The 56,188-nt window shown below is 71.2% G+C and carries 54 protein-coding genes (1 of these 54 cut by a window edge); 28 read left to right on the forward strand and 26 right to left on the reverse strand.

Annotated elements, in window-relative coordinates; translation table 11 throughout:
* Positions 1-266: 266 nt before the first annotated feature.
* Positions 267-1,007, reverse strand: coding sequence for a MerR family transcriptional regulator (locus tag RH864_RS16845; protein ID WP_396129998.1), 741 nt, complete (start codon positions 1,005-1,007; stop codon positions 267-269).
* A 43-nt stretch (positions 1,008-1,050) separates the two neighbouring features.
* Between RH864_RS16845 and RH864_RS16850 the strand changes: the two genes are divergently transcribed.
* On the forward strand, positions 1,051-1,539 hold the full coding sequence (locus RH864_RS16850; RefSeq protein ID WP_310518736.1) for a DUF6194 family protein: 489 nt from the start codon (positions 1,051-1,053) through the stop codon (positions 1,537-1,539).
* Positions 1,540-1,693: 154 nt separating this feature from the next.
* Here the strand turns inward: RH864_RS16850 and RH864_RS16855 are convergent, their stop codons facing one another.
* The 7 genes from RH864_RS16855 to idi are packed head-to-tail and all read right to left on the reverse strand — an operon-like array spanning position 1,694 to position 7,761.
* Positions 1,694-2,584, reverse strand: coding sequence for a prenyltransferase (locus tag RH864_RS16855; RefSeq protein WP_310518737.1), 891 nt, complete (start codon positions 2,582-2,584; stop codon positions 1,694-1,696).
* On the reverse strand, positions 2,565-3,296 hold the full coding sequence (locus tag RH864_RS16860; protein ID WP_310518738.1) for a lycopene cyclase domain-containing protein: 732 nt from the start codon (positions 3,294-3,296) through the stop codon (positions 2,565-2,567). The genes RH864_RS16855 and RH864_RS16860 overlap by 20 nt, the downstream gene beginning before the upstream one ends.
* Positions 3,293-3,649, reverse strand: a complete 357-nt coding sequence (locus tag RH864_RS16865; RefSeq protein WP_310518739.1) for a lycopene cyclase domain-containing protein — start codon at positions 3,647-3,649, stop codon at positions 3,293-3,295. Before RH864_RS16865 ends, RH864_RS16860 begins: the two co-directional genes overlap by 4 nt.
* Entirely contained in the window at positions 3,646-5,211 is a 1,566-nt protein-coding gene (gene crtI / locus RH864_RS16870) for a phytoene desaturase family protein (RefSeq protein ID WP_310518740.1), read from the reverse strand. Before crtI ends, RH864_RS16865 begins: the two co-directional genes overlap by 4 nt.
* On the reverse strand, positions 5,208-6,089 hold the full coding sequence (locus tag RH864_RS16875; protein WP_310518741.1) for a phytoene/squalene synthase family protein: 882 nt from the start codon (positions 6,087-6,089) through the stop codon (positions 5,208-5,210). The genes crtI and RH864_RS16875 overlap by 4 nt, the downstream gene beginning before the upstream one ends.
* On the reverse strand, positions 6,086-7,162 hold the full coding sequence (locus RH864_RS16880) for a polyprenyl synthetase family protein (RefSeq protein WP_310518742.1): 1,077 nt from the start codon (positions 7,160-7,162) through the stop codon (positions 6,086-6,088). The genes RH864_RS16875 and RH864_RS16880 overlap by 4 nt, the downstream gene beginning before the upstream one ends.
* Entirely contained in the window at positions 7,159-7,761 is a 603-nt protein-coding gene (idi, locus tag RH864_RS16885; RefSeq protein WP_396130000.1) for an isopentenyl-diphosphate Delta-isomerase, read from the reverse strand. The genes RH864_RS16880 and idi overlap by 4 nt, the downstream gene beginning before the upstream one ends.
* A gap of 78 nt (positions 7,762-7,839) precedes the next feature.
* On the opposite strand from idi, the gene RH864_RS16890 reads away from it, so the two are divergent.
* Positions 7,840-8,403: a MarR family winged helix-turn-helix transcriptional regulator gene (locus tag RH864_RS16890; RefSeq protein WP_310518743.1), complete on the forward strand. Its 564-nt coding sequence runs from the start codon at positions 7,840-7,842 to the stop codon at positions 8,401-8,403.
* A gap of 43 nt (positions 8,404-8,446) precedes the next feature.
* Here RH864_RS16890 and RH864_RS16895 read toward each other — a convergent pair whose 3' ends face one another.
* On the reverse strand, positions 8,447-8,884 hold the full coding sequence (locus RH864_RS16895) for a pyrimidine dimer DNA glycosylase/endonuclease V (protein WP_310518744.1): 438 nt from the start codon (positions 8,882-8,884) through the stop codon (positions 8,447-8,449).
* A gap of 86 nt (positions 8,885-8,970) precedes the next feature.
* Between RH864_RS16895 and hemQ the strand changes: the two genes are divergently transcribed.
* From hemQ to RH864_RS16930, 7 genes are all read left to right on the forward strand, one after another.
* The gene (gene hemQ, locus RH864_RS16900; protein ID WP_310518745.1) at positions 8,971-9,708 is read left to right on the forward strand and encodes a hydrogen peroxide-dependent heme synthase; all 738 of its coding nucleotides are present in this window, start codon (positions 8,971-8,973) and stop codon (positions 9,706-9,708) included.
* On the forward strand, positions 9,708-10,997 hold the full coding sequence (locus RH864_RS16905) for a ferrochelatase (RefSeq protein ID WP_310518746.1): 1,290 nt from the start codon (positions 9,708-9,710) through the stop codon (positions 10,995-10,997). The genes hemQ and RH864_RS16905 overlap by 1 nt, the downstream gene beginning before the upstream one ends.
* Positions 10,994-11,947: a hydroxymethylbilane synthase gene (gene hemC / locus RH864_RS16910; RefSeq protein ID WP_310518747.1), complete on the forward strand. Its 954-nt coding sequence runs from the start codon at positions 10,994-10,996 to the stop codon at positions 11,945-11,947. The genes RH864_RS16905 and hemC overlap by 4 nt, the downstream gene beginning before the upstream one ends.
* A 14-nt stretch (positions 11,948-11,961) precedes the next feature.
* Positions 11,962-12,762, forward strand: coding sequence for a uroporphyrinogen-III synthase (locus RH864_RS16915; RefSeq protein ID WP_310518798.1), 801 nt, complete (start codon positions 11,962-11,964; stop codon positions 12,760-12,762).
* A 208-nt stretch (positions 12,763-12,970) separates the two neighbouring features.
* Complete coding sequence (hemB, locus tag RH864_RS16920) at positions 12,971-13,963, forward strand: porphobilinogen synthase (protein WP_310518748.1); 993 nt, start codon at positions 12,971-12,973, stop codon at positions 13,961-13,963.
* Positions 13,960-15,276 (forward strand): glutamate-1-semialdehyde 2,1-aminomutase, encoded by a 1,317-nt coding sequence (gene hemL, locus RH864_RS16925; RefSeq protein WP_310518749.1) that lies wholly within the window; start codon positions 13,960-13,962, stop codon positions 15,274-15,276. Before hemB ends, hemL begins: the two co-directional genes overlap by 4 nt.
* A gap of 157 nt (positions 15,277-15,433) precedes the next feature.
* A complete protein-coding gene (locus RH864_RS16930; protein ID WP_310518750.1) occupies positions 15,434-15,820 on the forward strand; it encodes a hypothetical protein in 387 nt (128 codons plus the stop codon).
* A 165-nt stretch (positions 15,821-15,985) separates the two neighbouring features.
* Here RH864_RS16930 and RH864_RS16935 read toward each other — a convergent pair whose 3' ends face one another.
* Genes RH864_RS16935 through RH864_RS16945 form a run of 3 tightly spaced genes read right to left on the reverse strand, consistent with a single transcriptional unit; the run spans position 15,986 to position 18,545 of the window.
* Positions 15,986-16,804, reverse strand: coding sequence for an ABC transporter permease (locus tag RH864_RS16935; RefSeq protein ID WP_310518751.1), 819 nt, complete (start codon positions 16,802-16,804; stop codon positions 15,986-15,988).
* Positions 16,804-17,700: an ABC transporter ATP-binding protein gene (locus RH864_RS16940; RefSeq protein WP_310518752.1), complete on the reverse strand. Its 897-nt coding sequence runs from the start codon at positions 17,698-17,700 to the stop codon at positions 16,804-16,806. The genes RH864_RS16935 and RH864_RS16940 overlap by 1 nt, the downstream gene beginning before the upstream one ends.
* A gap of 47 nt (positions 17,701-17,747) precedes the next feature.
* Positions 17,748-18,545: an isocitrate lyase/PEP mutase family protein gene (locus RH864_RS16945; protein WP_310518753.1), complete on the reverse strand. Its 798-nt coding sequence runs from the start codon at positions 18,543-18,545 to the stop codon at positions 17,748-17,750.
* 34 nt (positions 18,546-18,579) lie between these two features.
* On the opposite strand from RH864_RS16945, the gene RH864_RS16950 reads away from it, so the two are divergent.
* Both RH864_RS16950 and RH864_RS16955 read left to right on the forward strand, forming a co-directional pair.
* Entirely contained in the window at positions 18,580-20,007 is a 1,428-nt protein-coding gene (locus RH864_RS16950) for an LssY C-terminal domain-containing protein (RefSeq protein ID WP_310518754.1), read from the forward strand.
* 43 nt (positions 20,008-20,050) lie between these two features.
* On the forward strand, positions 20,051-20,539 hold the full coding sequence (locus RH864_RS16955) for a YbhB/YbcL family Raf kinase inhibitor-like protein (RefSeq protein WP_310518755.1): 489 nt from the start codon (positions 20,051-20,053) through the stop codon (positions 20,537-20,539).
* 22 nt (positions 20,540-20,561) lie between these two features.
* Here the strand turns inward: RH864_RS16955 and RH864_RS16960 are convergent, their stop codons facing one another.
* A complete protein-coding gene (locus tag RH864_RS16960; RefSeq protein WP_310518756.1) occupies positions 20,562-21,200 on the reverse strand; it encodes a LysE family translocator in 639 nt (212 codons plus the stop codon).
* Positions 21,201-21,209: 9 nt separating this feature from the next.
* Entirely contained in the window at positions 21,210-21,590 is a 381-nt protein-coding gene (locus RH864_RS16965) for a VOC family protein (protein ID WP_310518757.1), read from the reverse strand.
* A gap of 87 nt (positions 21,591-21,677) precedes the next feature.
* Between RH864_RS16965 and RH864_RS16970 the strand changes: the two genes are divergently transcribed.
* Entirely contained in the window at positions 21,678-22,787 is a 1,110-nt protein-coding gene (locus RH864_RS16970; protein WP_310518758.1) for an enoyl-CoA hydratase/isomerase family protein, read from the forward strand.
* Positions 22,788-22,889: 102 nt separating this feature from the next.
* Here the strand turns inward: RH864_RS16970 and sufU are convergent, their stop codons facing one another.
* Together sufU and RH864_RS16980 are read right to left on the reverse strand one after the other, a co-directional pair.
* Positions 22,890-23,342, reverse strand: a complete 453-nt coding sequence (gene sufU / locus RH864_RS16975; protein ID WP_310518759.1) for a Fe-S cluster assembly sulfur transfer protein SufU — start codon at positions 23,340-23,342, stop codon at positions 22,890-22,892.
* Entirely contained in the window at positions 23,339-24,646 is a 1,308-nt protein-coding gene (locus RH864_RS16980; RefSeq protein ID WP_396130001.1) for an aminotransferase class V-fold PLP-dependent enzyme, read from the reverse strand. Before RH864_RS16980 ends, sufU begins: the two co-directional genes overlap by 4 nt.
* Positions 24,647-24,734: 88 nt before the next feature.
* Here RH864_RS16980 and RH864_RS16985 point away from each other — a divergent pair, with 88 nt between their 5' ends.
* A complete protein-coding gene (locus RH864_RS16985; protein ID WP_310518761.1) occupies positions 24,735-26,273 on the forward strand; it encodes an MmgE/PrpD family protein in 1,539 nt (512 codons plus the stop codon).
* Positions 26,274-26,285: 12 nt separating this feature from the next.
* On the opposite strand, the gene RH864_RS16990 is transcribed toward RH864_RS16985, so the two are convergent.
* A complete protein-coding gene (locus RH864_RS16990; protein ID WP_310518762.1) occupies positions 26,286-27,221 on the reverse strand; it encodes a hypothetical protein in 936 nt (311 codons plus the stop codon).
* Between the two features lie 216 nt (positions 27,222-27,437).
* Here RH864_RS16990 and RH864_RS16995 point away from each other — a divergent pair, with 216 nt between their 5' ends.
* Positions 27,438-28,592 (forward strand): bifunctional 2-methylcitrate synthase/citrate synthase, encoded by a 1,155-nt coding sequence (locus RH864_RS16995; protein ID WP_310518763.1) that lies wholly within the window; start codon positions 27,438-27,440, stop codon positions 28,590-28,592.
* 157 nt (positions 28,593-28,749) lie between these two features.
* The gene (locus RH864_RS17000; RefSeq protein ID WP_310518764.1) at positions 28,750-29,313 is read left to right on the forward strand and encodes an acyl-CoA thioesterase; all 564 of its coding nucleotides are present in this window, start codon (positions 28,750-28,752) and stop codon (positions 29,311-29,313) included.
* A gap of 21 nt (positions 29,314-29,334) precedes the next feature.
* On the opposite strand, the gene RH864_RS17005 is transcribed toward RH864_RS17000, so the two are convergent.
* Both RH864_RS17005 and RH864_RS17010 read right to left on the reverse strand, forming a co-directional pair.
* The gene (locus RH864_RS17005; RefSeq protein ID WP_310518765.1) at positions 29,335-30,432 is read right to left on the reverse strand and encodes an AI-2E family transporter; all 1,098 of its coding nucleotides are present in this window, start codon (positions 30,430-30,432) and stop codon (positions 29,335-29,337) included.
* Between the two features lie 48 nt (positions 30,433-30,480).
* A complete protein-coding gene (locus RH864_RS17010) occupies positions 30,481-30,993 on the reverse strand; it encodes an SRPBCC domain-containing protein (RefSeq protein WP_310518766.1) in 513 nt (170 codons plus the stop codon).
* Between the two features lie 93 nt (positions 30,994-31,086).
* On the opposite strand from RH864_RS17010, the gene RH864_RS17015 reads away from it, so the two are divergent.
* Positions 31,087-31,431 (forward strand): hypothetical protein, encoded by a 345-nt coding sequence (locus RH864_RS17015; protein WP_310518767.1) that lies wholly within the window; start codon positions 31,087-31,089, stop codon positions 31,429-31,431.
* A 79-nt stretch (positions 31,432-31,510) separates the two neighbouring features.
* Here the strand turns inward: RH864_RS17015 and RH864_RS17020 are convergent, their stop codons facing one another.
* The 6 genes from RH864_RS17020 to RH864_RS17045 form a co-directional block, all read right to left on the reverse strand.
* Positions 31,511-31,999: a hypothetical protein gene (locus tag RH864_RS17020; protein WP_310518768.1), complete on the reverse strand. Its 489-nt coding sequence runs from the start codon at positions 31,997-31,999 to the stop codon at positions 31,511-31,513.
* Between the two features lie 702 nt (positions 32,000-32,701).
* Positions 32,702-32,890 carry a hypothetical protein gene (locus RH864_RS17025; protein ID WP_310518769.1) on the reverse strand — a complete coding sequence of 63 codons (189 nt, stop codon included), beginning with the start codon at positions 32,888-32,890 and terminating at the stop codon, positions 32,702-32,704.
* 132 nt (positions 32,891-33,022) lie between these two features.
* The gene (locus RH864_RS17030) at positions 33,023-34,705 is read right to left on the reverse strand and encodes a phytoene desaturase family protein (RefSeq protein WP_310518770.1); all 1,683 of its coding nucleotides are present in this window, start codon (positions 34,703-34,705) and stop codon (positions 33,023-33,025) included.
* Positions 34,706-34,739: 34 nt separating this feature from the next.
* Positions 34,740-35,201 (reverse strand): hypothetical protein, encoded by a 462-nt coding sequence (locus RH864_RS17035; protein WP_310518771.1) that lies wholly within the window; start codon positions 35,199-35,201, stop codon positions 34,740-34,742.
* 441 nt (positions 35,202-35,642) lie between these two features.
* Complete coding sequence (locus RH864_RS17040; protein WP_310518772.1) at positions 35,643-36,425, reverse strand: ABC transporter permease; 783 nt, start codon at positions 36,423-36,425, stop codon at positions 35,643-35,645.
* 62 nt (positions 36,426-36,487) lie between these two features.
* Positions 36,488-37,663, reverse strand: coding sequence for an ABC transporter ATP-binding protein (locus RH864_RS17045; RefSeq protein ID WP_310518773.1), 1,176 nt, complete (start codon positions 37,661-37,663; stop codon positions 36,488-36,490).
* A gap of 60 nt (positions 37,664-37,723) precedes the next feature.
* Between RH864_RS17045 and RH864_RS17050 the strand changes: the two genes are divergently transcribed.
* Positions 37,724-38,710, forward strand: coding sequence for a helix-turn-helix transcriptional regulator (locus RH864_RS17050; RefSeq protein WP_310518774.1), 987 nt, complete (start codon positions 37,724-37,726; stop codon positions 38,708-38,710).
* 99 nt (positions 38,711-38,809) lie between these two features.
* Here RH864_RS17050 and RH864_RS17055 read toward each other — a convergent pair whose 3' ends face one another.
* Positions 38,810-39,718, reverse strand: a complete 909-nt coding sequence (locus RH864_RS17055) for a LysR family transcriptional regulator (protein WP_310518775.1) — start codon at positions 39,716-39,718, stop codon at positions 38,810-38,812.
* 158 nt (positions 39,719-39,876) lie between these two features.
* Here RH864_RS17055 and RH864_RS17060 point away from each other — a divergent pair, with 158 nt between their 5' ends.
* The 11 genes from RH864_RS17060 to RH864_RS17110 form a co-directional block, all read left to right on the forward strand.
* Positions 39,877-43,509 carry a bifunctional proline dehydrogenase/L-glutamate gamma-semialdehyde dehydrogenase gene (locus RH864_RS17060; RefSeq protein WP_310518776.1) on the forward strand — a complete coding sequence of 1,211 codons (3,633 nt, stop codon included), beginning with the start codon at positions 39,877-39,879 and terminating at the stop codon, positions 43,507-43,509.
* Between the two features lie 266 nt (positions 43,510-43,775).
* Entirely contained in the window at positions 43,776-46,406 is a 2,631-nt protein-coding gene (locus RH864_RS17065) for a peptidase M6 (protein ID WP_310518777.1), read from the forward strand.
* A complete protein-coding gene (locus RH864_RS17070) occupies positions 46,403-46,834 on the forward strand; it encodes a hypothetical protein (protein WP_310518778.1) in 432 nt (143 codons plus the stop codon). The genes RH864_RS17065 and RH864_RS17070 overlap by 4 nt, the downstream gene beginning before the upstream one ends.
* A gap of 8 nt (positions 46,835-46,842) precedes the next feature.
* Entirely contained in the window at positions 46,843-47,394 is a 552-nt protein-coding gene (locus tag RH864_RS17075) for a TlpA family protein disulfide reductase (RefSeq protein ID WP_310518779.1), read from the forward strand.
* A gap of 155 nt (positions 47,395-47,549) precedes the next feature.
* Positions 47,550-49,319 carry an ABC transporter substrate-binding protein gene (locus RH864_RS17080; protein ID WP_310518780.1) on the forward strand — a complete coding sequence of 590 codons (1,770 nt, stop codon included), beginning with the start codon at positions 47,550-47,552 and terminating at the stop codon, positions 49,317-49,319.
* Positions 49,320-49,396: 77 nt separating this feature from the next.
* Positions 49,397-51,001, forward strand: a complete 1,605-nt coding sequence (locus tag RH864_RS17085; protein ID WP_310518781.1) for an ABC transporter ATP-binding protein — start codon at positions 49,397-49,399, stop codon at positions 50,999-51,001.
* A complete protein-coding gene (locus RH864_RS17090) occupies positions 50,998-51,957 on the forward strand; it encodes an ABC transporter permease (protein ID WP_310518782.1) in 960 nt (319 codons plus the stop codon). The genes RH864_RS17085 and RH864_RS17090 overlap by 4 nt, the downstream gene beginning before the upstream one ends.
* Positions 51,954-52,922 (forward strand): ABC transporter permease, encoded by a 969-nt coding sequence (locus RH864_RS17095; RefSeq protein ID WP_310518783.1) that lies wholly within the window; start codon positions 51,954-51,956, stop codon positions 52,920-52,922. Before RH864_RS17090 ends, RH864_RS17095 begins: the two co-directional genes overlap by 4 nt.
* A gap of 20 nt (positions 52,923-52,942) precedes the next feature.
* Positions 52,943-54,268, forward strand: a complete 1,326-nt coding sequence (locus RH864_RS17100) for an alpha/beta fold hydrolase (protein WP_310518784.1) — start codon at positions 52,943-52,945, stop codon at positions 54,266-54,268.
* Positions 54,265-55,788 carry an aminopeptidase P family protein gene (locus RH864_RS17105; RefSeq protein WP_310518785.1) on the forward strand — a complete coding sequence of 508 codons (1,524 nt, stop codon included), beginning with the start codon at positions 54,265-54,267 and terminating at the stop codon, positions 55,786-55,788. The genes RH864_RS17100 and RH864_RS17105 overlap by 4 nt, the downstream gene beginning before the upstream one ends.
* Before the next feature lie 84 nt (positions 55,789-55,872).
* Positions 55,873-56,188 carry the 5' portion of a dihydrodipicolinate synthase family protein gene (locus RH864_RS17110; protein WP_310518786.1) on the forward strand. 590 nt of this gene lie beyond the right edge of the window, so only the first 316 of its 906 coding nucleotides appear in the window; the start codon lies at positions 55,873-55,875; its stop codon lies off the right edge, out of view.

Raw genomic sequence — 56,188 nt, forward strand, 5'->3', positions numbered from 1 at the left:
ATCAGTCCGCCCGATCACGCCATCGTTCAGCACAGCCAGTCATCCGAACGAACCAGGCCTCGCCCCGCGCCGACGGTCGGCGCAGGTGGAAAGTCGGCGAGATCGGCACATCCGGGATGCCGCGGACGCCCGATCCGTGACCGACCCCAACCGCGACCAGCCCGTTCCCCTGTGCGCCCCCGGGGAATACCTGCTTCCGGAGGAGCGATCAGTCCGCCCGATCACGCCATCGTTCAGCACAGCCAGTCATCCGAACGAACCATGCCTCACCCCGGGCCAAGGGCGGGCCGATGGAGAAGGTCGGCGAGATCGGTGCCGGCTCGAAGCAGGGCCTCGGACCGTGCGGCGAGCGCCTGCAGCCGGCGTTCGAGCGCATCGCGCGCGTCTGCCGTGCCATTCACGGTCCGCAGCGCGGCCATGACGACACGCACGTCCGGGATCCCGTAGCCGCCGGCGCGGAGCGCCGCGACGATGCGCGCCTCGCCGACGGCATCCGGCGGATATTGCCGCGTGCTGCGCCCTTCCGGCCGTTCGGGGGCGATCAGCCCCTGCTGTTCCCAGAAGCGGAGGGTGGAGGAACGCACGCCGAGCGCCTCCGAGAGCTCGGTGATGCTCATGGAATCCTCGGGCGTCGCGTCGTCGCGGGCGTGTGCGTCGACGATCCTGTCGAGAGCCCGCAGCGCGGTGATCGTATCGTCGCGCGAGCGGGCGAGGTCGACGTGGAGCGCGACGATGCTCGCGACGGCTTCGTCATAGGGAAGCCCGTGCGCGTCGCGCATCGTGGCTCGAGCGATGACGGGGCCGACCGCGATCGCGAGGTGGCGGTAGGCGCGCAGCGCGGTCACATGCACGCCGCTGAACTGTCGGTATCCGTTGGGTCGGCGGGATGCCCGGGGGATGACACCGAGCTCTTCGAGGCCTCGAACCTGCTGCGCGGAATACCCGGTCGCCGCCGCCAGACGGCTGGTCGTGTATCGCGCGAGCCGGGGCTCATCGATGTCCTGCACGAGGTACAACCCTCCACAAGCAGTTCAAGTTCACACTTGAATCATGTCGATGCAGCAGATCCTTGCAGAAGTCCGGGCCTATGACGGCATCCTCGAGCTCGCACCCGAGGCGGGCAGCGAGTATCCCGAGATATCTTGGGGAGACCACTTCTTCTATTACGCGCCCGACGGCCGGGTTCCGCGCAACCGTCAGCCCTACGCGACGATCGTGACCAAGGACTATCCGGACGACGCGGAATCTCGTCTCGATACTGCCGATCGCTGGAGGCTGAACATCCATGTCGGTGCGCAGGCCTTCGCCGATCTCCTCGGCTACGCCCCCGACGGGATCGAGGCCGCAGGAGTGGACTTCAGCGCCGAGGACGTGTTCACCCCGCACCCGCTGTACGGCGCATTCGGCTGGGTGTGCGTCGTGAATCCCGGGACGGCGACGCTCGATCGAGCCCTCGCGGCGCTCCGCGCGGCCCACCTCGCGGATCGGCGACGCATCGAGCGCCGCGAGGGCCGGGCCGGCTCCGCGCCGCCCGGGTGACCGCGGCTTCCCATGCCGTAACACGGGTGGCATGTATCCCGTCGAGGCTGGCCGACCAAACGTGGTCGACGCGTTGCTGCCATTGTCGAAGCCGAGTCGTTCGAGCGCATGCTCGAACGACTCGAGGACATCGAGGATGCCACGCGACGGCGCCTCACCCGGTCAGCGCGGCGTACCAGATGAGCAGCATCGTCACGAGGAATCCGACCGCGTAGTTGATCGCGAGGAAGCGGCGCCAGCCGCGGTTCGCGGCCCCCGAGTCGGAGTCGGAGACGTTGCGGAACGGCCAGGCGGCGAGCACGTACGGCGCGGCGAGCACGGCGGCGAGCGGGCCGGGCCACGCCGTGAACAGCATGAGCACGGTCGCGACGGCCCACATCGCGATGGCGAAGCGCACGGTCCAGCGCGCGCCGAGCACGGTCGCGATCGAGGCGATCCCGCCTTCGCGGTCGGGTACGACGTCCTGCACCGCACCGAACGCGTGGCTCCCGACTCCCCACGCGAGGAACGCCGCGAGCAGCGCGACGAGCTGGGGCGTGAACGCGGCGCCCGCGAGCACGAGCCCGTAGACGGCGGGGCTCACGAAGTGCACGCTCGAGGTGAGCGAGTCGAGGAACGGCCGCTCCTTGAACCGCAGGCCGGGCACCGAGTAGGCGGCGACCGCGAACAGGCTCACGGCGAGCACCGCCCACGACGCGGGGCCGCCGGCCAGCACGAGCCAGATCACGAACGGCACGCATACGAGCACGGCTGCGATGAGCGTCGCGCGGTGCCGCGCGGGTGTGAGCAGCGCGCCCTCCGCCCCGCCCTTGCGGGGGTTGGCCTGGTCTGATGCGTAGTCGAAGACGTCGTTGATGCCGTACATCGCGAGGTTGTACGGCACCAGGAAGAAGATCGTGCCCACGATCAGCGTAACGTCGATCTCGCGCGTGGTCAGCAGGTACGCGGCCGCGAACGGGAACGCCGTGTTGATCCAGCTGAGCGGTCGCGACGCGACCAGCAGGTCGGCGGCGAAACTCCGCCGGTCAGTCGCGCGTGTCGCCATCGGCTCGCCTCCCGTCACCGGATGCCTCGGGCTGGGCGGATGCCTCGGGCTGCACGGATGCCTCGGGCCGAGCGGATGTCTCGCGGCGCGCGGGTGTCGCGCCGTGCCCGGATGCCTCGCGGGGTATGGGTGCTTCGGCGCGCGCGGATAGGGCGCGAGGTGCGGATGCATCGCGGTGCGCCGGCTCGCGGTGGGCGGCGAAGCCGCCGGTCGTGGGTGCCCCGCGGTACGTCGCGTGACGAATCGACGCCGCGTCGTCGGCGACCGCATCGGATCCGGATTCCTCGCGCCGGCCGGAGGTCTCGCGCGCTGCCGCCATGCTCACCGCCGTTGGCGCACCCGCCGTCGACGTGCCGTGGGTCGCGGTCGCCTCGGCGGGCGCGGATGCGTCGTCGACGGCCGCGGGGACGCGGGATGCGCTGCGGCCGCCCAGGAGATTCCAGAGCGCCGGGAGCAGCAGCACGCCGGCGAGGGGGTACGCGAAGTCCTCGATGGGGGCGAGCCCGAGACGCACGCCCGAGATCTGCGGGTCGGCGTACCCGAACAGTCCGGTCGCGATCATCACGTTGTCGAAGACGGCGGTGAGCACGACGAGCGCGGCCGCGCTCAGGGCGAGCGCCCACGCGTGGCCGCGCGGGGCCCGCCGCCACGCCAGCAGGGCGACCACGAGTGCGACGGCCACGAATCCGGCGCAGAGCAGCACATAGGTCATGACGGGCGCCTCGTCATCGTCTCGGGCGCACGGCGGGCTGCGACGTGCGACCGCAGCGCGAGGCATCCGGTGTAGAGCACCATCGTGAGGTAGCAGAGGAACGCGAGGAACACGAGCTCCTCGACCGGGAGGTGCGGCGCGAGGACCAGGCCCGTGGAGATGTCGTTGACCTCGCGGAAGAAGATGCCGAGCGCGATGCCGGCCACGTCCCAGGCGAGGAAGAACGCGACGCCGATCGCCAGCACGGCCGCTGCGCGGCCCGGCGCACGCCAGAAGAACAGCCTGAACCGGCGGTCGAGGAGGACCATGCACCCGACCGAGATCAGGAGCGCCGCGAGGTAGACGAAGCTCATGCGTTCTGCAGGTCGGGGCGCGGTTCGGGCAGCGGCGCGCTCGAACGGTCGCCGCGGACGGCCTTCGCGACGAGCTCTGCGCTGATGAGGCACATGGGCAGGCCGATGCCGGGGATGGTCGTCGCGCCCGCGAAGTAGAGGCCGTCGACGGTGCGTGACGCGGTGCGGCCGCGGAAGAACGCGCTCTGCCCGAGCGTGTGCGCGGGCCCGAGCGCCGATCCGCGCCACGAGTGGAACCAGGCGGCGAAGTCGGCCGGCCCGATGGTGCGCCGGACGATCACCCGGTCGGCGAGGTCGTCGATGCCGGCCCAGGCGGAGAGCTGTGCGATGGCCGCATCGGCGACCCGTTCGACCGTCGGATCGCCGTCGCCGTCGATGCCGCCGGCTCCGATCGACGTGTCGGCCGGGACCGGGATCAGCAGGAACAGATTCTCGCAGCCGGACGGGGCGACCGACGCGTCGGTCGCGCTGGGCATGCACGCGTAGAGGGACGCGGGGTCGGGGATCGACGTCTCGGCGCCGAAGATGCGGTGGAAGTTGTCCTCCCAGTCGGCCGTGAACAGCAGATTGTGGTGGGTGAGCTGCGGCAGCTCGCCGCGCACGCCCAGCATCACGAGGACCGCGCCCGGGCCGGGGTTGCGGCGTTCGAGCGACGCCGTGCTCCGGCTCTGCAGCGCACGCGGCAGCAGCTCGGTCTCCGTATGGAACACGTCGGCGGTGGACACGACGAGGTCGGCCTCGAGCTCGGTCTCGGTGCCGTCGGCGGCGCGCACCCGCACGCCGGTCGCGCGGTGCCCGCTGGTCGTGATCGCGACGACCTCGGCACCGGTCCGCAGCTCGGCACCTGCGAGCCGGCCGAGCCGGGCGACCGCGTCGATGACCTCGCCGAACCCGCCCATCGGGTAGAACACGCCGTCCGCGAGGTCGAACCGGCTCATCAGGTGGTACAGGCTCGGCGCGTCGTACGGCGAGCTGCCGAGGAAGACCGCCGGATACCCGAGGATCTGCTGCAGCCGCCGGTCACGGAACGACCGCCGCACGAACCCGTCGAGCGACTGGCCGAGCAGCCGGGCGAGCCGTCCGGCCCGGCGCAGCACGGGCCCGCGCAGGAGCGCGCTCGGTGCCCGGAAGTCCGAGTACAGGAAGTGGGACATCGCGAGCCGGTAGGTCTCGTCGGCGGAGTCGAGGTAGCGCTCGAGCGCGGCCCCGGCGCCCGGCTCGATCGATTCGAAGAGCGCGACGGATGCCTCGCGGTCGGCGCGCAGGTCGACGGCGCCGCCGGCCTCCTCGAAGAACACCCGGTAGCCCGGGTCGAGGCGCACGAGGTCGAGCTGGGCGGCCGCGGTCGTGCCCATGAGACGGAAGAAGTGCTCGAACACCTCGGGCATGAGGTACCACGAGGGACCGGTGTCGAACCGGAAGCCCGCGGACTCCCAGCGGCCCGCGCGCCCGCCCAGCTCGGTGCGCGCCTCGAGCAGCGTGACCTCGTGCCCGTCGCGTGCGAGCAGCGCCGCCGAGGCGAGCCCGGCGATGCCGCCGCCGATGACGATCGCGCGGCTCATGTCGGCACCCGGCGCTGACGGCCCGCGGCGGAGCGGGCGAGCAGCAGCAGCTTGCGCGGGTTCGGCACGCGCACCCGGCTCGCGAGCAGTGCGCTCGCGGGCGTCCGGCGCAACCGTGCCGAGAGGTCGGCGAACAGGGCGTGCGCCGCGGCGACCGCACGCCGGCAGCCGCCGGGCAGCTCGGGGATGACCGCGCCCGCGATCGCGAGATCGTGATCGATGTCGTCGAGGATGCGGATCTTCTCGGCCTCGGTGAGCCGTCGCGGGTCGATGCCCGGGAAATACCGGCGCCCGCGGTCGTCGAAGTCCTCGGCGAGATCGCGCAGGAAGTTGACCTTCTGGAACGCGGCTCCCAGGTGCCGGGCGCCGCGCTCCCAGCGCGCATCGCGCCGTGCGTCGGCGGGAAGGCCGACCTGGAACGCACGCAGGCACATGAGGCCGACGACCTCAGCGGACCCGTACACGTACTCGCGGAACGCCGCCTCGTCGAAGTCGACGGATTCGAGGTCGGCGCGCATCGAGGCGAAGAACGGCCGGGTGAGCTCGGTGCCGAAGCCCGTGCTCCGTGCCGTGCGGGCGAACGCGTGCACGACGAGGTTCGGGCTGTAGCCGCTCGCGATCGCGCGCTCGGTCTCGGCCTCGAGCGCGTCGAGCATCGCGCGCCGCTCGGCGGCGTCGAGCCCGGCCTCCTCGGCCGGGCCGTCGACGAGCTCGTCGGCCACGCGGACCAGCGCGTACACGTCGGCGACGTGCGCGCGCACCGTCGCCGAGCACAGCCGGCTGGCCAGTCCGAACGACGTCGAGTAGGCCGAGATCACGCGCACCGAGCCTCGGCGCGCGACCTCGTCGTAGAGCGCGAGGCCCGTGGTGGCGGTCATCGTTCCCGGTCCCCGCACTCGGCGGCGACGCCCGTGAGCTCGTCGGCGAGACCCGGCGGCAGACCGGCCCCGTCGATCAGCTCGATCGCGGACCGGCAGCGTCCCGCGATGAGCGCCTCGACCCGGTCGCGGGCCCCGCTCGTCGTGATCGCGCCGCGCAGCAGGTCGGCGCCCACCTCGTCGAGGTCGGGCCGGCCGAACCGGGCGGCGACCGGCGGCCACGAGGCATCCGACCGCGCGTAGGCGATCAGCAGGGTCTCTTTCCCCTCGCGCAGATCGCCGATCGTGGTCTTGCCCGTGACGTCGGGCTCGCCGAACACGCCGAGCACGTCGTCGCGCAGCTGGAACGCGACGCCGAGATGCGCGCCGATCTCGCCGAGGGCGTCGACCGTGCCGGGGGCCGCGCCCGCGAGGATCGCACCGGCCCGCAGCGGCGCGCTGAACGAGTACGACGCGGTCTTGTCCTCGATCATCGCGACGATCTCGCGCGCCGTCGGCGTCTCGCCGAGCGTGAACCGGACGTCGGCGTGCTCACCCGCGGCCGCGCGGAACACGCACTCGTCGACGAGGTCGAGCAGGGCGTCGCGCCGGTCGCGCGTCACGTCGAGTCGCGCGACGAGCCGGTGCGCGGCGCTGATCAGCAGGTCGCCGGCGAGGATCGCCGACGCCTCGCCGTACTCGCGCGCCTGCGACGCGGATGCGCCGGCCCCCTCGGCCTCGGCGGCGAACCGACCGGTGATGTTGGGGATGCCCCGGCGCAGGTCGTCGTGATCGATCACGTCGTCGTGCATGAGGAACGCGGTGTGCAGCAGCTCGAACGCGACGGCGGTCGACACCGCCGCGGCGCGGTCGGCGCCGTCGAACGCCCGGTGCACCGCGAGCACCAGTCGCGGCCTGACGCGCTTGCCGCCGGCCACGGCGTCGCGGGCCGAGCTCCAGAGCCGCCGATACGCGGCGTCGTGCGCACCGGCCCGCGCGATCGCGCGGTCGAAGAAGGCCTCGAGGTCGTCGTCGACCGCGGCGAGGTCTTCAACGGTATGCGCGGGAGGAGCGGTCAGCAGCACGCTGGTCATGACGCGAGCGCCTCCGAACGGGGACCGCGGTCGTCCGCGGATGCGGGCGCCTCCCGGTCCTCGAGCGTGCCGCCGAGGAACGGCAGCAGCTCGGCCTGCAGCACGAGCCAGGGGCTGAACGCCCAGGGCGCGCTGCGCACGGCCGCGGCGAGCGCTTCCGGCTCGACCCACTCGAACTCGACGACCTCGCCCGGGTGCGGCTCGGGCTCCTGATCTGTTCGCGCCGTGTAGACCGGGCAGAGCTCGTGCTCGACGATGCCCGAGGCATCCGTCGCCCGGTAGTGGAAGGTGGGCAGCACCGGTTCGAGATCGGTCAGCTCGAGGCCGAGCTCGAACTCGCCGCGTCGCCGGATGGCGTGCACGAGCGGTTCGGCGGGCGCCGGGTGCCCGCAGAACGAGTTGGTCCAGACGCCGGGCCACGCCTGTTTCGCGAGTGCGCGGCGCGTGACGAGCAGCAGGCCGGCGTCGTTGAAGACGTGGCATGAGAACGCGAGGTGCCTCGCGGTGTCGGCGCCGTGGACGCTCGACTTCGGCGCCGTGCCGATCTGGCGGTCGTGCTCGTCGAGCAGGACCACCTCTTCAATGGTCGGAATGCGCATGCGCGCTCCCCTCAGCAAGGCGGTGCGGGTGAAAGTTAGCTTAGTGAGATGTACACCGCCGCCGATAGAATCCAACCTATGGTTGACATGGGCGAGCATCGTGTGCGCGTCGCCGACGCGATGCACGACCCCCGCATCGTCGATCCCGACGAGGAGCTCGTGGTCCGCGCGGGCATGAGCGACGACGACGTGACCCAGGCCGTCCGCGTCATGGAGAGCCTGCGCGGCTGGCACGACGCCGCGGCCCGCATGAGCGAGGCCTCCGAGCGGTACATGCGGCTCAACCACACCGACATGCGCGCGATCAGGTTCCTGATCGCCGCGCGCAACCAGGGCGCGATCGCGACGCCCGGCGCGCTCGCCGCCTACCTCGGCATCTCGAGCGCCGCGACCACCAAGCTCCTCGACCGGCTCGAGCGCGGCGGTCACATCGAGCGGGGCCTGCACCCGACGGATCGGCGCGCGATCGCGCTCACGGTCACCGAGCACACGCGGCACGACGCGCGCGAGACCGTCGGCCGCCAGCACGCGCGGAGATTCGCGGTCGCCGCCGCGCTCACGCCAGCCGACCGCGAGGTCGTCATCCGCTTCCTCGACGCGCTCGCCGCGACGGGCGCCGCCGCCGCCCCGCCCGTCGAGTAACGCGCGACGAAGGAGCACGCTCCGTTACTCGACCAACGGCAGGTCAGCGGGGGTTGCGCTCCCAGGGCGCGACCGGCCCGGGCACCTCGAAGAAGAGCGGATGCGTCTCGGGCGCCGTGATCTCCGCCCAACGGGCGCCGACGGCGGGGCTGCGCACGGCGAGCTTGCCCGCGAGGTGCGCCCACTCGAGCTCGAGCTGCCCGCTCGTGACCGGGATCGGCGCCGCGGGCGCGGCATGCGGTCTGATGCGGGTGCGGTCGTACGAGTACCCGCGCACCTCGGCCTCGTCGGCGAGGCCATCGAGGTACGCCCCGATCGCCGCCATCGGGTCGGTCGTCGCGCGGAACCGTTCGAGCTGCGGATGTCGCGTGTAGCCCTTCGTGAGCCCCGCGAGCACGGCCTGCGCGAGCAGCGTCTCGCGCCAGCACGCCGTCAGCCCCTGGCGATCGAGATACCGCGGGTGCAGCGACCAGATCCTCACGGCTCACGAGTGTAGGCGTCATCCGGCGGATCGGCCGCCCACGGCTCCCTTTTGGCCGTTTCAGCGGAAAGGGGGAGACTGTTGGCATGTCTTCCCCCGCTGCCGAAGCGGCAGCTGACGAGCTCCGTCCTGAATCCGAACCCGAGCAGTCGCCCGAGGGCTACACGCTGTTCGCGGTGCTGCGCCGTGACCCCGCCCGGCCCGACGACCTCGACGGGCACGACGTGCCGCGCGTGGTCGACGAGCTCGACGGCGTGATCGCGACCGTGGAAGCCGAGGGCGTCGTCGTCCGCGGCCTCTACGACGTCTCGGGCCTGCGCGCCGACGCCGACCTCATGATCTGGCTGCACGGCGCGACCCCCGAGGGGCTGCAGTGGGCGCTGCGCCAGCTGCGCCGCGCGCGGCTGCTCCGTGCGCTGCTGCCCACCTGGAACGCGATGGGCGTGCACCGCGACGCCGAGTTCAACAAGGCGCACGTGCCCGGCTTCCTCCGCGGCATCGAGCCGAAGTCGTGGCTCACGGTGTACCCGTTCAACCGGTCCTACGACTGGTACCTGCTCGACCCGGCCGAGCGCAGCCGCATGCTCGCCGAGCACGGCCGCAAGGGTGCCGCGTTCCGCGGCGTCATCGCGAACACCGTCGCGTCGTTCGCGCTGGGCGACTACGAGTGGCTGCTCCCGCTCGAGGCGGACGAGCTCACCGAGCTCGTCGATCTGATGCGCGATCTGCGGGCGACCGACGCGCGCCTGCACGTGCGCGAGGAGATCCCGTTCTTCACCGGCCGGCGTGTGACCAGCGCCGAGGTCGTCGAGGTGCTGCAGTAATGGCCGCCTCGAACCTCGGATCGACCGGCGCCGACGCGCCCGAACGCGGCCACGAGGCATCCGCCGACCGGCCGGCCCAGTGGGGCCGCAAGCCGTCCCCCGCGGCCTCCGCCCCCTGTGCGCCCGGTGCGATCGTGCCCGGCGCGACGCCGGCCGCGCAGTCCGGTCCCGAGCACGTCACCGAGCCCGTCGCGTACGACGCGATCCTGCTCGCCGGCTTCGGCGGCCCCGAGGGGCAGGACGAGGTCATCCCGTTCCTGCGGAACGTCACGAGCGGCCGCGGCATCCCCGACGAGCGTCTCGAGGAGGTCGCGCACCACTATCGGCACTTCGGCGGCGTGAGCCCGATAAACCAGCAGAACCGCGACCTGAAGGCCGCGCTCGAGGCTGAGCTCGCGAAGCGCGGCGTCGACCTGCCGGTGATCTGGGGCAACCGCAACTGGGATCCGTATCTCAACGATGCGCTGAGCGAGGCGAACGAGCGCGGATTCACGAAGCTCATCGCGATCGCGACGAGCGCGTACAGCTCATACTCGAGCTGCCGGCAGTACCGCGAGGACTTCGCCGACGCGATCGACGACACGGGCCTCGCCGACGTGGTCCAGATCGACAAGGTGCGGCAGTTCTTCGACCACCCCGGCTTCGTGCAGCCGTTCATCGAGGGCGTGCGCGACGGCCTCGCCGAGCTCGAGGCCGAGGTGCCCGGACTCGACCGGGCGACCGAGGTCGAGGTGCTGTTCGCGACGCACTCCATCCCGTCGACCGACGCCGCGAAGTCGGGCCCCGCCGAGCGCGGCTTCGGCGAGGGCGGCGCATATGCCGCCCAGCATCGTGCGGTCGCCGAGGTCGTCATGCGCGAGGCGGGCGCGGCGGATGTCCCGTGGCAGCTCGTCTACCAGTCGCGCAGCGGCCCGCCGTCCATGCCGTGGCTCGAGCCCGACATCAACGACGTCATCGCCGAGCTCCCGGCCTCGGGCCGCAAGGCGATCGTGATCGTGCCGGTCGGCTTCGTGAGCGACCACATGGAGGTGCTCTGGGACCTCGACAACGAGGCCCTCGAGTCGGCCGAGGAGGCGGGCCTCGCCGCGGTGCGCGTGCCGACACCCGGCACGCACCCCGCCTACGTCGCGGGTCTCATCGACCTCGTGCTCGAACGTGTGCACGGCACGCCCGTCGCCGAGCGGCCCGCCGTGACCGAGCTGGGCCCCTGGTACGACGTCTGCCGCCCGGGGTGCTGCGAGAACGTGCGGCTCGGCTTCCGCCCGGCGCTTGCGGGGATCGCGCCGTGAGTGTCATCCGGGTCGGCACTCGTGGCAGTGCGCTCGCGATGGCGCAGACCACGGCCATCGCCGAGCGCATCGCGAAGGCCGCGGGCGGCGCCGAGATCGAGCTCGTGCCCGTGACCACGCGCGGCGACACGTCGCGCGCGTCGCTCAGCGAGATCGGCGGTGAAGGGGTCTTCGCGACCGCGCTGCGCGACTCGCTGCTCGCGGGGGAGTGCGACTTCGTCGTGCACTCGCTCAAGGACCTGCCCACGGCCGAGCACGAGGGACTGCGGCTCGGCGCCGTGCCCAAGCGCGCCGATGCGCGTGACGCGCTCTGCGCTCGTGACGGCCTCACGCTCGACACGCTGCCCGCCGGTGCCCGTGTCGGGACCGGCTCGCCGCGGCGCATGGCCCAGGTACGCGAGGCGCGGCCCGATGTCGAGGTCGTCGACCTGCGCGGCAACGTCGACACCCGGCTCGGAAAGGTCTCGAGCGGCGAGCTCGACGCGGTGCTGCTGGCCGCCGCAGGCCTCGGCCGCCTCGGCCGGCTCGACGTCGTGACCGAGCTGCTCGAGCTGCCGGCCTGGCCCACCGCGCCGGGCCAGGGGGCGCTCGCCATCGAGGTGCGTCGTGAGCGCGGCGACCGCGATCTGGAGCGTGCCCTCGACAAGATCGACCACCCCGTGACCCGGGCCTCGGTGCTCGCCGAGCGGCTCGTGCTCGCCGGGCTCGAGGCCGGCTGCACGGCCCCCGTCGCGGCCACCGCCTTCCTGGAGGACGAACTTCTGTTCCTGACGGCGACGGTGTACAGTGCGGACGGAACGCGGCGCCTGACCAGCTCGCACGCCGCGACCCCCGAAAGCCGCTCGACCGCCGACCTGGCGGAGGCGGCACGCGACGTCGCGACCCGCGCCGTCGAAGAACTCCTCGGCAACGGCGCCGCTGAACTCGCACCACCCGAGGAGACCCGGTGACCGAAGACGAGCCGATGACGACGGGCCAGATCCCGCTGCCGTACGGCGGTGACAGCAAACCGCTGGCTGGCTGGCGTGTGCTGATCCCGCGCGGCGGGCCGTGGGGAGACGCCGTCGCGGCGTCACTGCGTGCGCGCGGCGCGTCGCCGGTCGTCGCGCCCATGATCAACTTCGCCCCGACTGACGACCAGCCCGCACTCGAGGCGGCGCTGAAGAAGCTCGCCGAAGGCGGGTTCGACTGGGTGACCGTGACGAGCGCCACGACGGTCGACGTGCTGTCGTCCTACGGTGCGGCGATCCCGGCGACGACGAAGGTGGCCGCGGTCGGGGAGACGACCGCCGCCGCTCTCGTGGCCGCCGGGTACCACGTCGACATCGTCCCGAGCGAAGAGAACTCGGCGCGCGGGCTCCTCGAGGAGTGGGAGGCCGCGACCGACGGCGAGAAGGGCCTGCGCGTGCTCGCCCTGCGTTCGGCGATCGCCAAGCAGGTGCTCTCGATCGGGCTCGCCCGCATCGGGCACCACGTCGAGGCGGTCGTCGCCTACCGCACGGTCGGCGTGCCGGTCGCGCCGAAGGTGGCCGACGACGTGCGCGCGGGCAACGTCGACGCGGTGCTGGTGACGTCGGGCAGCGTGGCCGAGCAGGTGCAGCAGCAGCTCGGGCCCATCCCCGAGTCGACGCTCGTCGCCGCGATCGGCCCGCAGACTCAGCGCGACGCCGCGAAGTTCGGCCTTCGCGTCGACGTCGTCGCGCGCGAACGCAGCGCCGAGTCGCTCATCGACGCGGTCGTGAGCGCCGCCCTCGCCCGCGCCTGACCCGCCCGCTCCGGCCCCCACCCTCCCGCTCGCGTTGGAAGTCGAAAAGTGGGTTGGAGCCGCGGTAGGAGCGACTTCCAACCCACTTTCTGACTTCCATCACACTGCGCCGCCTCCATCACACTGCGCCGCCTTCATCCCACCGCGCGGCCTCCAGCCCACCCGCGCACGCGGGCACCGTTCAGGCGGAGCCACGTAGGCTGGGTCGGTGAGTTCCACGCCGCGTGTCCGCCCCCGCCGCCTGCGTGAGACGCCGGCCCTGCGCCGCCTCGTCTCCGAGACCCGTCTCGACCCCGCCGACCTCGTGCTGCCGGTCTTCGTCCGCGAGGGCGTCGCCGACCCGCTGCCGATCGCGTCGATGCCGGGCGTCGTGCAGCACTCGCTCGACAGCCTCAAAGGCGCGGTCGCCGAGGCCGCCGAGGCCGGGCTCGGCGGCATCATGCTCTTCGGCGTGCCTCGGACGCGCGATGCGATCGGGTCGGCCGGCACCGATCCCGAGGGCATCCTGAACGTCGCGACGCGCGTCGCGCGCGACGAGGCGGGCGGCGCGCTCGTCGTGCAGACCGACCTGTGCCTCGACGAGTTCACCGACCACGGCCACTGCGGCGTGCTCGACGCGCTCGGGCGGGTCGACAACGACGCGACGCTCGAGCGGTACCGCGAGATGGCGCTCGTGCAGGCCGCGTCGGGGTCGGAGCTGCTCGGCCTGTCGGGCATGATGGACGGCCAGACCGCCGCGGTCCGCGAGGCCCTCGACGGCGCGGGGTTCACGCACACCGCGATCCTCGCCTACTCGGCCAAGTACGCCTCGGCGTTCTACGGCCCGTTCCGCGACGCGGTCGAGTCCACGCTCCAGGGCGACCGGCGCACCTACCAGCTCGACCCCGGGAACCGGCGTGAGGGCCTCCGCGAGGCGATGCTCGACATCGACGAGGGCGCCGACATCGTGATGGTTAAGCCCGCGGGCAGCTACCTCGATGTGCTGGCGGATGTCTCGGCCGCATCCGAGGTCCCCGTGTGGGCGTACCAGGTGTCGGGGGAGTACGCCATGATCGAGGCGGCCGCCGCGCACGGCTGGATCGAGCGGCGGCGCGCCGTGCTCGAGTCCGTGCGGAGCATCCGCCGCGCCGGCGCCGACGCCGTCCTCACCTACTGGGCCGTCGAGATCGCCGGCTGGATCCGACAGGGAGTCACCGAATGACCAGCAACGCCGAGCTCTTCGACCGTGCTCGCGCGGCGATCCCGGGCGGCGTGAACTCGCCCGTACGCGCGTTCGGCTCGGTCGGCGGCACGCCGCGATTCCTCGTGTCCGCCAGCGGCCCCTACGTCACCGACGCCGAGGGCCGCGAGTACGTCGACCTCGTCGCCGGCTGGGGACCGGCGATCCTCGGCCACGCCGACCCGCGCGTCGTCGAGGCGGTCACGGCGGCCGCGAGCCGAGGTCTGTCGTTCGGGTCGTCGACCCCGGCCGAGACCGAGCTCGCCGAGCTCGTCGAGGCCCGGGTCGCCCCGGTCGAACGGCTGCGTCTGGTGTCCACCGGTACCGAGGCGACCATGAGCGCCATCCGGCTCGCGCGCGGCTTCACCGGCCGCGACATCCTGATCAAGTTCGCGGGGCACTACCACGGCCACTCCGACGGCCTGCTTGCCGAGGCGGGGTCCGGCCTCGCGACGTTCGCGCTGCCGGGCTCGGCCGGCGTGCCCGCCGACATCACGGCGCTCACCATGGTGCTGCCGTACAACGACCTCGAGGCCCTGAGCACCGCGTTCGCCGAGCACGGCGACCGCATCGCGGCCGTCATCGTCGAGGCCGCGGCCGCGAACATGGGCGTCGTGCCCCCGCGCCCCGGTTTCAACCGCGCGCTCGTCGAGCTCGCGCACACGTTCGGCGCGCTCGTCATCTCCGACGAGGTGCTCACGGGCTTCCGCGTCTCCGACGCCGGCTGGTGGGGCGTCGAGCAGCGCGGCGACGACCCGTACACGCCCGACCTGCTCACATTCGGCAAGGTCATCGGCGGCGGCATGCCCGTCGCCGCGCTCGGCGGCCGCGCCGAGATCATGGACCAGCTCGCGCCGCTCGGCCCGGTCTACCAGGCGGGCACGCTGTCGGGGAACCCGGTCGCGGTCGCCGCGGGCGTCGCCACGCTCCAGGCGGCGGATGCATCGGTGTACGCGCGTCTCGACGAGGCATCCGTCACCGTGGCCGACGCCGTCTCGGCCGCGCTCGCGGCCGAGGGCGTCGCGCACGCGGTGCAGCGCGCGGGCAACCTGTTCAGCTTCGTGTTCGGAGCCGAGGTCGCCGGGGGCGTGCACGACTACGCGGGCGTGAAGCGGCAGGAGGCGTGGCGGTACCCGCCGTTCTTCCACGCGATGCTCGACGCCGGAGTGTCGCTCCCGCCGTCGGTGTTCGAGGCCTGGTTCCTCACGGCCGCGCACGACGACGCCGCGATCGGGCGTGTGCTCGATGCGTTGCCGGCGGCCGCGCGTGCGGCCGCAGCGGCCCGCCCCGCGTAACGAGCCGCGGGCGTAACCGGCGAAGCCGGTTCCGCGGGTCGCTGATCGTCCGATCGGCGGGCTCCGTCCGGATCGTGGGCCGCGTCAGCGCGTCGGCTCGACGCTTTGTGGGGCGTCGACACCGCGCCGGGCGACGGTGTCGGGCAGGATGGATGGCATGGCGAAGCTTCGCGTGCATTCCGACCGGATCGAGGTGCACCTCACCCCGACCGAGAAGTCGCTCGCGTTCCGGAGCGACGACGTCGTCATCCAGCGCGAGGACATCCGCTCCGCGACGATCACCGACGACCCGTGGATCTGGATCCGCGGCATCCGCCGCCGCGGGAGTGAGATCCCGCTCGTCGTGGCCGTCGGCGTCTGGAAGTACCACGGCGGCGCCGACTTCGTGATCGTGAAGGGCAAGCGACAGGCCGTGGTGCTCGAGCTCAGCGGCGGCGAGTATGCCCGGCTCATCGTCTCGACCAACCACGCCGCCGAGCTGATCGACCGGCTCAAGGTCGCGCCCGCCGACCTCTCGGCACCCGAGCCCCCGCTCGTCGACTAGCCCCTCCGCCCCCGTTGGTCGAGTGAGCTACGCGCCAGCGAGCGTATCGAGACCCGGCGAGCCGAACGTTGCGCGCAACCAGGGGGTCTCGATACGCGTGCTCGTCCCTCGCTCGCTACTCGACCGGCGGGTGTGCTCGTTCCTCGCTCGGCGGGTGGCGTGTCCTCAGGACACGTCCCGGCGCCAGGTCGTCAGGCCGCCGAGGATCGCGAGCACGGCCGCGATCCCGGCCAGGACGAGGCCGCCCTGCCACCACTCGAGCGGCGCCGAGGCGCCCATGCCGGCCACGTTGTAGAACGACGCGCCGACGAGCGCGTCGCTCGCCGCGCCCGGAAGGAACTTCGCCACGTTCGCGGTCACCTCCGAGAGCGAGGCGACGAGACGCAGCACGGGCTCGACGAACTGCGTGAACGCGATGACGATGACGATCGCGGCGACCTGGTTCGGGATCACCGAGCCGATGCCGACGCCGATCGCGCCCCAGAGCGCCATGGCCAGCACCCCTCGGCCGATGAGCGCCCAGGTGTCCGACGAGTCGAGCGCCGTGCTGAGCCCCCAGATGGAGAGCGCCCCCGCGCCCGCGGCGACCGCCGCGGCGAAGCCGATGACGCCGAGGCCCGCCCCGAATCCGAGCTGCGACGCGAACTTCGCGCCGAGCACGGTGCCGCGACGAGGGGTGACGAGGAAGGTCTGGGTGAGGGTCCGGTGCCGGAACTCGCTCGTCACGGCGAGCGCCCCGAGCAGGACCGGGAACACGTACCCGATCGACGACGCGAAGCTGTACAGCAGCGGCGCGAGCTCGTCGCCCGTGGGGATTCCGCCCTGCTGCGTGCCGCCGAGCGCATCGGGATCCGTCGCGAGGAGGCCGAACATCGCGCCCAGGCCGCCCGACATGAGGGCCACGTACGCGACGAGCAGGATGGCCAGCAGCCACCAGGTCCGGGTCGTGAAGATCTTCTGGAACTCCGAGGCGAGCGCGCGCATCACTCGGCCCCCTCTCCGACGAGCGTGAGGAACGAGTCTTCGAGCCCCGATTTCAGACGATGCAGGCTGCTGAGCCGGACGCCGCCGGTGAAGGCGGCGTCGCCGACACGGCCGGGGTCGGGCTCCTCGACGATGAATCCGTTGCGGCCCTCGGTGAAGTTGAGCCCCGCGGCCGTGAGGGCCGCGCCGAGCGCGGTCCGGTCGGGCGAGTCGACGATGGTGCGCGGCGACTCGTCGAGCTCGAGGCTCGCGAGGGTTCCGGTCTTCACGAGCCGCCCGCGCGAGATGATCACGACCTCGTCGACCGACTGCTGCACCTCGCTCAGCAGGTGCGAGCTGACGAGCACCGTGCGCCCCTCCTGCGCGAGCGACTGCAGGAACACCCGGATCCACTTGATGCCCTCGGGGTCGAGCCCGTTGATGGGCTCGTCGAGGACGAGCACGCCGGGGTCGCCGAGCAGGGTCGAGGCGAGCGCGAGCCGCTGCCGCATGCCGAGCGAGTAGCCGCCCACGCGGCGGTCGGCGTACTGGTCGAGCCCGACCTGTTCGAGCACCTGATGCACGCGGGCCCGGGGGAGTCCGGCCGCGGTGGCCACGACCCCGAGGTGGTGGCGCGCGGTGCGGCCCGGATGGAAGCTCGCCTCGAGCGAGGCGCCGACCTTGGTCGCGGGGTTCTCGAGGTCGGAGTACCGGGTGCCGCCGAACGTGGCGGTGCCCTCGCTCGCGCGCACGAGCCCGAGCAGCACACGCAGCGTCGTGGTCTTGCCCGCCCCGTTGGGTCCGAGGAACCCGGTGACGACGCCGGGCTGCACGGTGAAGCTCAGATCTTCGACCGCGGTCACCGCACCGAATCGTTTCGTCAGCCCGGAGACTTCGATCGGGACTCCCGCTGCCATGGCCAGCTCCTCGTTGGTCGTGGTCGTGGTGGTGCTCGGTCAGGTGTTCAGTTCAGCGGCCGGATGCCGCTCGGCAGCGTGCCGCCCGCGATGAGGGTGTTCGCGAGGTCTTCGAGTGCGCCGAGCGCGACGCGCTGGGTGTTCGGCCCGTACGAGACGCGGGCGACGCCGAGCGCCTCGAGGCGTGCGGGCGGCGGCAGCTCGGAGAGGCCGATGACGCTCACACGCCGCTCGCCGATGCCGGCGACCAGCTCGGCGACGACGGCCTCGCCGAAGTTGCCGGGCACGAACACGCAGGTCGCGCCCGCGTCGAGGTAGGCCCGCCCGCGCTCGATCGCGGCGGCGATCGTCTCGCCGAGGGGGCGGTCGCCCGCGCGCAGGAACGCGTCGGTGCGCGCGTTGAGTGCGAACGGCACGCCTTCGGCGTCGGCCGCGGCGACCGCGTCGCGCACGGCCGCGACCGCCTCGGGCAGCGGCTTCATCTGGTCTTCGAGGTTCGCGCCGACGAGGCCCTCACCGATGGCGCGACGCACGGTCTCACCAGGGGCGCCGTAGCCCGCCTCCAGGTCTGCGCTCACCGGCAGGTCGACGGCGCGCGCGATGCGCCCGCACATGTCGAGCATGAGCGAGGCCGGGATCGCCTCGCCGTCGGGGTACCCGAACGTCGCGGCGATCGAGTGGCTCGCGGTCGCGATCGCCGTCGTGCCCGGCAGGGCGGCGACGACCTTCGCGCTCGCCACGTCCCACACGTTCACGACCTGCAACAGCGCGGATGCCTCGAGCAGCCGCCGCAGCTCGGCGCCGCGCGCGACCGTGATCGAGGTGGGGGGTGCGGCGCCCGTCATGCTTCGAGCCTACTGGGGCCGATAGTCTGCCCGCATGAGCGCCGTCGGTGAGGCATCCGTCGCGCCGGCGAGGCCGGCGCGACTTTCGGTGAACGCGCTGCTCGACGGGTTCGTGTTCGTCTACGCGGGTCTCGCGGTCGTGTGGCTCGCGTGGCTCATCCTGAGCGAGTCGTTCGAGTTCGGATGGTTCGGCATCCTGTTCTTCGTCCTGTTCTGGCTCGTGCTCGCCTACCTGGTGCTGCCTCGGCTGCACCGCATCCTCACGACGATCTACGTGCCGAACTATTTCATCGGGCGTGCGAGGACGAGCGACGGCCTGCTCGGCGACCCCGTGAACCTCGCGTTCCTCGGCGATGAGGCGGATCTGCACGCGGCGATGGAGGCGGCCGGGTGGACCCGAGCCGATGAGGTCAGTCTCGCGAGCGGGTGGCGCATCGTGATGTCGACGATCTCGCGGCGCAGCTACGACGAGGCGCCCGTGAGCCCGCTGTTCCTGTTCGGGCGCAAGCAGGACTTCGCGTATCAGCAGGAGGTCGAGGGCAACCCGGCGAAGCGCCACCACGTGCGGTTCTGGCGCACACCCGACGGGTGGCTGCTGCCGGGCGGGCGCCGGGTCGACTGGCTCGCGGCCGGCACGTTCGACCGTGCGGTCGGCTTCTCGCTGTTCACGTTGCAGATCACGCACAAGATCGACGCCGACATCGACGTGGAGCGCGACCACATCGTGCGCACGCTGCGCGAGGGCGAGGCGTCGGTGCGGGTGGACGTGATCGAGGACTTCTCGACCGGGTATCACTCGCGGAACGGTGGCGGGGACACCATCCGCACGGACGGCGATCTGCCCGTGGTCGATGTGCGGAGCGTGGTCGAGTCGCCGGCCATGGCCGGAGCTTCGGCTTCGGTTGCGGCGTCGCCCGGCAAGCCGTCGACCGACAGCTGGGGCGAGACGGTCGGCAAGCGCCCGGCGTTCGAGTCGCCGGTCGTGCTCGCGGCGCCCGAGGCGCCGCCGGCGAGCATGCCGCGCCCGACGGCCACTGCGCTCGGTGCCGCGCTCATCGTGCTCAGGGTGCTGCTCGGCATCGTCTGGCTGCTCGCGCTCGCGCTCGACTGGAACCGGATCGTCGAGGACGATTTCGGCCTCGCGCCGAGTGACGACGACTGGGCGGCGTTGTCGGGCACTGCGCTCACGATCGTGCTGGTCGGCGGGGCACTCGTGCTCGCGGTGCAGCTCGTGTTCGCGTGGCTCGTGTTCCTCGGCAAGAACTGGGCGAGGATCGCCGTGATGGCGATCGCGATGGCGAGCATCACGATCGCCGCGCTCGACTACTTCATCGGCGTCAGCGAGATCACGATCCGCACCACGCTGCTCACGCTCGCGTGCGACATCCTCGTGCTCCTCGCCCTCTCGAGCCGCGCGGCGCGCGCCTACGCCCGCCGCCGCACGAGACCCGCCGCCGCGTAACGGCTGCGCTGCGAGCGCGGCCGTCCGGGACTAGCCTGTGGCCATGCCGTTCACGCTCCGCAGTGAGGACTTCACGGGTGGCGCGGCGCTGCCCACGCCGATGTGGGGTGCGCGGCTCGGCGGTGAGGACCGCTCGCCGCACCTGAGCTGGAGCGGGTTCCCCGAGGCGACGGCCTCGTTCGCGCTCACGTGTTTCGATCCGGATGCGCCCGGCGGTCCGGGCTGGTGGCACTGGATCGTGACCGACCTGCCACCTGATGTCACCGAGCTCCCCGCGGGCGCGGGCGCGCCGCGCAACGCCCGGCTGCCGGACGGCGCGACGGCCTGGCGCAACCAATCGGGCATCGACGGCTACTCGGGCCCCACCCCGCCGGCCGGCACCGGACTCCACCACTACGAGTTCACGGTCTACGCCCTCGACGTGCCGTCGCTGGCGCTCTCACCCGATGCATCGTTCGCCGACCTCGACGCCGCACTCGCACGACACGAGCTCGCCCGCGCCACGTTGACCGGCACCGCCTCCGCCGCCTGAGGCCGGGCGCGAGGTCTGTGGGTCAGTGGCGGTTGCCCGAGAGGGCGAGGACGCCGCCGAGGCCGATCATCATGACGCCGCCGGTCGCGGCGAGGCCCGACGCACGGCGCGGGGAGCGGGCGAACCACGAGCGGGCCGCGCTCGCGGCGAGCGCCCAGATCGAGTCGCAGATCAGCGCGAGCACGATGAAGACGAGGCCCAGCTCGAACAGCTGCAGTGGGATCATGCCGGCCCTGAAGTCCACGAACTGCGGCAGTACCGCGACGAAGAACGCGATCGTCTTCGGGTTGGTGATGCCCACGATGAAGCCCTCGAACAGCTGACGCCAGTGCGAGCGCGGCGCGACGCCGCCGGTGGCGGCTGCGGCCGACGAGTGCCGGTGCCGGATCGCCTGGATGCCGAGATACACGAGATACAGCGCGCCGATGATCTTGATCGTCGTGAAGAGCACGACCGATTGCGCGACGATCGCGCCCACGCCGAGCGCGACCGCGGCCGCGAGCGGGATCACGCCGAGCGCGTTGCCGAGCACGCTGAGCAACCCGCCGAGGCGTCCGAGCGCGAGCGACCGGCCGATCGTGAACAGCACGCTCGGCCCCGGGATGACGATCAGCACGACCGCGGCCAGCGCGAACGCGAGCAGGTTCTCGAGGGGGACCACCAGAGGATGCTACTCCCGCGGACCCGTCGGAGGCATCGTCGCGAGGCGCACGCGCGTGCCGAACGGGTCGGCGACGAACGCGACCCGCTCGCCCCACGGCTGATCCGCCGGCTCCTCGAGCACCGTCGCGCCCGCCGCCGCGAGCTCGCGCGCCACCCGGTCGACATCGTCGACGTAGAACCACAGCAGCAGGTTCGACGGCACCCCCGGCGAGGCATCCTCGGCGACACCGATGCCGAGCGACGACGAGCCCACCCTGAGCGACACGTAGACGGGGTCGCCCGTCTCGGGGAACCGGTACGCGAGCTCACCGCCGAACGCATCGCGGTAGAACGCGAGCGCCCGCGGCAGATCGCGGACCTCGAGGATCGGGAACGCCGACTCGATCACAGCCCCTCCAACCGGGCGGCCCGCGACACGGGTCGCTCCCGGGCGGGACGCTACGCCGATGCGCGGGCTACCGCTACCGTGGCATCCGTGAGCCAGCTGATCAGCGCGACCGTGGCCGACGGGGTCGGGCACCTCACCCTCGACCGCCCGAGAGCGCTCAACGCGCTGAACTTCGAGATGGTGCTGGCGCTCACCGACGTGCTCGACGCGTGGCGCGAGGACTCCGAGGTCGGGGTTGTCGTGCTCGACGGCGAAGGCGACCGCGGGTTCTGCGCGGGCGGCGACCTGCGCGAGCTGCACGCGTTCGCGACCGCCGGCGACCTCGAGCCCGCGCACGACTTCTTCCGCGCCGAGTACCGGCTCGACGCCGAGATCGCGCGCTACCCGAAGCCGGTCGTCGCGATCATGGACGGCATCACGATGGGCGGCGGCGTCGGGCTCACGGGCCACGCCTCGATCCGCATCGTGACCGAGCGCTCACGCGTCGCGATGCCCGAGACGCGCATCGGCTTCACCCCGGACGTCGGCGGCACGTGGCTGCTCGCGAACGCGCCGGGCGAGCTGGGCGTGCACCTCGCGCTGAACTCGCGGACGATGGACGCCTCGGACGCGCTGCACGCCGGCTTCGCCGACGCGTACGTGCCGAGCGAGCGCGTGCCGCACCTGCTGCAGGCGCTCGCCGAACGCGCCGACCCCGGCACGCCGTCCGAGATCGTCATGCTGTTCGACGAGACCCCCGGCCCGTCGGCGCTCGCGCTCGCGCGCGACTGGGTCGACGCGTGCTACTCCGCGCCGACCGTGCACGAGATCATCGGCCGGCTGCGGGCGTTCGCGGGCGGCGCGCGGGATGCGTCGCTGCCGAGGCATCCGCTCGACCCGGGCGCGCCCGCCTACGCGGCCGCCGCCGCCGACGAGCTCGAGACGCTGTCACCGACCGCGCTCACCGTCACGCTCGAGGCGGTGCGCCGCGCGCGGACGCTGCCGCGGCTCGAAGACGCGATCGAGCAGGAGTTCCGCGCGGTGACCTGGTTCATCGAGCAGCACGACCTGCACGAGGGCATCCGCGCACAGGTCATCGACAAAGACCGCAGCCCGCGCTGGAACCCTCCCGCGCTCGACGACGTGCCGCCCGGCCTCGCCTCCCGCGTGCTCGACGACACGCGCTTCGCGCCCGTGTTCCCCCCGTCGGTCGAGTAGCGTGCGAGGAACGAGCACGCGTATCGAGACCCGGCGGGCCGCTCTCGAGACCGGGTCACCGGGTCTCGATACGCTTCACGACTCGACCAGCGGACGGCCGCGCTACTCGACCGGCGGCGGCGCCTTCGCGACGGCCGCCTCGAGCGCGACCCACGCGAGCATGGCGCACTTGACGCGCATGACGTACTTCGAGACGCCGTGGAACGCGACCGCGTCGCCGAGGACCTCGACGTCGGGCTCGCCGCGGCCCTGCGAGCGCAACATCTCGCGGAACGCGTCGGTGAGTGTCTGCGCCTCCGTGACCGTCCGGCCGCGCACCGAGTCGACGAGCACCGACGCCGACGCCATCGAGATGCTGCAGCCCTCGCCCTGCCACGCGAGCTCTTCGATGCGCTCGTGCGACGGGTCGAGCCTCACGCGCATCGTCAGCTCATCGCCGCACGACGGATTCAGCTCATGGTGCGCCGACGTGGCATCCGGAAGCTCGCCGTCGCCGTGCCGCGCCTTCGAATGCTCCAGGATGATCTGCTGGTAGAGCCCCTCGAGACCGCTCATGCCGACGCCTCCTCGGCCACGCCGAAGAACCGGCGGGCGTCGGCGAGGGCCGCGACGAAGCGGTCGGCCTCGTCGAGCGACGTGTAGACGTGCGAGCTCGCACGCGTCGAGCTCGTGAGGCCGAGCGCGCGGTGCAGCGGCTGCGCACAGTGATGACCGGTGCGCACGTCGACGCCGGACTCGTCGAGGAACTGGCCGACGTCGTGCGCGTGCACGCCGTCGACGGCGACGCTCACGAGGCCCGCGCGCGCCACGCCTGCGTCCGGGCCGAGCACCCGGATGCCGGGAACCGAGGCCAGCCCGTCGAGCACACGGTCGGCGAACGCCCGCTCGTGCGCGGCGACCGCGTCCATGCCGAGGGCGTCGAGGTAGCGCACCGCCTCCGCGAGCGCGACGACCTGCGACACCGGCTGCGTGCCCGCCTCGAAGCGGTGCGGCGACGGGAGGAACTCGGCCGACTCCATCGTGACCACGGTGATCGTCGACCCGCCCGTACGGGCGGGCGGCAGCGCGTCGAGCAGCTCGGCGCGGCCGAAGAGCGCGCCGATGCCGTTCGGCCCGAGCATCTTGTGGCCGGAGAACGCGGCGAAGTCCACGCCCTGCGCGGTGAAGTCGACCGGGCGGTGCGGCACCGACTGGCACGCGTCGAGCACGACGAACGCGCCGCGCCGGTGTGCGAGCTCGGCGACGTCGGCGACCGGTGCGATGAACCCGGTCACGTTCGACACCTCGGCGAACGCGACCACGCGGGTCCGCTCGGTGATCGCCTCGGCCATCGCGTCGAGCGACCACAGGCCGCGTTCGTCGACGCGGACCGGCACGAGCCGGGCGCCGGTCTTCGCGGCGAGCCGCTGCCAGGGGATGAGGTTCGCGTGATGCTCGGCCTCGGTGACGACGATCTCGTCGCCCGCGCCGAGCGCGAGCCGCTCGGCCTCGCCGCCGCCGAGCCCGGCGCTCGCGTCGGCGAGGCCGAGCGCCACGATGTTGAGCGCGTCGGTGGCGTTCTCGGCCCACACGAGCTCGCGGTCGCCCGCGCCCACGAACCGGGCGACCTCGGCGCGTGCATCCTCGAACCGCGACGTCGACTCGCCGACCGCCGCGCTCGTGCCGCGGTGCACCGCGGCGAGGGCGTGTTCGAGGTAGTCGCGTTCGGCGTCGAGCACCTGGCGCGGCCGCTGCGAGGTCGCGGCCGAGTCGAGGTAGGCGCGCTCGGGCGCCCCCTCGACGGGGTCGAAGGCGGGGAAGTCTCGTCGGATGTCGGCGACCGAGCGGCCGCCCACCGACTCGTGAGCGAGGGGAAGCATCCTTTCCATCGTCCCACGGTTCCGCCGGGTTCCGGCCGGGTGCCGGGCCTGGGTGCCTTCGCGACCGCCGTTGGGTACGGTGGGTCGGGTGAAGACCCACCATCTGCGTACGCACCGGAGCGACGAGCATCTGCCCCGAGAGGGGCAGCTCGCCTGGCAGCTGGCGGCCGTCGCCACCGATCCCGTCGAGCTCGACGACGCCGTCGTCGACATGGTCGTGAACCGGGTGATCGACAACGCCGCGGTCGCCGCGGCGTCGATCGCGCGCAAGCCCGTCGTCTCCGCGCGCAGCCAGGCGCTCGCGCACCCCGTCTCGATCGGCGGCGACGGCGCCACCGTGTTCGGCGCCGATGCCGGCCGGCGCACGTCGCCCGAGTGGGCGGCCTGGGCGAACGGCGTCGCCGTGCGCGAGCTCGACTTCCACGACACGTTCCTCGCCGCCGACTACTCGCACCCGGGCGACAACATCCCGCCGATCACCGCCGTGGCCCAGCACCTCGCCGCGGCGCGCGGCCTCACGGGGCGCGACCTCGTGCGCGGCATCGCGACCGGTTACGAGGTGCAGATCGACCTCGTGAAGGCGATCTCGCTGCACGAGCACAAGATCGACCACGTCGCGCACCTCGGGCCGGCCGCGGCGGCGGGCATCGGCACGCTGCTCGGCCTCGACCAGGAGACGGTGTTCCAGGCGATCGGTCAGGCGCTGCACACGACCACGGCGACCCGGCAGTCCCGCAAGGGCGAGATCTCGACCTGGAAGGCGCACGCGCCCGCGTTCGCGGGCAAGATGGCCGTCGAGGCGGTCGACCGCGCGATGCGCGGCGAGACCAGCCCCGTGCCGATCTACGAGGGCGAGGACGGCGTCATCGCGTGGCTCCTCGGCGGGCCGGATGCCTCATATGACGTGCCGCTCCCCGAGGCGGGGGAGGCGAAGCGCGCCATCCTCGACTCGTACACGAAGGAGCACTCGGCCGAGTATCAGGCGCAGGCCTGGATCGATCTCGCCCGGCGGCTGCACGAGCAGTACTCGCTGATCCTCGAGGAACCCGAGCGCGTCGCGTCCATCGTGCTGCACACGTCGCACCACACGCATGTCGTGATCGGCTCGGGCGCGAACGACCCGCAGAAATACGACCCGGATGCCTCGCGCGAGACGCTCGACCACTCGATCCCGTACATCTTCACCGTGGCGCTGCAAGACGGCACGTGGGATCACGAGGCGTCGTACGCGCCGGAGCGCGCGCACCGGGCCGACACCGTCGCGCTCTGGAACAAGGTCACCACGGTCGAAGACCCCGAGTGGACCCGGCGGTACCACTCGCTCGACATGGACGAGAAGGCCTTCGGCGGACGGGTCGTCATCACGCTCGCCGACGGCGGCGAGATCGTCGACGAGATCGCCGTCGCCGACGCGCACCCGCTCGGCGCCCGGCCGTTCGGCCGCGAGCAGTACGTGCAGAAGTTCCGCACCCTCGCCGAATGGGCGCTCGAGCCGGCCGAGATCGACCGCTTCCTCGAGCTCGCCCAACGCCTCCCCGACCTCGGCCCCGACGAGCTGAACGCCCTGACGTTCACCGCCGCGCCCGGCGTCCTATCGACGCTCGACGTCCCGCAGGGCCTCTTCTGACCGCCATTCTCGTCACGAATTGCGGGTCGAGGGCGGCCACGACCGACGAATCCTGACGTCAACCCGGGAACCACGGCGAGAGATCCGGTCGGCCGTGCCAGCCGCGGCGAGCGAGGTCGCGGCGACACGGGTGACGAGTGCTCGCGGGGTACGCAGGTCGGCCTGCGTCACTTCGGTCACGTGGTAGCCGAGCGCCTCGAGATCCGCCTCCCGGGTGCGATCCCGCCGCCACTGGGCGAGGTCCGTCCGATGATGATCGCCCTGGTACTCGAGGACCTCGCCCTGCCGTTCGAACAGCAGATCGACCCGCGCGACGAAGCGACGGCCGTCGCTGATGACGGCCTGCGGCCGCGTGGGAGGAAGCCCAGCGAGCGCGAGGATCGCGCGCAACTCGGACTCCTTCGGAGACTCGCTCGTCGGGTCGCGTAACGCGTGCGCCGCCGCGAGTCTCGCTCGAAGTCGATGATCGGGGTACGTGTCCACCACGACGGGCGTCGTCAACCGATCGACGACGGCGACCAGTTCGGGCACCGTGAGCTGCCGCGCGAGATCGCAGAAGGTTCGGCTCGGCGTCGTGACGCGTGCGCCGTTGACGACGATCACCTCATCCGGGCGGAGGGTCAGCGATCGGCCGAGGATCCCACGGCGGCGGGGCGACCGGCCTGGCGCGGGGACTCCGATCTCGAGCGCTCCGCGCAGCCGCCAGGGGAGCGGGAGGCCGAGCCACCACCCGGCACTCGCACCGCAGAGGAATGCGTCGGGACGAGTACGCAGGATCGCCCGAGCGCGTTCGTCGAGTGGAGCACCCCTGGCGACGCGTGCTCCAGAGGTCGGAGCTTCGAGATCGAGCGCGCGGAGGCGGCCCGGGGTCACGCCGGCGGAAAGCGCCTCCCGGGTCGTGAACGACTGTCGTGCGAACCGCGCAGGCAACGGAGTCCGGGTGGTCATGGGTCACGAGTGTGGATCACCCTCGTGGCCGGTGCGCGGCACGCCCTCCCATCCGTGCGGACCCGGATCCCCTCGACGCATGTGGAGGACCAGAGTCCCGTCGGTATCTGCTGGTTCAGGCCGGTCACGACCCGCAATCTGTGACGAGAACCGGCTGGGTCGTAGGCTGGGGGCGCGGGTGCGCCGGGGCCCCGCCGAGATCCCGCGAGGAGCACGATGACCGACCAGCAGGCGCCCGAGGTATACAAGGGACTGGCAGGCGTTCCCGTCGACTACACCGCCATCTCGAAGGTCAACCCGGACACCAACTCGCTGCTGTACCGCGGGTACCCGGTGCAGGAGCTCGCGGCGTCGGTGACGTTCGAGGAGGTCGCGTACCTGCTCTGGCACGGCGAGCTCCCGGACGACGACCAGCTCGCGGCGTTCGAGGAGCTCGAACGCCGCCACCGCGGCCTCGATCACGAGGTCAAGCGCATCATCGACGAGCTGCCCCTCACGGCGTATCCGATGGACGTCGTGCGCACCGCGATCAGCGTGATCGGCGCGAGCGACCCGACGACGGCGGATGACTCGGCCGAGGCCAATCTCGACAAAGCCGTCCGGCTGTTCGCGAAGCTGCCGTCGATCGTCAGCTACGACCAGCGCCGCCGGCGCGAGCTCGACTTCGTCGAACCGCGCGACGACCTCGGCTTCTCGGCAAACTTCCTCTGGCAGACGTTCGGCGAGGCGCCCGAGCTCGAGGTCGTGAACGCGTTCGACGTGTCGATGATCCTGTACGCCGAGCACTCGTTCAACGCGTCCACGTTCACCGCGCGGGTCATCGCGTCGACGCTCAGCGACCTGTACTCGGCCGTCACCGGCGCCGTGGGCGCGCTCAAGGGCGCCTTGCACGGCGGCGCGAACGAGGCCGTCATGCATGCGTTCGACGAGATCGGCGCGGGCGACGGGTCCGCCGATCGAGCCGCCGCGTGGCTCGACACCGCGCTCGCCGAGAAGCGCAAGATCATGGGGTTCGGCCACCGCGTGTACAAGAACGGCGACTCGCGCGTGCCGACCATGCGCGATGCGTTCGAGCGCATGGTCGAGCACTACGACCGGCCCGACCTGCTCGAGCTGTACGTCGCCCTCGAACAGGGCATGGCCGAGCGCAAGAACATCAAGCCCAACCTCGACTACCCGGCCGGCCCCGCGTACCACCTCATGGGATTCGACACCGAGACGTTCACCCCGCTGTTCGTCGCGAGCCGGGTCACGGGCTGGACCGCGCACATCATGGAGCAGCTCGCCTCGAACGCGCTCATCCGCCCGCTGTCGGTCTACACCGGCCACGACGAGCGGCACGTGCCCACGCCCTCCCCGCGGGTCGAGTAGCGAGCAGGCGACCGGGTCTCGATACGCGTCCTCGTTCCTCGGGCGCTACTCGACCAGCGAGACCGCACAACGCGTGCCCGAGGCATCCGCCCGCCGACTGTGGCGACCCGCCAACCGTGGTGACATCCACGACGAATCCGCCATATGGTCGTGGACTATGCACATGTTGTTCCGGACGCTCCTGCACGTGCTGTTCCTCTCGCGTCGGAAGCCCGACCTCGGGCACTACGACGTCGCGAAGACGCGGTTCATCACCCTGCCGACCGACCTCGACATCAACAGGCACATGAACAACGGCGTGTACTTCTCGATCATGGACGTCGCCCGCTTCGACATGCTCGTGCGCAACGGCATCTGGAACATCATGCGCGAACGCGGTTGGTACCCGGTCGTCGCGAGCGAGACGATCACGTTCCGCAAATCGCTCTCGCTCTGGCAGCGGTTCACGATCGAGTCGCGGGTGCTGGGCTTCGACGACAAGGCGGTCTACGTCGAGCAGCGGTTCGTGCGGCGGGGACCCGGCGGTGAGCCCGAGGTGTACGCGCAGGGGTTCATCCGCGGGCGGTTCCTGCGAAAGACGGGCGGGACGGTGCCGATACCCGAGCTGATCGAGGCGTTCGGGACCACGCCCGGCGACGGGCTCCCCGAGTGGATCGAGCGCTGGGGGCAGGATGTCGCGCTGCCCGCGACGCGCGCTGCCGCGCCGTCGGTCTGGCGCTGACCTTCGTCGGTCGAGTAGCGACTACAGCTTCGCCTGCCGCGGGATCACGATCTCGCGGACGATGAGCAGGATGCCCGCCGAGATCGGGATCGCGACGAGCGCTCCGAGCAGGCCCAGCAGCGTGCCGCCCGCGAGAGCCGAGATCAGCACGATCGTGCCGGGCACCTGCACCGCCTTGCCCATGACCCGCGGCGTCAGGATGTACGCCTCGATCTGCATGTACACGAGCATCGCGGCGAGCACGATGAGGGCGGCCGTCGGCGAGACGAACAGCGACACGAACGTCATCAGGATGGTCGTGAGCACGGTACCGATGAGCGGAATGAGGGTCACGAACAGGGCGACGACACCGAGGATGAGCGCGTACGGCACCCCCACGAGCGTCAACAGGATCGTCGAGAAGACCGCATTGCAGAAGGCGAGGATGACCATCCCGCTGAGGTACTTGCCCACCGACTGCATGATGCGTTCGGCGTAGCTCTCGATCTGCGCGCGATGCGAGCCTTTCACGAGCGAGTAGCACGCGCGCTTGGTGGCGTCGAGGGTCGCGATGAAGTAGATCGACAGCACCACGACGAAGAACCCGGTCGAGACCGCGGCGATCACCGAGGCGCCGAACGCGAGCGCGCCGCCGCCGATCGTCGCCCACAGGTTCGGGTCGGTGAGGATGTCCTCGAGCCCCTGCACCAGATTGCCGAGCAGCCCGTTCGTCGCGGCGTTCGCATCGTCGAACCAGCCCGAGTCCTGCACGTTCTGCACCATGCCCGGCACGGCCTTCACGAGCGCGGTCGCTTGCGCGACGACCGGCGGGATGACGATCCACACGATGCCGACGACGACCGCGATGAACAGCAGGATCACGACCACGATCGCGACGCCGCGCTTCAGGCCGCGCCGCTGGAACCATCGGATGAGCGGGTCGAGGCCGAGCGCGACGAACGCCGCGATGAACACCGAGAGCACGACGCTCGACAGGTTCATGAGCGCGACCGCGAGCGCGAGCGCGAGCAGCACGCCGAGCGTCACGATGAACCCCCACCTGAGCGGATGGTTCACGAACAGCTGCTGCCCGGGTCTGGTCGCGGAGCCGCGGCGGCGCAACCGGTCTGCCGTCTTCACGGCGTCAGTCTAGGGGGCCGGTCGCTCCGGCCGTCGTCATCTCGACGGTCACCCTCGAGCCGGCTCCGGCACGTGCAGCTCGCGGTAGTAGCGCGAGAACGCGGGGAAGTAGTCGTCCCACACGGGCATCGGGGCGCGGTCGCGCGCGGCCTCGAGGCGGTCGAGGTAGTAGTCCCAGCCCGGTCCGTACTCGGCGGCCGTCGCCGGGTCGGTGAGCCGCTGCGCCAGGGTGAGGGTCGTCATGTGGCTGCCCTCGACCAGATGGCAGTGCATGCGCCAGCCGTCCGGAGCCTCGCCGACGTCGAGATGGAACCGATGCGGCGGGTCGCACTCGAGGATCGCGACGTTCTCCCACGGGGCGTCCTCGCCCTCGGCGGTCATCTTGAACCGCACGCCGCCGGTCGCGGGGCTGCCCGTGTACGTGCCGATCCAGCGGTCGAGAAACCCGGGATTCGTGATGCTGAACCAGACGTCCTCGATGGGTGCCCGGAACAGCCGGTCGAACTGGAGGTAGAGCCCGTCGGCCTTCATGAGGAAGTGCCCGGTCGGTTTCGGCTTCATCGTCGTCCCCTCGTCGTCGTGGACCGTGTCTCGTCGTGTCGTCGTGGAACTTTCAGGCTAATCCGGGTGGCCGTCACCCACTAGAGTCGGGGCATGAATCAGCGAGAAACCCTCGATGTCACGCGCGAGCGGTCGGGGCTGTGGGGCACGCTCGCGGGCCTCATCGTCGCCGCCCTCATCGCCATCCCGCTCTCGGCCGCGTTCGCGTTCGCGACGCATCCGCACAGTCAGCAGCTGTTCGCCGGCCGGCTGTCGGACGCGACCAGCGGCGGCTACCAGGTGTTCTGGTGGATCGTGACGCTGTTCCTGCTCGCGCTGCCGTTCCTCGTCGGCTACGCCGTCGCGACCCTGTCGGCGCGCGCCCTGCTGATCGTCGGCTCGGTGGTCGCGGTGTTCGTCGTCGCGGTGGTGATTCTGGGGCAGATGTTCGTCTTCTGATCGCGTCGGAGGACCAGTCTCGCGTCGGAGATCGAAACCGATCGACCTCCATCGCAGGATTCGTCCTCCAACGCGCCGGTCAGGCGCCGCGACGTGACCGCCGCGCGACGCATACGAGGAGCACCGGACTGATGACCAGGGACGTCACGACGGTCGGCAGGCCGAACGCGAAAGTCGTCAAATACACCCGCACGTCCAATGAGCCGCCAGCGTCGTAGGTCGATTGAACGAATGCCTGCACCGCCCGCAGCAGCAACCAGCTGAGTCCAACAGATCCGATCGGAGCAAGCAGTGCGGCGACGAGCCAGAGCAGCGAGGTGATGGCGAGCGCCCGGCTGAAGCTCAGGTGGCGTTCGGTGATCACCCGGGCCAGCCGGGCTCGGAAGACGATGCAGAGGCCGGTCCCGAAAATGAAGACTGCGCTGATCGGGACCACGAATGCGATCGCGTATCCGGGAGCGACGGCGAACGCGACAATCGCCAGCAGCATTGTGGCGAACGCCGGTGTCGTGAGGGCAAGAACCATCCGTCGTTGCGCACGGGCGTCGCGTAGCTGCTGACTTGCCATCAGTGGCGACCCGCGCTGCAAATGGTGAGTCGTCCGCGAGAGCATCGGCTGAGATTCAAGTCGTGAGATTCTTCGCAAGGTTCGCCCAATTGAACGCTGCGCCAACGAGGTACAGCTCGCGTGGAAGCCCCATGGGGTTACTGTTCACGATGTTCCCGACTACTCGGAGGGTGAACGTCGACTCCCCATCCTTTCGGAGCACGTTGAAACCGATTGACGAGCCGTACCCATCCACATGTGAGCCGGCTGCGTCAAAGATGAACGAGTACCGGTGTCCCCACGGGAACTCCGCATACACCTCCTCACGAAAAAAGCAGTTCGCGTTCCATGCCGGTTCGCAGTCCTGGCACGGCCGAATGAAGAGCGGAAGATGTTGACCGGTCACTGGGAACGCGGCGGGAGCGCCTTCGACTGGAAACCTGCAGTTGAAGCAGCGATGCATCAGGTCACGCGCATATGCGGGCGACGTGTTCCCGACGCTGTAATCGAGCGTGTAGCTCCAGGCGAGTGTTGCAAAAATCGGGTACGAGGAGGCGCCTGAGGTGTCAACCGCCACCTGTAGGCGACCCTCGAAAAACTCGAACTTCGCGGGCAGCGCTTTCCCCGAAGCGTCCGTGATAGGTCCGTTCGGCTGGCACTTCGACGACCAGGGAGTTCCTGCCTGCCCAGCTGGAGAATGTGACGGCGCTTGCGGAATCACGGTCAGAGGCGCGCGTCATCAACCCTTGCGTCTTCGTCTTGGGCTTGGACGAGCTCGGGCACGATCGAGCGTGCGAGGTGTGCCGGGTCGTCGAGCGGGGTCTGGTCATTGGCGATGCTCGGATCGGCCATGGCGACCGAGACTATTGTCGCCGCCATCACGGCCCACCACGTTTTCGCGCCCTTGCGCATAGTTCCTCCTGTGTGCTCGTCCGGCCTCCCGCCTCGGTGGGGGCGAACCTCGTCCTCCTCGAGGACGACTCACAGGATGGTGCACAGGACCGATGTCCGCAATAGTAAAACGGCAGTATATGTTGGAGCTTGTCAGTCGGCGCGCGCCTCGAGGACGGCCGTGGCGGCGTTGTGGCCGCCGATGCCGCTGACGGCGCCGCCGCGCACGGCGCCCGAGCCGCAGATCAGAATTCGGGGGTGACGCGTGGCGACGCCCCAGCGTTCGGCGGCGGTCGTGAGCGGGGTGCCGGCCTCGGCCCACGGCCACGACAGCGGCCCGTGGAAGATGTTGCCGCCGGGCATCCCGAGCGCGTCCTCGAGGTCGCGGGTCGTCTTCACCTCGATGCAGGGCTCGCCCGAGGCATCCGTCGCGATGACGTCGGAGATCGGCTCGGCGAGCACTGAGTCGAGCGACGCGAGCACCGCGTCGCGCAGCAGCACGCGCAGCGCATCGTTGCCGTACCGGTCGACGAGCCGGTCGGGCACGTGCAGGCCGAAGACGGTCAGTGTCTGCGCGGGGCTCGCGGCGAGCTCGGGCCCGAGGATGCTGCGGTCGCTGAGCGTGTGGCAGTAGATCTCGCACGGCAGCGGGTCGGGCAGCTCACCCGCGCTCGCCGCGTCGTACGCGGCCTCGAGCTGGGTCGCGAGCTCGTTGATATGGAACGTGCCGGCGAACGCGTGCTCGGGCGCGACCTCGCGGTCGCGCAGCCGCGGCAGGCGCGCGAGCAGCAGGTTCACCTTGACCTGGGCGCCCTCGGGCCGGCGCAGCCGGCCGAGCGAGGCGACGGCGACGTCGGGGTGGGCGCGTTGGTCGCGCGGTGCGATCGCGGCGGCGGCGGGCGGATGCCCCGGGGCGAAGGCGGTGCGCGAGACCGCCGCGTCCGGGGTGCCGGCGCCCGCGGCGAGCAGGCGTTCGAGCACCACGGGCGCGACGTTCGCGAGCACGTGCGCGCCCTGCGTCACGTGCTCGCCGCCGGCGTCGACCCAGCGCACGGTGCCGTCGTCGGCGAGCGCGACGACCTCGGCGTTCGTGCGCAGGTCGGCGCCGGCCTCGCGCGCGGCCCGGGCGAGCTCGCCGCTGACCGCGCCCATGCCGCCGACGGGCACGTCCCAGTCGCCCGTGCCGCCGCCGATCACGTGATAGAGGAAGCACCGGTTCGCGTCGAGCGACGCGTCGTGCAGGCTCGTGAACGTGCCGATCAGGCCGTCGGTCGCGACGACGCCGCGCACGAGATCGCTCGAGAATCGCGCGTCGACGGTCTCGCCGAGCGGACGTTCGACGAGCTCGCGCCAGATCCGGTCGTCGCCGACGAGGGCGCGGGCCTCGTCGCGGGTCGGCAGCGGTTCGGTCAGCGTCGGGAAGAGCGTCTCGGCGAGCCGAGCGGCGTCGGCGGCGAACGCGTTCCAGGCGTCGGCGTCGATGGCCGCGCCCACGCGGTCGAAGGCCGCGACGGATGCTTCGGGGCTCGCCTCGGCGTCGACGAGCAGTCCGCGCCCGGGCTGCGCCGGATCGGGTGTGTACGACGAGAAGCGCCGTCGCACGAGGGTGAGGTCGAGCCCGAGGTCGTCGACGATGCGCCGGGGGAGCAGGCTCACGAGGTACGAGTAGCGCGACAGCCGCGCGTCGACCCCGTCGAACGCCTCGGCCGACACGGCCGCCCCGCCCAGATGATCGCTGCGCTCGAGCACGAGCACGTCGAGTCCGGCGCGGGCGAGGTAGGCGGCGGCGGTCAGCCCGTTGTGGCCCCCGCCGACGATCACGACATCGTGCGACATCCCCCGACCCTATCCGCCGCGACCGTCGTGCGGTTCAGCTCGGAGACCGAGTGACCAGTCTCGGCATCGCGGACGTGGCGGGCGTCGTGATGGTGACCGTGACCTCGTGAAGCCTGCAGACCGTGAGCATGTACGGTTGGGCGACGATTCGCTCGGCTGGCGTTTCGATCGCGTCGATCGTCACCGTCGTCGAGCCTGCGGGGAGGGCGACACCGGCCCCGAAGTTGTCACGGAGGTCATCCAAGTGGCGTGACTCGGCAACTGCTTCGGAGAAGGCGGGAAGGTGCTTCCAGGTTCGAACGCGAATCTCCCGTTCGTCGATCGTGAGATACGCCGCCTCGCCGGAGATCGTCACGGCGTTCCGGGACTCCCAGCTCCAGCCCCGGAGGGAGAGCGGCTCGCCGGGCTCGACGACCACCAAAGGTGCACCGAATTCGGCGATCTCGCGGCGGTCGAGTTCGGCAGGATCGAACGGTCGGCCCTGAGTTCGATTCATCGATCCACACCCGCTCTCGTCTCACATGTTCCCATCAGTCGAATGATATTGCAGAATATTGCACATGCGACAACCTTCCCGGCAGCGTGTATGCGGCAGATGCATCCTGAGCGGCAGGGCCGAGAGCCGATGACGCGTACGTCGCTCGCACGAGGGCGGCTCGTGTTCCCCTCCGGGGTGGGGTGCGACGTGTCGTTGTTCGAACTCACGAACGCGTCGGTGACGTACTGGATTGGGCGTTCCGCCGGCCCGGCTCGACCACACCTCAGAGCATCACCGTGTCGGTCGCCGCGGACCCGGCACAGACGGTGACGGCCGAGTTCTCGTAGCGAAAGTGCGTTGGAGGCTCGAAAGTGTGTTGGAGGGCGCTCCTGCCGGGCCTCCAACACACTTTTCGACCTCCAACGCGAGATGGGCGCGGGCGGGCGCGGCGTCGGCGGGTCAGCGGGCGCGGGACATGGCGCGGATGCCGACGAGGAGGCCGACGGCGCAGGTGGCGACGGCGGCGATGAGGCCGCCGAGCACGGCCGGGGCGCCGAGGTCGCCCGCGAGCAGGGCTCGCTCGGCATCGACGAGGTAGCTGAGCGGGTTCACGGCCGCGGCGACGCGCATCCAGCCCGGGCCGTCGTCGAGCGGCAGCAGCATGCCCGACAGGATCATGAGCGGGAACAGCAGGGTCTGGTGCACCATCCAGAACATCCAGTCGCGGTTGCGGCACGCGAGCGCGAGCGAGTAGCTGAGCGCCCCGAACCCGATGCCGAACACCGCCAGGATCAGCAGGCCGACGACGAGCCCGGGCACGTCGAGCCGGAACCCGAACGGCACCGCGACGAGCACCACGATCGTGCCCTGGATCATGAGCGGCACGACCTCCTTGAGCGCGCGCCCGACGAGCAGCGCGCTGCGCGAGAGCGGAGCCACGAGCGTGCGCTCATGCGACCCGGTCTGCATCTCGAACAGCAGGTTCGCGCCCGTCGACGCCGTGCCGAACAGTGCGACCATGACGAGGATGCCGGGCACGAACCACTGCAGCGTGGCGGCGACGTCGCCGCCCGAGGCGCCGACGAGCAGCGGGCCGAACAGCCCGAGAAAGACGAGCGGCTGCACGAGGCTGAACACGACGCTGAACGGGTCGCGGACGAGGGGGCGCGACTCGCGCGCGAAGACGGTGAGGGTGTCATGCACGAAACCGGTTGGCTTCGCGGCGGTGGGGGTGGTGGTCATGGGAGTGCTCCTTGTTCGGTGGGGGTCTCGATACGCTGCGCTACTCGGGCAGCGGGCAGCGGTCAGGCGGGGACGGGCTCGGCGGCGGCGGACGCGCTCTCCTCGCGGAGGCTGCGGCCGGTGAGTGCGAGGAACACGTCGTCGAGGGTCGGGCTGCGGTGCGTCGCCGAGACGACCTCGAGCCGGGCGTCGCCGAGATCGCGGATGACCCGGGGGAGCAGCCGGTCCGCGTCGGTGGCGGTGACCGTGACGACCGAGCCGTCGACGATCACCGAGGGCTCGCCTGACCGGGGTTCGCGCGCCCGACCGCGCTCGTCGGCCGAGCCGGGCGTGGCGGTGCCCACGGTGCCCACAGAGGCCCCGGTGCTCGCGGTGCTCGCGGGGCGTGCGGTGCTCGCGTCGCCGGCGAAGCGCGCGGCGGCCTCGGCGGTCGTGCCCGCGATCCGCGTGGCGGCGATCGCTCCGGTCGCGGCAGCGATGCGCGCGGCCGCGGCCGAGGCATCCGTCGACGTGGCGAAGGCGAGCGTGAGCCGGTCGCCCGCGAGCGAATGCTTGAGCGAGGCGGCCGTGTCGTCGGCGATGACCTCGCCGTGATCCATGACCATGACGCGTTCGGCGAGCTGGTCGGCCTCGTCGAGGTAGTGCGTCGTGAGGAAGATCGTCGTGCCGGTGTCCTCGCGGAGGCGCACGATGTGCTCCCAGAGGTTCGCGCGCGAGTGCGGGTCGAGCCCGGTCGACGGCTCGTCGAGGAACAGCAGCTCGGGCCGGTGGATGAGCCCGAGCGCGATGTCGAGCCGGCGCTTCTGGCCGCCGGAGAGGGACTGCACGGCCCGGTCGGCGACGGCCGCGAGCTCGAGCGACTCGATCAGCTCGGCCGCCCGCGCGCGGGTCTCGCGCCGCGGCATGCCGTAGAACGCGCCCTGTGCGCGCAGCTCGTCGCGCACCCGCTGCGTGTGCCCGCCCGAGGTGCCCTGTCCGACGTACCCGATGCGGCGGCGCACGCCGGCCGGGTCGCGGCGGATGTCGCAGCCTGCGACGAGCGCGTCACCCGAGGTGGGTGGCAGCAGCGTCGTGAGCATGCGCAGCGTCGTGGACTTGCCGGCGCCGTTCGGGCCGAGGAAGGCCACGAGCTCGCCCTGCGCGACCGTGAGGTCGACGGCGCGCACGGCCTCGACCGTCTGCCCCTTGGATCGGAACGTCTTCGTCAGTCCCTGTGCGGAGATCATCTGGTTGGTCATGACCCCAGCATTCCGAGGCATCCGGTCACTTCCTGTCCTGAAGCGCGCCAGGATGGACGCATGGCCGCGACCACGACCCGCACCCTCGACCTGCTCTCGCTGCTGCAGAGCCACCGGCACTGGCCCGCGCGCGAGCTCACCGACCGGCTCGGCGTGAGCGACCGCACCCTGCGTCGCGACATCGAGCGGCTGCGCGAGCTCGGCTACGGCATCGAGTCCACGCGCGGCACGGCCGGCGGCTACCGCCTCGAGGCGGGCACCGGCCTGCCGCCGCTGCTGCTCACCGACGACGAGGGCGTCGCGATCGCCGTCGGGCTCCGCTCGCAGGCCGCGGCCGGCCTGCGCGGCGCCGAGCACACGACGCTGAGCGCACTCGCGAAGATCGAGCAGGTGCTGCCGGCCGCGCTCCGCCGCCGCATCGAGGCGCTGCAATCGCACACCAGCTCGCAGCCGCCGGCCGGCGCGCCGCCCGGCAGCGGGCCCACGGTCGACACCGGCCTGCTCGGCCTGCTCGCGCTGTGCTGCCGCGACAGCGAGCGCGTACGTATGCGTTATACGGATGCCTCGGGCGCGGCGTCCGCACGGTCGATCGAGCCGCACCGGCTGGTGCTGCTCGGTCGTCGCTGGTACCTGCTCGCCTGGGATCGCGATCGCGACGACTGGCGGACGTTCCGCGTCGACCGCGTCGACGACGTGTTCCAGACGCGCGTGCGGTTCGAGCCGAGGCCGCTCGCCGAGGGCGAGGCCGAACAGCGCGTGCAGGCCGCGGTGCGCTGGCGCGATGCGCGCGTGCGCGCGCGGGTGCACATCGACGTGGCGCCCGAGCGGTTCCATGCGGCGCTCGGCTGGTGGGCGCGCGACGCGGTTCCGGATGACTCGGGCGGCACCGTGTGGCCGCTCGAGGCCGAGACGGTCGAACACCTGGCGTTCGCGCTCAGCTGGGTGCCGGCCGAGCTGACGTACCGGGTCGAGGCGTCCGACGAGGTGCTGGCGGCGCTCCGCGCCCACGCCGCGCGCTTTGCGCGCGCCCTGTCGCCGGTCGAGTAGCGCGCGAGGGCGCGTATGGGTGCGGGGTTCGGGTTGCGGGGTCTCGATACGCTCGCTGGCGGGCGCTACTCGACCAGCGGGGGTGCTCGCAGGCGGGCGCTACTCGGCTGGCGGGGCGGCGGCGCGGGCGAGGGCGTCGCGCACGGCGACGACGGCGGGGCGGGCGACGCTCGCGCGGCGGGCCGACGAGAAGACCTCGCGGTGCGGGGCGTGGGGGAGCGGGGTGAGCGTGACGGTCGGCCGCTCGCCCGCCCAGACGAGATCGGGCAGCACGCCGACGGCGTTGCCCGAGCGGATGAGGCGGATGTGCGCCATCAGGTCGGCGGTCTCGAAGCGCACGTCCGGCTCGAACCCCGCCTCGCGGCACAGCTGCATCGCCCACTCGCGAGCCGCGGTGCCCTCGGGCTCCATGACCCAGGGGCGGGTCGCCGCGGACGACAGCGAGCCCGAGGCATCCGTCACCCGATCGCCGCCGGCCGGCGGCAGCGCGAGGCGGATCTCATCCGCGGCGAGCGGGACGCGGTCGAGCTCGGGGTGCAGCGGCCGCGTGCGGCCCGGGTACTGCTCGGCGACCACGAGGTCGAAGTCGCGCGCCGCCACGTCGATCAGGCCGGCCTCGGGTTCGCGTTCGGTGACCTCGACGCGCAGCGCCGGATGCTCCGCCGCGAGCAGCGTGAGCGCACGCGGGACGACCGCGTGCGCGGCGGACTGGAACACCGCGATCCGCACCGTGCCGCCGATGTCGGTCAGCGAACGGGCGACGTCGGCCTCGGCCTCTTCGAGCCGGTCGAGCACCGCGCGGGCGTGCGCGACGAGCAGCTCGGCCTGCGGCGTCAGCTGCACCCTGCGGCCGACCTGCACGAGCAGCGGTGTGCCGGCCTCGCGCTCGAGCAGGCTGAGCTGCTGCGACACCGACGACGGGCTGTACGAGAGCGCGTCGGCGACGGCCGCGAGCGTGCCGCGTCGGCTCAGCTCGACCAGCAGGCGCAGGCGGCGCACGTCGAGCATGGCGTCCTCCGAGACATCCGTTTCATTATTCGGCTCAGCCGAATGGTACTCGTCGAATTCATTCGCTGGCGTGAATGATTGATCAGCGCGCACACTAATCCCAAGGCACGCTCGCATCCACGGCGTGCCATGAGCGAAGGGCAACTAGCGTCGTGAGCATGACGAACGTCAGCGCGGATCCCACCGCGAGCACCGACCAGGTCACCGCACTCGTCCGGCGGTGGCTCGCCGAGAGCGCCGACTTCCCCGTCGAGCCCGCCGCCGAGCGGCTCGCCGGCGTCCTCAAGGACCCCAACGGGCTCGCATTCACCGTCGGGTTCGTCGACGGCGTCATGCGGCCGGAAGACCTCGGTGTCGCGGGCCGCAACCTCGCCGAGGTCGCCCGGCTCACCCCCGCCTTCCTGCCGTGGTACCTGCGCGCCGCGGTGCGCATCGGCGGCGCGGTCGCACCCGCGTTGCCGTGGGTCGTCATCCCGATCGCGCGCCGGGTCCTGCGCGACATGGTCGGCCACCTCGTGCTCGACGCGACGCCCGCGAAGCTCGGGCCGGCCATCGCGAAGCTCCGCGAGTCGGGCAACCGCCTGAACCTCAACCTCCTCGGCGAGGCCGTGCTCGGCGAGCAGGAGGCCGACCGGCGCCTCGAGGGCACGTACGAGTTCCTCGCTCGCGACGACGTGGACTACGTCTCGATCAAGGTGTCGAGCGTCGTCAGCCAGCTGTCGATGTGGTCCTTCGACGAAGCCGTGGAGAAGGTCGTCGAGAAGCTCACGCCGCTCTACCGGCTCGCCGTCAACAGCGAGGCCAAGGGCAAGCGCAAGTTCATCAACCTCGACATGGAGGAGTACCGCGACCTCGACCTCACGATCGCCGTGTTCCAGCGGCTGCTCGACGAGCCGCAGTTCCGCGAGCTCGAGGCCGGCATCGTGCTGCAGACGTACCTGCCCGACGCGCTCGGCGCCATGCAGCGGCTCACCGAGTGGGCACAGGCGCGCCGGGCCGCCGGTGGCGCCGCGATCAAGGTCCGCGTCGTCAAGGGCGCCAACCTCGCGATGGAGCACGTCGACGCACGCATCCACGGCTGGCCGGTCGCGACCTACCCGACCAAGCAGGACTCGGACACGAACTACAAGCGCGTGCTGCACTGGTCCATGACGCCCGAGCGCACGCACGCGGTGAAGCTCGGCATCGCCGGGCACAACCTGTTCGACATCGCGCACGCCTGGCTCACCGCGAAGGAGCGCGGCATCGACGACCGCGTCGAGTTCGAGATGCTGCTCGGCATGGCGACCGGTCAGGCCGAGGCCGTGCGCCGCGACGTCGGCGACCTGCTGCTCTACACGCCCGTCGTGAACCCGGCAGAGTTCGACGTCGCGATCGCGTACCTGATCCGCCGCCTCGAGGAGAACGCGAGCGACGAGAACTTCATGTCGGCGGTGTTCGAGCTCGCGTCGAACCCGGGCCTGTTCGACCGCGAGCTGCTGCGCTATCAGCGCTCGCTCGAGACGCTCGCGGCCGACGACGTACCCGCCCCGAACCGCACCCAGAACCGCCGTACCGAGTGGGACGGCGACCGCCTCGCGGTCGAGCTCGCGCATCGTGATGCGCCGGCGCCCGCGGCGGGCGACGTCGACGCCGAGTCGCTCACGAGCGTCGTGCTCGGCTTCACGCGCGGGTCGTCGGCGGGCGACGGTGCGGATGCCTCGGCCGGAGCATCCGGATCGCCCGAGGCATCCGAGCCGACCGGGCCGGGCGTCACGCCAGGCTTCCGCAACGAGGCCGACACCGACCCCGCGCTCGCCGCCAACCGCGAGTGGGGGCGCCGCATCCTGGCGCGCGTGCCGGACTCCGAGCTCGGCGTCGAGGCGATCCGCGAGGCGCGCATCGAGCAGCGCGACGAGCTCGAGACGCTGCTCGCGAAGGTCTCCGAACGGGGACGCGAATGGGGCGAACGGCCGGCCGCCGAACGCGCCGCGCTGCTGCACCGCGCGGGCCTCGCGCTCGCCGCGAACCGCGACCGGCTCATCGAGGTCATGGCCGCCGAGACCGGCAAGACCATCGCCGAGGCCGACCCCGAGGTCAGCGAGGCCATCGACTTCGCGCACTACTACGCCGAGCGCGCGCGCGAGCTCGACCACGTGCAGGGCGCCACGTTCGTGCCCGCGAAGCTGACCGTCGTCACCCCGCCCTGGAACTTCCCGGTCGCGATCCCCGCCGGCGGTGTGCTCGCCGCGCTCGCCGCAGGATCCGGCGTCGTGATCAAGCCCGCCGCGCTCGCGCAGCGCTCAGGCGCGGTCATGGTCGAGGCGCTCTGGGAGGCGGGCATCCCGCGCGACCTGCTCGCCCTCGTCGACCTCGGCGAACGCGAGCTCGGCCGCGAGCTGATCTCGAGCCCGCTCGTCGACCGGGTCATCCTCACGGGCGCCTATGAGACGGCCGAGCTGTTCCGGTCGTTCCGCGAGGACCTCCCGCTGCTCGCCGAGACGAGCGGCAAGAACGCCATCATCGTCACGCCGTCGGCCGACCTCGACCTCGCCGCCGCCGACCTCGCGAAGAGCGCGTTCGGGCACGCAGGTCAGAAGTGCTCGGCCGCGTCGATCGCGATCCTCGTCGGCTCGGTCGCGAAGTCGGAGCGTTTCCACCGGCAGCTCGTCGACGCGGTCAGCTCGATGCGCGTGGGCTGGCCCGAGGACCCCGCGACCCAGATCGGGCCGATCGTCGAGCCTGCGCACGGCAAGCTCCGGCATGCGCTCACGCAGCTCGGCGCCGACGAGCAGTGGCTCGTCGAGCCCAGGCAGCTCGACGACACCGGGCGGCTCTGGTCGCCCGGCGTCAGGACGGGCGTCAAGGGCGGCTCGTACTTCCACCTCACCGAGTTCTTCGGGCCCGTGCTCGGCATCATGCACGCGCGCAACCTCGATGAGGCCGTGGCCCTGCAGAACGCGGTCGACTACGGGCTCACGGCCGGGCTGCACTCGCTCGACGCCGACGAGCTCGCGTTCTGGCTCGACCGCGTCGAGGCCGGCAACCTGTACGTCAACCGCGGCATCACCGGCGCGATCGTGCAGCGCCAGCCGTTCGGCGGCTGGAAGAAGTCGTCGGTCGGCGCCGGCGCCAAGGCCGGCGGCCCGAACTACCTGTTCGGCCTCGGCGACTGGGTGCCCGAGCACTCGCGCACGTCGAACTCGCTGCACCTGCGCGGGCTCGACCGGAGGGTCGGCGAGCTCATCGAGGCGTCGCAGTCGTCGCTCGACTACGAGCAGTTCGAGCTGCTGCGCCGGTCGGCGCTGTCGGACGCGGTCGCGTGGGCCGAAGAGTACGGCACGGTGAAGGATGTCTCGGGCCTCGGCGTCGAACGCAACGTGTTCCGGTACCGGCCGGTCGCCGTGACCGTGCGGATCAGCGACGACACCCCGCTCGGCGACGCGCTCCGCGTGCTCGCGGCGGCCGTGCTCTCGAAGGCGCCGTTCACCGTGTCGACCGCGGTGCAGCTGCCGCGCGGCGTGCGCGCGCTGCTCGCGACGCGCGACGCGGCCGTCGTGAACGAGGCCGACGCCGAGTGGCTGGTCCGGGTCGGATCGGGCGGGCTGACGACGAGTCGCGTGCGACTCGTCGGCGGGGATGCCTCCGCGCTCGCGTCGGCGCTCTCGGGCACGCCCGACGTGGCGGTGTGGTCGCACGCCGTGACGCCGTCGGGCCGGGTCGAGCTGCTGCCGTTCCTGCGCGAGCAGGCCGTGTCGATCACGAACCACCGCTTCGGAAACCCGACGACCCTGTCCCAGGGGGTCATCTAGCGTCCCGTCGCTCGCGCCGCCCGTTGGTCGAGTAGCGCCGACACGAAGTGGCGACGCGTATCGAGACCCGTGAGCTCTCGCGGGTCTCGATACGCGTGCTCCTTCGTCGCGCGCTACTCGACCAGCGGAGGCGAGCCGATCCGGAAATTTACCTTGCGTTTCTCTGAACGATGCTGCATAACATGTTACATGGCAGTTGGCAGTTCGCGCTGCTCCCGTCGCCATACCGTTCCATGACTCGAAGCGACTGATTCAGAGGTGATTCAATGAGACAGAGATGGACCAAGGCGGCGCTCGCCGCGACTGCAGCATCGATACTCGTGGCCGGGCTCGGCTCGGCCACGATCGCGACCGCCGACGAGGTGGCCCCTGGCGGGTACGAGCTTCCGGCGATCGATCCGCAGAACTGGGAAAACCAGCAGGACATGACCTGGGACGACTGGACCGACATCCCCGGCACCCAGTGGAACGACACGTCGATCAAGCCCTCCGTCGAAGCGCTGAACATCGCGCTCGTGGCCGTGGACTTCCCCGACCAGAAGTTCGTGATCACCCAGCCGAAGGGCAGCGACCTCTTCGGCAACCCGCAGATCGACCCGATCACGCGTGAAGAGGTGCCCGAGTTCTACCGCGACTTCTACATGGAGCCGAGCGACCTCAACCAGGGCCGCACCGTCCAGGAGTACTGGATGGAGATGAGCCGCGGTGAGTACGGCATCGACTTCATGGATGCGTACGGCCCGTACCAGCTCGACCGCAACCTGTTCGAGTACGGCCTCAACGAGTGGGGTCAGACCGAGGCGTGTCCCGAGGGCTTCGAGTGCAACGGCCGCATGGACAACGACGTGGTCAACAAATGGAAAGCCGGGATGGCGGCCGACGCCGGCATGACGCCCGACGCGTGGTGCCAGGCGAAGACCGCCGAGCTCGGCGGCAGCGCGCGCAACTGCGGGTACGACGTCATCCTGCGGATCTACGCCGGCTACGACGAGACCAGCATCTGGCAGGAGTTCGGCCCGATGATGTTCCCGACCAAGGAGTCGATCCCCGACGAGTGGGGCCCGCCCGCCGAGATCAAGGGCGACCTCCCCAACTGGGCGCCGACGCGTTACGTGGAGTGGACGTCGTGGCAGGCCGCGGCGCAGCAGTGGGGCATCTCCTCGATCCGTCAGGCTGAGAGCTCGGGCACCATCACGCACGAGATGGGGCACTACTTCTTCAGCATCGGCGACAACAACAACAACCCGTTCTCGCAGGACATGGACCCGCCGTCGCCGTACCACCGCGTCGGTGCGGCCCCGTGGGACATGTACGACCGCGGGTCGTTCAACGGCCCCGGCGGCCACCACATGCGCTGGGTGGTCCCCGCGAACATGGGTGGCTGGAGCCCGGCGGGTCTGTTGCTGCGCAACAAGATCGACATGGGCATCGTCCCGGACGAGAACGTGCTGACGATCAACAGCGCCGATCTGGCCACCGAGGGCATGGTGGTCGACACGGTCGTGGCGCGTGCCGTCGACCCGGGTGCCGAGGGCACCAGCGGCATCCGCGTGCTGCTCGACGGCGGCGACCAGACGCCGTTCTGCGATGTCAACACGGACCCGTTCTGCGACGGCAACGACCCGACGTCGGACGACCCGCGCAAGCGCTGGAACGACTACACCCTCGAGGTCGTCGACCGCATGGGCTTCGACTCGTTCACGCCCGACTCGGGCGTCATCATCACGAAGAACAAGGAGGTCGGTTACGAGGGCAACTCGTGCGGCTACAACTGCTTCAACTGGGTGATCGACGCGAACCCCGAGGACATCGGCATCGTCGACTACTACAAGCCGACCGTCCCGGGTGAGTGGGCGACCGGCGGCGAGCCGGTCATGGCGACCATCGCCGACCACCGCCAGCTCAACGACGCCGCCTTCAAGGCGGGCCTGAACTCGGGCTCGAAGTCGGAGTGGGTCGACGAGGCGAACCGCCTGCACTTCTACGTCGTCGACACGGCGCGCGACGACGAGGGCGTGCTCTCGTACCGTCTCGCGGTCCGCTCGCTCGACGGCGCGGGGTCGCTGACGCGCGGTGTCGAGCTCGCCGAGGCCGAGCCTGCACTCGTGTCGAAGGGGCAGGCCGCGGTCTGCGAGGTCCCGATCACGAACACGGGTGAGGCGGGTGACGACGCGAAGCGCTCGTCCGACGTCTACCGCATCGCGGCGAGCACGGATGCCGCGGGCTGGAGCGCCCAGATCCAGAACGAGCTCGTGACGCTCGCCCCGGGCGAGACCGGCACCATCCCGGTGCACGCCGTGCTCGACTCGGCCGACGCCGCCGAGGAGGCGACCTTCACGGTGACGGCGACGAGCGAGAGCGACCAGGCCGCCACGGCGACCATCGAGTGCGTGGTCACGAAGGAGTTCGTGCTCGACGAGGACGAGCCGCAGCCGGGCACGCCGGTGATCGCGGTCGACCCCGCCTCGGTCAAGGCCGGCGGCACCGTCACGGTGACCGGCAGCGACCTGGCGGCCGACACCGGCTACCTGCTCGAGCTGCGCAGCGAGCCCGTCGCGCTCGGCGAGGTCGTCTCCGACGCCGAAGGCGCCTTCACCACCACCGTGACGATCCCCGCGGCGACCCCGCAGGGCGATCACACGCTGGCGCTGCTCCTCGCGGACGCGACCGTCGCGACGACGCCGCTGCAGGTGCTCGCCGCGGGCGGCGGCGGAGAGCCCGGCGGTGGCGGCACGGGCGGTGACGGCACGGGCGGTGACGGCACGTCGCCGGGTGGCGGCCTGGCCTCCACGGGCTTCACCGGGATGTGGATCGTCGGCATCGCGGCGCTGCTCCTGGCCGCGGGTGCCACGACCGCGCTCGTCGGATACCGCCGACGTCTCGGCCGGGTCGAATGACCCATCGGTTCCACGGTTGCAAGGGCGGCGGCCTCCTGGTCGCCGCCCTTGCGGCTGCCCTCGTGCTGACCGGGTGCGCCGCGCCGGAGGAGCAGACGCTTCGCCTCGACATCCGGGACGGCGTGCTTCGCGCCGCGGGGGCCGAGTGCGGAGGCGGCGGATCGTTCCGGCCGCTGCACCCGACCGCGGCGTACGAGATCGTCGGGCCCGACGGGGAGGTCGTCGCGGGCGGCGAGCTTCCGCAGGGCACCGCCGAGAAGAGCTTCACGCCGGACTTCGGCGAGCTGCTCGAGCCGACGGCCTGCCGGATGGAGTTCACCGTGTCCGGCGTGTCCGAGCTGGACGGCTACGCGATCCGGGTCGACGGCCATCCCGACATCCGGATCATCCAATCCGACGACGAGATCCCCACGGCGGTGGTGCCATGAGACGACGAATGACGATCGCGGCGGCCGGGCTCGCCCTGGTGGCCGGCCTCGCCGGCTGCTCGGGCCCGAGCGGGCCGACCGCGCAAGACCTCCGCGCGGCGCAACCGCCCGACGGGGTCGTGTACGCGGAGATCCCGGACGACGCGCCCCCGGGGCCCGATGGCGAGCTCGTGCTGGCCGACGGCGCCATCGCGATCTCCGAGCTCACCGCGGAGCGCCCGGTCGTGCTCGTCTTCCTGGAATCGTGGTGCACGACGTGCGCCGACCAGCAGGCCGGGGTGAACGAGGCCGTCGCGCGCTATGGCGACGCGGTGACGTTCGTCGGCGTCGCCAGCGCGAGCGACCCGGACGATCTCGCGGCCTACGCGCGCGATCACGACGTGACGTACGCGCTCGCCCAGGACCCGGGCGGCGAGCTGGCTCGCGCGTTCGCGGTCGACGAGGCCCCGTTCGCGGTGGTGCTCGGGGAGGGCAACCGGCTGGTGCGGGGCTGGCCGTACTATCCGGCCGACCTCACCGACGCGATCGAGGGGCTCCTCGTTGCGGAGCTGCCGGAGTAGCCCGCGCACACGTCACACGATCGCCATGTTTATGAAATCTGACATGTGCTATGTTACTGCAAACCCAAGGGCGGACCCCTCGGGTTGTCCCGCCCGGAACCCGCCCGGGCGGCGACGCGATTCTCGGCACCAAGGATGACTCCAAGGATGACTCTATGACTCGAAAGAAGCTCTTCCCCGCCCTCCCCCTGGCGGCGGCCTCAGCCATCGCACTGGTCCTCGCCGGATGTTCCAGCAGCGACGGAACCCCCGCCGGTGAGACCGGCGACGCGCAGACGGGCGGCACGCTCAAGGTCCTCGCCAACGGCGACGCGGACCACATCGACCCCCAGCTCGTCGCCTACGTGCCGTCGAACAGCGTCGTGCGCGCCATCTCGCGTTCGATCCTCAGCTACGAGGCGTCGAACGACGAGACCGAGCGGTCCGAACTCGTCGGCGACCTCGCAGCAGAGGTCCCCGAGGCGACCGACGACGGGCTGACCTACACGATCACGCTGCGAGACGGCGTGACCTGGGATGCCCCGGACGGCGCGCGCCCGATCGTCTCGGGTGACGTCGAACGCGGCATCAAGCGCATCTGCAACCCGTACACGAGCGCCGCGCTCGGCGGGTACTTCACCGGCCTGATCGAGGGCATGGCGGAGTTCTGCGACGGATTCGCCTCGGTCGCCCCCGAGGCCGAGCCGATGAAGGAATACATCGAGAACACCGACATCACCGGCATCGAGACGCCCGACGACCAGACCGTGGTCTTCAAGCTGACCGAGCCCGCGTCGGACTTCACCTCGATGCTCAGCCTGCCGACCGCGAACCCGGCTCCGGTCGAGGTGCTCGACTACATCCCCGACTCGCCGGAGTACAAGAACAACTTCGTCGCCTCGGGCCCGTACACGGTGGCCGAGCACACGCCCGACGTCAAGCTGACGCTCGAGCGGAACGAGTCGTGGGACCCCGAGAGCGACCCGCTCCGCGCCGCCTACGTCGACAGCATCGAGATGACCATGGGCGTCGAGGAGGACGCCGCGATGCAGCAGCTCCAGGCGGGCTCGGCCGACATGCTGTTCGACCTCCAGCCCGGGCCGGCGAACATCCAGCAGCTGACCAGCGTGAACGACGAGAAGTTCTCCACCCTGGAGAACGGCGGCGTCGACCAGTTCATGTGGATCAACACCAAGACGAGCAACAACGGCGGCGCGCTGCAGCAGCCCGAGGTGCGCGAGGCGCTGCAGTACGCGATCGACAAGACCGCGGTCGTCCAGGTGATGGGCGGCGATGACATCGCCGAGGTCACGAACGGCATCTTCGGCCCCGGCATCAACGGGTACGAGGAGTACGCGCCCTACGGCGACGGCAGCGGCAAGGCCGACCCCGAGAAGGCCAAGGAACTGCTCGCGCAGGCCGGTGCCGAGAACCTCACGCTCAAGTTCCCGTACCGCAACCTCGGCACCCAGCCCGACATCGCGCAGACCGTCCAGGCGAGCCTCGAGGAGGTCGGCATCACCGTCGAGCTCTTCCCGGTCCCGCCGACCGACTACTACGCGAACTTCATGACGAACCACGAGAACGCCGTCAACGGCGAGTGGGACATCGCGCTAGTCGGCTGGTCGCCCGACTGGGTGGGCGGCGCCGCGCGCAGCGTCTTCCAGCCGCAGTTCACGTTCGACGGAACCCCGCAGTCGTACAACTACGTGGACTACAACAACGACGAGGCCAACGCGCTCGCCGCGCAGGCCCTGGCGGCGAGCTCGCCCGAGGAGGCCGGCGAGCTCTGGCACCAGGTCGACATGGCGGTCATGAAGGACTCGCCGATCGTCAGCATCGTCGCCAAGAAGAAGGCGAACTACCACTCCGACCGGGTCCAGGACTTCGAGGTCTACGCGCTCTCGCAGAACGGCGACTGGACCAACGTCTGGCTGAAGAATTGATCGGACGTTGAACGTGCTGCTGCGGTGTCGCGGTCCACGCGGCACCGCAGCGGCATGCACCGGAGAGGAAGGACCTCATGTCGATTCTTGAGGTGAACGATCTCGTCGTCGACATCCCGACCGAGGCGGGCGACGTGCACGCGGTCAAGGGTGTCTCGTTCGAGGTCGAAGAGGGCGAGTTCTTCGGGATCGTCGGGGAGTCCGGCTCGGGCAAGTCGGTCCTCGTGCAGTCCGTGATGGGACTCATCCCGCAGGCGCGCACCGGCGGGAGCGTGCGATTCCAGGGCGAGGACCTGCTCCGGCTCAGCCCGGACCAGCTGCGCCGGAAGCGCGGCAAAGACATCAGCATGATCTTCCAGGACCCGCTGTCCAGCCTGCATCCGCAGTACACCGTCGGCTGGCAGATCGTCGAGCAGATCCGCGCGCACGAGAAGGTGTCGAAACAGGCCGCGAAGGCCCGCGCGATCGAGTTGCTCGAGAAGGTGCACATCCCCGACGCCGCATCCCGGTTCGACGCGTACCCGCACCAGTTCTCGGGCGGCATGCGCCAGCGCGTCATGATCGCCATGAGCCTCTCGCTCGGTTCCGCGCTGATCATCGCCGATGAGCCCACGACCGCGCTCGACTCGACGGTGCAGGCGCAGATCCTGCACCTGCTCGGCGAGATGCGGCAGGACTTCGGGGCGACCGTGCTCATGATCAGCCACGACCTCGGCGTGATGTCGAGCGTCGCGGACCGGGTCATGGTCATGCACCGCGGGGAGCAGGTCGAGATCGGTGAGAGCGCCGAGGTCTTCGAACGCCCCCAGGACCCCTACACCATCTCGCTCATCGAGTCCTCGTCCTTCACGCAGAGCGAGCGCGGCGCCGCGCTCGGCCGCGCCGAGGACGAGGCTCCCGAGACCATCGCCGAGGTGACCGGGGTCAACCTCTCCTTCACTCAGCGCGGCGGGCGCGAGCGCAAGGTGCTCGACGACATCGACCTGCAGGTCCGCCGGGGCGAGACGCTCGGTCTCGTGGGCGAGAGCGGCTGCGGCAAGACCACCCTCGCCCGCACGATCGCGGGCCTCGTCCAGCCGTCGTCCGGAACCGTGCGCTTCGAGGGGCGGGACCTGTCGCAGATCAAGGGCGCCGAGTGGCGTCGCCTCAGGCAGCGTGTGCAGGTCGTCTTCCAGGACCCGTTCTCGTCGCTGAACCCGAAGCGCCGGATCGGCTCGATCATCGGCGACCCGCTCAGGATCCACGGGGTCGGCAAGCCGCGCGAGCGGCAGCGCCGCGTGCAGGAGCTCATCGAGCTGGTCGGACTGGACCCGGATCACTACAACCGCTTCCCCTCGCAGTTCTCGGGCGGACAGCGTCAGCGCATCGGCATCGCGCGCGCCATCGCGCTGAACCCGGACCTGGTGATCCTCGACGAACCGGTCTCTGCCCTCGACGTCACCGTGCAGGCGCAGGTGCTCAGGCTGCTCGACGATCTGCAGCGCGAGCTCGGCCTCACCTACCTGTTCATCTCGCACGACCTCTCCGTCGTGAAGCACATGTGCGATCGCATCGCCGTCATGGAGGGTGGCAAGATCATCGAGCTCGAGGACAGCGAGACGATCTACCGCTCGCCCCGGGAGCCGTTCACCAAGAAGCTCCTCGCGGCCGCGTTCCTCGAGACGCAGGAGGTGTCGTCGTGAGCATCTTCTCGAAGGAGACCCGTTCGCTGATGGTGCCGTCGCGCGGTGCGGCGGATGCCGCGGCATCCGCCAAGAACTCGTGGCAGCTCACCTTCCGGCGCCTGCGGCGCGACCCGGGCAGCATCGCCTCGGCCATCGGCATCCTGCTCATCGTGCTCTTCGCGCTCGGTGCGCCGCTGATCGCCCAGTGGACGGGGCACGGCCCGACGCAGCAGTTCCGTGAGACGGGCCTGTCGCCCTCCGGCATGCCGGTCGCGCCGAACGCCGAGTTCCTGCTCGGCACCGATCAGCTCGGCCGCGACCTGCTGGTGCGGCTGGCCTACGGCGCGCAGGTCTCCCTGCTCGTGGGCGTCGTGGCCTCGCTCGCGGCATCGGTCATCGGCATCATCGTCGGCATGACCGCGGGCTTCTTCGGCGGCGTCGTGGACATGATCCTCAGCCGGGTCATCGATCTCGTGATGAGCGTGCCGTTCCTGCTCGTCGCGATCGCGACGGTGTCGGTGCTCGGTCCGAGCCTGCAGTTGTCGATCGCGGTCATCGTGTTCTTCAGCTGGGCGGGGCTCGCACGCGTGATCCGAGGACAGGTGCTCGCGCTCCGCGAGCGCGAGTTCATCGAGGCCGCGCGCTCGCTCGGCGAGTCGCGGGTGTCCATGATGTTCCGCGACGTCCTGCCGAACCTCGTGGTGCCGATCGTCGTCTACACGACGCTCATGATCCCCGCCGCGATCGTGTTCGAGGCGACCCTGTCCTTCCTCGGGCTGGGCGTGGTCCCGCCCACACCCAGCTGGGGCAACATGCTGGCCGACGCCGCCAACGGGTCGATGTACATGGTCGCGCCCTGGATGGTGCTGGTCCCCGGGCTCGCACTGCTCGCCCTCACGCTCGCGTTCAACCTGCTCGGCGACGGACTGCGCGACGCGCTCGACCCCGCCTCGGCGAAGGGAGCCAAGTCATGATGCGGTTCATCCTGTCGCGGATCGGCTTCGGCGCGCTGGTGCTGTTCATGCTGAGCATCTTCATCTTCGTGCTGTTCTACGTGACGCCGTCGGATCCCGCCCGCATCATCGCGGGCGACAAGGCCACTGAGGCGCTCATGGACCAGATCCGCACGAACCTGGGCCTCGACAAGCCGATCTGGGAGCAGTACCTGATCTTCATCGGCAACCTGCTGCAGGGCGACCTCGGCTACTCGTACCGGTCGAGCCTGCCCGTCGCGGACCTCGTGCTCGCGCGCATCCCGGCGACGCTGTCGCTCGTGCTCGGCGCGGTCGTCGTGTGGCTCGCCATCGGCATCCCGATCGGCATCGCCTCGGCGAAGCGGCCGGGGAGCGTCCGGGACCGGCTCGGCCAGGGCTTCGCGCTCGTGGGCATCAGCTTCCCGACGTTCGTGCTCGGCATGCTCGCGCTGTACACGCTGTACTTCCTGCCGACGCGGTTCGGGTTCACGCTGTTCCCGCCGTCGGGCTATGTGCCGTTCACGCAGGACCCGCTGAGCTGGGCCTGGCACCTGGTGCTGCCGTGGGTGACGCTCGCGCTCGTCACGGCCGCCGTGTACGCCAGGCTGACGCGCGGGCAGATGCTCGACGTGCTGAGCCAGGACTACGTGCGCACCGCGCGCGCCAAGGGCCTGACCGAGCGGCGGGTGGTCTACGTGCACGCCTTCCGCAGCGCGATGCCGCCGCTCGTCACGCAGCTCGGCATCGACATCGGGCTGCTGCTGGGCGGCGTGATCGTGATCGAGCAGGTGTTCGGCCTGCAGGGCGTGGGTGCGCTCGCGGTCACGAGCGTGGCCATGCAGGACCGACCGGTCGTGATCGCGATCGTGCTGCTCGGCGGCCTGTTCGTCGTGCTGTCGAACCTCATCGTCGACATGTTCTACGCGCTGCTCGACTCGCGCGTCCGCACGCGAGCGGCCAGATAGCAGGAAGGCAGGAACACGCCATGAGCGACCCATCCGGCTACTTCATCGGAACCGACATCGTCGCGCGCGACGTCTGGACCACCGTCCCGCTCGACTGGGCGAACCCCGACGGCGAGACGATCGAGCTCTACGCGCGCGAGCTGGTCGCGGCCGAGCGCCGCCACGACGACCTGCCGCTGCTGCTGCATCTGCAGGGCGGTCCGGGCGGCAAAGGCGTGCGCCCGCTCGGCCGGTCGGACTGGCTCGACCGCGCCCTCGACCGCTTCCGCGTGATCGTGCCCGACCAGCGCGGCACCGGGCGCTCGACACCGCTCTCGGGCGACGACCTCGAGACCCGTCCGGCGGCCGAGTCCGCCCGCCGGCTCGCGCTGCACCGGGCCGACTCGATCGTGCGCGACTTCGAGGCGCTCCGCGCCCGGCACTACGCCGGGCGCCAGTGGTGGACCATCGGGCAGAGCTACGGCGGGTTCCTCACCCTGCACTACCTCTCGGTGGCGCCAGAGGCGATCGTCGGCTCGGCGGTCGCGGGCGGGCTCCCGTCGCTCGATCCCGATGCGGCCGAGGTGTACCGGCGGACCTTCCCGCGCGTGCTCGAGAAGAACCACCGGTTCCGGGAACGCGCGCCGCACCTGACCGAACGGATCGGACGCGTCGCCGAGCTCCTGGCGTCGCAGGACGTCCGGCTGCCGGACGGCGACCGGCTCACGGTCCGGCGACTCCAGACGCTCGGCCTGGACTTCGGCATGGGGCCGGGGTTCGAGCGCGTGCACTGGCTCTTCGACGAGGCCTTCGCCGACCGTGGCGAGACGCGACTGAGCGAGACGTTCCTCGCCTCGGTCGGGCTGGTCACCGGGTTCGCTTCGAACCCGCTGTTCATCGCCCTCCAGGAGAGCATCTACGGTCCGGGCCCGACGGCGTGGGCCGCCCAGCGCGAGCGCGAGCAGCACCCGGAGTTCGCCGAGTCGGCCCGCCCGCTCGCGTTCACCGGCGAGATGGTCTTCCCGTGGATGTTCGAGGAGATCCGCGCGCTCCGAGGGTTCCGGGCGGGCGTCGACGCGCTCGCGCAGGGGGAGTGGCCGATCGAGCTGTACGACCGGTCGCGGCTGGCCGCCAACGAGGTCCCGATCGAGGCCGTCGTCTATTTCGACGACATGTACGTCGACGCCGGGCTCTCGCTGGACACCGCGCGGCGGGTCGGCAACCTGAACGCCTGGGTGACGAACCAGCATGAGCACGACGGCATCCGCGAGGACGGGGTCGCCGAGCGGCTGTTCTCGGCGCTCGAGCGGCGACTCGGCGGGACGGTCCGCGAGCGCCCGCGCACGGGCGAGGGGAGGACGGCATGAACCTCGAACAGGGGCACGGGCACGGGCACGGGCATCGACCCGAGACCGGGTTGGACGCCGACGCCGGCGTGGTGCGCGCACTGGACTGGGAGGGAGGCATCCCGAACGTCCGCGCGGGCGGGCTGGACCCGCGGATGCCGCAGCTGTCCGACGCGCCCGGCTTCGTCGACTGGATGCGGACGGGCTGGGGTGACGCCGATCGTACGCCGCGGCTCGAGCCGGGCGCCGCGGATGCAGCCCGGCGGCATCGGCTCCGGCTCTCGGAGGCGCTCGCCGGCGAGACGCTCATCGTGGCCGCGGGTCGAGCCCAGCTGCGCGTGAGCGACAACTTCTTCGAGTTCCGGGCCGACAGCGACTTCCTGTGGCTGACGGGATATCCGGTCGAGGACGGGGTGCTCGTGCTCACTCCCATGCCGGGCGGACATGACGCGTGCCTGTATCTGACCCCGCCCGCCCGGCCGGGCGACCCGGCGTTCCACGGCAGCGCCGCGCACGGCGAGCTGTGGGTCGGTCCGCTCGCGGGTGCGCGGGAGCTCGAGGACGCGCTCGGGATCCGGGTGCGGCCGCTGGCCGAGCTCGATGCGCCCGAAGGTGCGTTGATCGCCGGGCATCCGGTGGTCGCCGCGGGTGCGGGGGCGAAGCTCGCGGGGCGAGCCCGTTCGGCCGTGCTCGCGCGCGTGCTCGCCGAGCTGCGCATGCGCAAGGACGACTGGGAGCTCGCCGAGCTGCGCGCCGCGGTACAGCACACGATCGACGGCTTCGCCGCGGTGCGGCGCGAGATCCCGCAGGCGATCGCGGCCGGCGGTGAACGATGGCTGCAGGGCACGTTCGACCGGCATGCGCGGACGGTCGGCCAGGCTCCGGGGTACGCGACGATCGTCGGCTCGGGAGCGAACGCCCCGGTCCTGCACTGGGTGCGCGCCGACGGCGCGATCGATCCGGAAGCGCTGCTGCTGCTCGACATGGGCGTCGAGAACCGGAGCGGGTACACCGCGGACGTGACCCGCACCATCCCCGCCGGCGGACGTTTCTCGCCCGCGCAGCGCGAGGTGCACGACCTGGTCGAGCGCGCGCATCGTGCGGGCCTCGCCGCGGTCGCGCCGGGGCGTGACTGGATCGACTTCCATGTCGCGTGCATGGAGGTCGTCGCCCAGGGGCTCTCGGACTGGGGGCTCCTGCCGGTCTCGGTCGACGAGGCGATGGCGCCGTCGGGACAGCAGCACCGCCGCTACCTCGTGTGCGGGGTCGGCCATCACCTCGGCCTCGACGTGCACGACTGCGGCGCCTCGAGCTTCGCGTCGTACATCGGCGGCACGCTCGAGCCCGGCATGGCCCTCACGGTCGAGCCGGGGCTCTACTTCCACGCGTGGGACGAGACCGTCCCGCCCGAGCTGCGCGGCATCGGCGTGCGGATCGAGGACGACCTGGTCGTCACGCCGGACGGACACGAGGTGGTCAGCTCCGGCCTGCCGATCGACGCGGCCGGACTCGAACGGTGGATGGACGCAACCGCCACATGAACCATGCCATGTGCAATGTCACACGGTAGTATGATGAGCAGAAGCTTCGACAGTGAGACGAGCTTTGACAACGAAAGGAACCAGATGGCTGAGAAGGCACCGTGGCACGGAGTGATCGTCGCCTCCGCGCTGCCGTTCAAGGAGGATCTCTCCGTCGACTACGACCGCTTCGCGGAGCACGTTCGCTTCCTCGCTGACAACGGGTGCGACGGCATCGCCCCCAACGGCTCGCTCGGCGAGTACCAGAACCTCAACGAGCGCGAGCGCGCGCAGGTCATCACGACCGCGGTCGAGGCCGCACCCGAGGGGTTCTCGGTCATGGCCGGCGTCGGCGCCTACGGCGCGCTGGACTCGCTGCGCTGGGCGGAGCAGGCGGCCGAGGCGGGCGCCGACTGCGTCC

It is taken from the genome of Agromyces aerolatus, from assembly GCF_031432255.1.
GTDB lineage: Bacteria > Actinomycetota > Actinomycetes > Actinomycetales > Microbacteriaceae > Agromyces.

What these genes read in the sequence shown, in the direction of transcription:
- RH864_RS17100 (WP_310518784.1), top strand. Translation starts at nt 52,943, where the DNA reads ATGAGCGACCCATCCGGCTACTTCATCGGAACCGACATCGTCGCGCGC.
- RH864_RS16995 (WP_310518763.1), top strand. Translation starts at nt 27,438, where the DNA reads ATGACCGACCAGCAGGCGCCCGAGGTATACAAGGGACTGGCAGGCGTT.
- RH864_RS16930 (WP_310518750.1), top strand. Translation starts at nt 15,434, where the DNA reads ATGGCGAAGCTTCGCGTGCATTCCGACCGGATCGAGGTGCACCTCACC.
- RH864_RS17010 (WP_310518766.1), bottom strand. Translation starts at nt 30,993, where the DNA reads ATGAAGCCGAAACCGACCGGGCACTTCCTCATGAAGGCCGACGGGCTC.
- RH864_RS16915 (WP_310518798.1), top strand. Translation starts at nt 11,962, where the DNA reads ATGACGACGGGCCAGATCCCGCTGCCGTACGGCGGTGACAGCAAACCG.
- RH864_RS16935 (WP_310518751.1), bottom strand. Translation starts at nt 16,804, where the DNA reads ATGCGCGCGCTCGCCTCGGAGTTCCAGAAGATCTTCACGACCCGGACC.
- RH864_RS17035 (WP_310518771.1), bottom strand. Translation starts at nt 35,201, where the DNA reads ATGAATCGAACTCAGGGCCGACCGTTCGATCCTGCCGAACTCGACCGC.
- RH864_RS17065 (WP_310518777.1), top strand. Translation starts at nt 43,776, where the DNA reads ATGAGACAGAGATGGACCAAGGCGGCGCTCGCCGCGACTGCAGCATCG.
- RH864_RS17070 (WP_310518778.1), top strand. Translation starts at nt 46,403, where the DNA reads ATGACCCATCGGTTCCACGGTTGCAAGGGCGGCGGCCTCCTGGTCGCC.
- crtI (WP_310518740.1), bottom strand. Translation starts at nt 5,211, where the DNA reads ATGAGCCGCGCGATCGTCATCGGCGGCGGCATCGCCGGGCTCGCCTCG.
- RH864_RS17020 (WP_310518768.1), bottom strand. Translation starts at nt 31,999, where the DNA reads ATGGCAAGTCAGCAGCTACGCGACGCCCGTGCGCAACGACGGATGGTT.
- RH864_RS16850 (WP_310518736.1), top strand. Translation starts at nt 1,051, where the DNA reads ATGTCGATGCAGCAGATCCTTGCAGAAGTCCGGGCCTATGACGGCATC.
- RH864_RS16890 (WP_310518743.1), top strand. Translation starts at nt 7,840, where the DNA reads ATGGTTGACATGGGCGAGCATCGTGTGCGCGTCGCCGACGCGATGCAC.
- RH864_RS17040 (WP_310518772.1), bottom strand. Translation starts at nt 36,425, where the DNA reads ATGACCACCACCCCCACCGCCGCGAAGCCAACCGGTTTCGTGCATGAC.
- RH864_RS16945 (WP_310518753.1), bottom strand. Translation starts at nt 18,545, where the DNA reads ATGACGGGCGCCGCACCCCCCACCTCGATCACGGTCGCGCGCGGCGCC.
- RH864_RS16990 (WP_310518762.1), bottom strand. Translation starts at nt 27,221, where the DNA reads ATGACCACCCGGACTCCGTTGCCTGCGCGGTTCGCACGACAGTCGTTC.
- RH864_RS17095 (WP_310518783.1), top strand. Translation starts at nt 51,954, where the DNA reads ATGATGCGGTTCATCCTGTCGCGGATCGGCTTCGGCGCGCTGGTGCTG.
- RH864_RS17025 (WP_310518769.1), bottom strand. Translation starts at nt 32,890, where the DNA reads ATGCGCAAGGGCGCGAAAACGTGGTGGGCCGTGATGGCGGCGACAATA.
- hemL (WP_310518749.1), top strand. Translation starts at nt 13,960, where the DNA reads ATGACCAGCAACGCCGAGCTCTTCGACCGTGCTCGCGCGGCGATCCCG.
- RH864_RS16905 (WP_310518746.1), top strand. Translation starts at nt 9,708, where the DNA reads ATGGCCGCCTCGAACCTCGGATCGACCGGCGCCGACGCGCCCGAACGC.
- sufU (WP_310518759.1), bottom strand. Translation starts at nt 23,342, where the DNA reads ATGAGCGGTCTCGAGGGGCTCTACCAGCAGATCATCCTGGAGCATTCG.
- RH864_RS17075 (WP_310518779.1), top strand. Translation starts at nt 46,843, where the DNA reads ATGACGATCGCGGCGGCCGGGCTCGCCCTGGTGGCCGGCCTCGCCGGC.
- RH864_RS16940 (WP_310518752.1), bottom strand. Translation starts at nt 17,700, where the DNA reads ATGGCAGCGGGAGTCCCGATCGAAGTCTCCGGGCTGACGAAACGATTC.
- RH864_RS16950 (WP_310518754.1), top strand. Translation starts at nt 18,580, where the DNA reads ATGAGCGCCGTCGGTGAGGCATCCGTCGCGCCGGCGAGGCCGGCGCGA.
- RH864_RS17045 (WP_310518773.1), bottom strand. Translation starts at nt 37,663, where the DNA reads ATGACCAACCAGATGATCTCCGCACAGGGACTGACGAAGACGTTCCGA.
- RH864_RS17000 (WP_310518764.1), top strand. Translation starts at nt 28,750, where the DNA reads ATGCACATGTTGTTCCGGACGCTCCTGCACGTGCTGTTCCTCTCGCGT.
- RH864_RS17050 (WP_310518774.1), top strand. Translation starts at nt 37,724, where the DNA reads ATGGCCGCGACCACGACCCGCACCCTCGACCTGCTCTCGCTGCTGCAG.
- RH864_RS16980 (WP_396130001.1), bottom strand. Translation starts at nt 24,646, where the DNA reads ATGCTTCCCCTCGCTCACGAGTCGGTGGGCGGCCGCTCGGTCGCCGAC.
- RH864_RS17030 (WP_310518770.1), bottom strand. Translation starts at nt 34,705, where the DNA reads ATGTCGCACGATGTCGTGATCGTCGGCGGGGGCCACAACGGGCTGACC.
- idi (WP_396130000.1), bottom strand. Translation starts at nt 7,761, where the DNA reads ATGCGCATTCCGACCATTGAAGAGGTGGTCCTGCTCGACGAGCACGAC.
- RH864_RS17080 (WP_310518780.1), top strand. Translation starts at nt 47,550, where the DNA reads ATGACTCGAAAGAAGCTCTTCCCCGCCCTCCCCCTGGCGGCGGCCTCA.
- RH864_RS17085 (WP_310518781.1), top strand. Translation starts at nt 49,397, where the DNA reads ATGTCGATTCTTGAGGTGAACGATCTCGTCGTCGACATCCCGACCGAG.
- RH864_RS16855 (WP_310518737.1), bottom strand. Translation starts at nt 2,584, where the DNA reads ATGGCGACACGCGCGACTGACCGGCGGAGTTTCGCCGCCGACCTGCTG.
- RH864_RS16865 (WP_310518739.1), bottom strand. Translation starts at nt 3,649, where the DNA reads ATGAGCTTCGTCTACCTCGCGGCGCTCCTGATCTCGGTCGGGTGCATG.
- RH864_RS17105 (WP_310518785.1), top strand. Translation starts at nt 54,265, where the DNA reads ATGAACCTCGAACAGGGGCACGGGCACGGGCACGGGCATCGACCCGAG.
- RH864_RS16955 (WP_310518755.1), top strand. Translation starts at nt 20,051, where the DNA reads ATGCCGTTCACGCTCCGCAGTGAGGACTTCACGGGTGGCGCGGCGCTG.
- RH864_RS16860 (WP_310518738.1), bottom strand. Translation starts at nt 3,296, where the DNA reads ATGACCTATGTGCTGCTCTGCGCCGGATTCGTGGCCGTCGCACTCGTG.
- RH864_RS16880 (WP_310518742.1), bottom strand. Translation starts at nt 7,162, where the DNA reads ATGACCAGCGTGCTGCTGACCGCTCCTCCCGCGCATACCGTTGAAGAC.
- RH864_RS17055 (WP_310518775.1), bottom strand. Translation starts at nt 39,718, where the DNA reads ATGCTCGACGTGCGCCGCCTGCGCCTGCTGGTCGAGCTGAGCCGACGC.
- hemQ (WP_310518745.1), top strand. Translation starts at nt 8,971, where the DNA reads ATGTCTTCCCCCGCTGCCGAAGCGGCAGCTGACGAGCTCCGTCCTGAA.
- RH864_RS17060 (WP_310518776.1), top strand. Translation starts at nt 39,877, where the DNA reads ATGACGAACGTCAGCGCGGATCCCACCGCGAGCACCGACCAGGTCACC.
- RH864_RS16875 (WP_310518741.1), bottom strand. Translation starts at nt 6,089, where the DNA reads ATGACCGCCACCACGGGCCTCGCGCTCTACGACGAGGTCGCGCGCCGA.
- RH864_RS17015 (WP_310518767.1), top strand. Translation starts at nt 31,087, where the DNA reads ATGAATCAGCGAGAAACCCTCGATGTCACGCGCGAGCGGTCGGGGCTG.